Here is a 57671-nt window from a genome sequence, read left to right as displayed (position 1 = left end):
GACAGGAATGGAAATGATGCCGTCAGGGTGGCGCTGAATAGTGTTCTCGATATCCGCAATCTGCTTGTCGACCTGATACTCGGCCGACGCCGTGCCAATGACTTCCACGCCGTATTTCTTCAGCGTGTCGGTAATGCCCTGCACCTGCAGTTGCGACCAGTCGAGATTCATGGTCTGCATCGAAATGCCAACCTTGAACTTGCCGGCCTTGATCTTCGCCACGTCAGCATCGCTCAGCTTCACCGTATCCACCGACGCCGCCTTTTCGCCATTCGGTCCTTGCCCGACAATTGTTGACGGTCCTATCGATGCAACCTGTAATCCGGTCACGCATTGCGCGCTGGCATCGAAAGAGGACAGGGCCGCAACGCCTGCCGCTGCCATCATGCCGGCTAAAACCATTCTTGAGCCACGACGATGTTTCATGATTCTCCTCCGTTGGTTTTGATGTACTGCGTCCCCTGCCCACTGCATCGCGAGTGATCGGCATCCCCCCGTCACTTCTTTGTAAAGGCGACCGCCGCGACAATGATCGCCCCCTTAATGACAAGCTGAAGCGAAGAACTGACGCCCAGCAAAACAAGACCGTTGTTGAGTGTTCCGATAATCAGGCTGCCCAGCAACGTGCCAAGTACAAAGCCCCTGCCGCCGAACAGGCTGCAACCGCCCAGCGTCACGGAGGCGATCACATCGAGTTCGAGTCCTTGCACGACATCGGGCCGGGCCGCATGAGATCGCGCGGAGAGAACGAGGGCCGCGAGCCCGGCAAGCGCACCGGTGAGAATGAACGCAAGCGTGGTCACGCGCCTGATGTTGATCCCCGAATAAAGCGCTGCGGTCGGGTTGCCGCCGGCTGCATAGATCTGCCGGCCGAAGACGCTGTAGTGAAGCAGCAAGATGCCGGCAATCACCGCGAGCAAGGTCCAGATGATCGGCACCGGCACGCCGAAGATATCGCCCTCGCCAAAGATCGAGACAAAGGAGTCGTTGGTGATGATGACCGGCCGCGTGGTGGTGACCAGCAGTGCTAGCCCGCGCGCCGCGCTAAGCGTCCCCAGCGTGACGAGGAACGACGGAATGTTCAGGCGCGTGACGACGATCCCGTTGATCGCGCCCACGATTGCACCGGTCCCAATGCCCGCAATCGCGCCGATGATCCAGTTGTCGCCAATGTGCGACATCGCGAGTGCAGCGGACATGCCGGACAGCGCCAGTGCGGACCCGACGGACAAGTCGATTTGCCGCGCGATGATCACGAACGTCATGCCGATTGCGATGATGGAAACAAGCGCGGTCTGGCGGCCGATGTTCAGGAAGTTATCGATGGAAAGAAACCATGGCGACGCGAAACTGAACACCACCAGCAGGATGGCAAACGCGAAATAGAGCGCATAAGGCCGGTCGCCCTGCAAAAGGAGCTTTAACAATTGCCACTTGCGGCTACGTTGCGGTTGGGCGGCTTGCCCGTCGGTCGCGGGCGTCGAGACAGAGTCGTTCATGTTGCGAGCTCGATGGAAGAACGGGAAAGCTGAATCAAATGATGCAGCGCTTCGGCGTTGCCGAGATGCGCACGATCCAGGGTATTGACGATGCGGCCATCGACGACAATCGAGATCCGGTCGCACAGGCGCAGAAGCTCATCGAGATCCGACGACACGACGAGGACACCCGTGCCGGCACGAGCGGCGTCCTGGATCACGCCGTATATTTCCTCGCGCGCACCGACGTCGACGCCGACCGTGGGTTCATCGAGTAAAAGCAGCTTGGGCCGCGGGTTATCCCACTTCGCAAAGACCACTTTCTGCTGATTGCCGCCAGACAGGAACTTGACGTACGTGGATGCTCCGGGTGCTTTGACGGCGAGCTTTTTCATCGAGCTTTGCGCCTGTTGCACGGCGGCCTGGCTCCGCAGCCAACCCCAACGGGAAAAGCGCGGCAAGCGCGGCAAAGTCAGGTTTCGTTCGATGGAATGATCGAGGACGAGCCCCTGCACATGGCGGTCCTCCGGCACGAGCGCAACGCCGAGTTTGATGGCGAGAGCCGGCGTTATTCGTGACATCGCCTGATCGTCGATCACAATGCTGCCGGTATCGACTGACCTGAGTCCGAAGATGGTTTCAAGGATCTCGGTACGGCCGCTGCCGATCAATCCCGCGAGTCCGTGGACTTCGCCCTTGCCGACGACGAGGTCAACGTCGCGAATCCGGTCGTTGCCTACTTTGGACAACGTAAGAACCGGCTGGACGGCTTCGGCGGCATCCGTCTTCTCTTGGATAGGCAGATCGCTTGCCGAGCCCGCAGCGGTCCTTTCCCGCGCATGCAGGGCCGCGTGGCCGGGCCCGATGATTGCCGCCACCAGTTGTTTCATGTCGGTGTCCGCCGTTGGGAACATCCCGACATTCGACCCGTCACGGAACACCGTGACACGCTGGGAAATACGAAACACCTCGTTCAACCGATGCGTGACATAGATGACACCCACGCCGCGGCTGGTCACCGTGCGAATAGCATCGAAGAGAATTTGTTCCTCGCCGCCGGTCAGCGCCGAAGTGGGTTCGTCAAGGATCAGTACGCGTACGTCGCCCATCAGCGCCTTGCAGATCTCCGTCATCTGGCGATAGGCGAAGGGGAGGGAACCCACCGGTGTTCGTGCGTCGAGCGGGATGCCATGGGCACGCAGAAAGTCGTTGACCATGGTCATGAGCTCGCGTTTTTTCACGAAGCCCAGGCGCGTGCGCGGCTCTCGTCCCAGCATCAGGTTTGCACCGACCGACAAGGACTCGACCAGGCTCAGGTCCTGGTAGACGACGGCCACACCGGCCGCGCGTGATTGCGCCGGGGACTCGAACGCGACTCTCTCGCCAGCGATTTCGATGGACCCTTCATCGTAAGCATGGACACCGCTCAGGATCTTGATCAGCGTTGACTTCCCGGCTCCGTTTTCGCCCAGTAACGCATGGACTTCTCCGGGAAGTACTTCGAGGTTGACCCCGCGAAGCGCTTGCACGCCGCCAAACCGCTTGGTAACACCCGCAACACGGATCAACGGAACCTGAGGCGATGATGCGGCCGCAACCGGCTCACTCATCTCGCTCGTCTCCTTCGTCTGCATGACGAAATTCTTTTATGATTTCTGCGATTTTTTGATGTTTAATCGCAAAACAATGTTGTGATCTTCGCATCACGCAAATGGCGAGTCAATAACATTTATGGGCATTTTGGCCAGTTGAAGGTCGTTTAAATGTGATGATCGTATCTTTCGATGTAACTATTATTTCGTTTCTGGTAAACCCGGCTTGAAATTGATTCCATGTTGTTAGCGGCCAATTATGGTGTTTTGGGGTTAACGCGCTGTTCAGCTTTCCGCTTAACTTGCGATAGTCTTTAGCGCATGAAGATCAATCCAGATCACACCTGCCGGGTTTTCGGTTCGCCTTGGGCGGACGTCTATTGCACAGACATTGATAGCGCTCGCCACTATGGCAAACACTGGCACGCAACATTCGGCCTTGGGCTACTGGAGAGCGGTGCGCAGAGTTCCGCTAGTGGTCGGGGACAGGTCGAGGCGCTGGCGGGAAATCTGATCACGACCAACCCGGGCGAGGTGCATGACGGGCGCCCGGTGGGTGGCGTCTCGCGTCGCTGGCGCATGGTCTATCTGGAGCCGCGCGTGATCGGTTCCATGTTGGGCGATCCTCAATCCTGCGCTGCAACGGATGTCGAACTCGCGCGTCCAGTGATAGCAGATGACCGACTTCGTGCTGCATTGCAGGAATTTTTTCGACGCGTGGAGACCGGCGGCCAGCCGTCGTCCAACACGCACGTCCTTGCGTGCGAGGAATCGTTGGTCGAGACCTGCGGGCTCTTGTTGCACTTTCATTCGACAACGTCGCGTGTTCAGGAAATAGGAGGTGACCTAAGACGGGTTCGCGAGCGGCTAGGCGATGACCTGCTTAATCCGCCAACGCTTACTGAACTAGCCGCCATGTCCGGCCTGAGTAAATACCAGGTGCTGCGCCGCTTCGAAAAGACTTATGGTCTGCCGCCCCATGCGTGGCTGCTGCAACAGCGCACCGAGCGCGCGCGAGGTCTGATTCGAAATGGACTAAGTCTCGCGCATGCCGCCGCGGCTTGTGGCTTCGCGGATCAAAGCCACATGACGCGGCAATTTATCCGTCATTTTGGATTCACCCCCGGTGCGTGGCAGAAGGTTTCTGTGCGCGCGTTGCAATAACGTTCAAGACGAGCGCCGGCGTAAATCGTGACACTGGACCATCTACTTGAAGGAGGTCCGGTTCCATGGATGCGTATGTACACGGCTATCAACAGAATGAGAACGAGCGCCTGCAAAACCAGGCACGAACGCTCACTGACTTGCTGCACTTCGACACCGTTTATCCCGCCGGTCACACCGTGCTGGAAGCCGGATGCGGCGTCGGTGCGCAGACGGTTACGCTGGCCGCGCGTAGTTCGTCCGCACGCTTTACGTCTATCGATATCAATTCTCAGTCGATCGATGCAGCGCAACAAAAGACGCTTGCAGCTGGATTGACGAACGTCACGTTCCAGCAAGCCGATATCTTTTCCCTGCCGTTCGAGCCCGAGTCTTTCGATCACGTTTTTGTCTGTTTCGTGCTGGAGCATCTCGCGCAGCCGATGGAAGCCCTCACGCGGCTCAAGCGTTTGCTCAAGCCGGGCGGTACCGTCACGGTCATTGAAGGGGATCACGGTTCGGCCTATTTTCATCCGGATAGCTTGGCGGCGCGTGCGGCCATCCAGTGTCAGATCACGTTGCAACAGCAAGCGGGTGGGAATGCGCTTATCGGCAGGCAGTTATATCCGCTGATGAGCGCGGCGGGTTTCGATCAGGTTAGCGTATCGCCGCGCATGGTCTACGCGGACGCAAGCCGTCCCGATCTGGTGGACGGATTCACGCGGAAGACCTTCACCGCGATGATCGAGGGCGTGCGTGCGTCGGCTATATTGGAAGGCTTGATCACGGCGGAAGATTTCGATCGCGGTATCAAGGATTTGCATCGGACCACGCAAGACGATGGCGTGTTTTGCTACACGTTTTTTAAGGGAATTGGCGGTCGCGAGTCAAGCGCTTGCGTGACTCGCGACGGCGATCGGTCTTTACCTATTTAACCGTGAAACTGTAGTGCCCCTGGGTCCGATGCCCGTCGTCGGCGACGGCAACCCAGGCGACCGAATAAACCCCTGGCGTTAACGCATTGAGCGCAACAGACATATGTTTCTTGTCCGCCGAATCGACCAGTGACTTTGCGCTGGTGACAGGCTTGCCCTGTGCATCGGTCACGGCGATCGAACTGAATGCAGGTTCAAGTCCATCGTCGAACTCGATCGCCACTTCCTTTTGCGAAGTCGACACGGTGGATCCAGCGCCCGGTTCCTGATGTTGCGGATAAGCATGGGCGTGAGCGAGTTGCGCATTCGCAAGCGTGGCGGCAGCGATTAACGTACGCACAGTGGCAGAGTTTAAAAGAGCTTTTTTCATGATCAGAAGAGCGGCTTGCCGACAGAGTTAGGGAAGATATCGTCGAAATACAGATGCGCCTGAAGCAGGATGCCAACGTGGTTGCCCGTCGCGCGATTGACCGGAATCTGCGCTTCGATACCTAGTTGACCATAACGATTGAGCCAGATGAAACCGGGGTTGATCGTCCCGGTCGTATGGCCGGAACACGGACCCGCGGTGCAGGTGTTCATCGGGAACTCAACCACCGGAATGAGATTGGCGATCGGCTGCGGCAAGCCAAGGTCCTTCACCTGCTGCTGCAAATACGGAATGCTGTACTGGATCGTTGTACCCCAGTCGAGCGAGTTCGGCGATGATCGCGAGGTTGTCAGATTAGGTCCGATTTCGCCCGTGATCGCGAATGGCTTCAGGAAGCCGAGGCTCGATGGAAGGTCGCCGAAGCCCTTGCCGAAATACACCGTCGGCGTGATGGTGGAAGACGAATCGCCAATCGCGCGAGCACCCGTGCCGCCCAGTTCCGCGTTCACGCCGATCGATGCCATGAACTCATGGCGAGGGTTGGAGTAAGCCAGATATTTCAGGCCGAGCGTGACGTTGTCAAAGCCCCTCGCGGAGCCGCCGTTGGGTGCGTTCTGCGTGACATAGGCACTCCCCATGCTGAACGCCAGATTCGACGTAATCAGCTTGTCCCATTCGAACGAGGCCGTGTTGACATTCATGTTGTCACCGTCGTCGGTCGGGCTTTTGATGTGGCCGTACTGGAAGTCGAATTCATCGCCTACACCTGGGTCGTCCACGGCCATCGTCGCCGGGAAGACCCGGTCGCCGACCACCGCGTGTGCCGAGGCAAGCGTGGATCCTGCAAGGCAGGCGGCGCCGGCCGCCCAAATAAGAGCGGCGCGCGCAGGCGCCGCGTGCCGCTTTAAAAGCGTACGCATCTTGAGTCCTTTGTATTAATCCTGGTGAACGGGCTATTGCTCACGCCGATGTTATCGGCGCGAGCAAGCGAGTCGAAAAGATACGGAAGGGTCAGGAAGCGACGGGCGGCGCGCGCGGCTGGGCGGCAATGAAAAGCGGCAACGCGCGAACGGTAGCGCGTACTACAGGAAGCGGAGCAACGGTCGCCGGCACAGCGGCGACGAAGGCCACTGTCGAACCGGTCAGGATGGGGAAGTGAGCGAGCAGGCCGCAATAACCGCAAGCCTGCCAATGCAGTGCACCGGAGTGCGAGGAGGAGTTGGGGGAGTCGTTGGGGGAGTCGTTGGGGGAGTCGTTGTTACCCGCTTCGCTAAAGGCCGGGTCAGCCGAGCAATACGTGCTGAGCGCCTGGCGTAGCCGGTCATGCGAGGCTAGTGCGTGCGAGACCGTCGGCGCGATCGAAGTCATCAGGATTGCAAGCAATCCCAGGATGCTTCCGATCTTCATTAAGCGACGGCGGAACATGCTGTGATCAACACCGGACGGTCGACAATATGGCGCCGATTATGCCACGCGTTAATCCCTTCAAAACGCATTAATCTTCATGCGTCAACAAGCGGCATGAAGCGATCGTTCGTGCGTAATTCACGCAGCGTGCGCTTCATCGAACCTAATGCAAGACGTCAGTCACTCAGACGCCTGGCAAGCCAGGAATCTCGACGCCGAATGCCTGCAACAAGAGGATCACATTGAGCGACAACACCGCGCATGCCGCGACAATCGCTGTGATTTTTATCAGCGTCCGGTTCTTGTATGCACCCATGACATCCTGGCGGCACGTGAACCATACGAGTGCCGCCATGGGGAACGGCAGCGCAAGACTGAGCACGACCTGACTCATGACGAGCGCTTGCGTAGCGTTCACGCCCAGCCAGACCACGACGAAACTCGGCACCATGGTGATCGCGCGGCGCAGCCATAGCGGAATGCGGAAACCGACAAACCCCTGCATGATCATTTGACCGGCCATGGTTCCGACCACCGAACTGGAAATGCCGGACGCGATCAACGAGAGCAGGAAAATGCCCGCAGCCGCAATGCCCAAGAGCGGCGCGAGCGTGTGATAAGCGGTTTCAATTTCGGCCACTTCCGGATGACCGGAGTGAAACGCGCCGGATGCCATGATGACCATTGCCATGTTGATCATGCCGGCAATGGTCAGCGCGATGATCACTTCCAGGTTGGAGAACGTGAGCAACCTTTTGCGTTCGCCCTCGGTCTTGGGGGGATGGCGGCCTTGCGTGAGTCCCGAATGAAGAAAGAGTGCGTGCGGCATGACCGTTGCCCCGACAATGCCCACCGCGATGGTCACGGCTTGCGCATCGGGCAAGTCCGGTTTGAACAGATGCAGCCCGACCTGGCCCCACGCTACCGGCGCAATGAAGAGCTCCGCAAGATAAGACAAGCCGATGATGCCGACCAACGCGCCAATGATCAGTTCCAGGGGCCGGTATCCTGCTTTCTCGAAGAACAGCAAGCCGTACGTCACGATCGCCGTGACGGTCATGCCGATCAACAAAGGCATGTGAAAAAGCAAACTCAGGCCGATCGCACCACCGAGGAATTCGGCAAGGTCGGTGGCCATGGCGGCGACTTCGCTGACTCCCCACATGGCATAAACTAGCGGCTTGGGTAAATGATCCCGGCATAGCTCCGCAAGATTGCGCCCGGTGACAATGCCGAGTTTTGCGGAAAGTGACTGGAATAACATGGCAATGATGTTTGCCAGCAGCACAACCCACAATAATCCGTATCCGTATCGCGCACCGGCTTGAATATTCGTGGCGAAATTACCCGGATCCATATAAGCAACGGAGACCACGATTGCGGGTCCGGCGAATGGCAGAAGCACGGACCAGCCCGTGCGGCGGCCTTCCAGCACATCACGCATGGCGAGAGTTGTACTATCGCTCATCGATCGGCTGGATTCAGGGCGGACGCGGTCATCCATTGCTTGACTCAATACGTTAGAGATAATGGGCCGCTTTATGCGGACCGGATTGCGGTCATCATGGCGGTGTCACGTGCAGTGCATTAATTGCTTTATGCGTTTGTTGCTTGTTTGTCCCCTGGTCCGCGCTTAGTCGGCGGTCAGCGAGCGCGTTAAGCAATCAGAGCACAGTTTTAGCCCTTTTGGGCGTTCTCGTCATCAATTCCTTTCAATATGCTTAGCACTGCAATCAGAAACCTTTCGGTAACGGCAGTCGTTACCTTGCTTTTCCATAACTTCGCGCTAGCGGATACGCCGGCCAGTTCCAAAGTCATCGTGCTTGATTCCGGCGAAGCGCAACTCACGTTAATCGACGAAGCGAACCGCAAGGTGGTGGGAACCGCGCCGACAGGCAAGGAGCCGCATCACCTGATGGTGACGCCAGACGGTAACTCGCTTATCGTGGCCGACTCGGTATCGAATGATCTGATCTTTGTCGATCCGCACAGCGGCAAGGTACAAAAGCGGGTGGAGGGCATAGAAGATCCGTACCAGTTAGGTTTTTCTCCCGATCACAAATGGTTCGTTACTGCTGGCCTGAGACTGGACCGCGTCGATATCTACAAATACGACGGTCACGACCTCACGATCGCCAAGCGTATTCCGCTCGCTAAAACGCCTAGCCACATGACGTTTTCGTCGGATGCGAGCACGGTATTCGTGACGTTACAAGATTCGGGTGAGCTTGCCGCAATCGATCTGGCCACGCAAACGGTCAAGTGGAAAATGCCCGTTGGAAATACGCCGGCAGGTCTATGGATGACGCCGGGTGACCGGGACTTGCTGGTGGGCATGACGGGTGAAGACGATGTCGCCGTTGTCGACTGGCGTAAGCAGCAAGTCGTCAAACGCATTCAGACGGGCAAAGGCGCGCACAACTTCCGTAATCTCGACGACGGCAAACATGTTGCTGTGACGAATCGTGTGGCCAGCACGATCAGCATCCTGGACTACACGACGCTGCAGAAGGTTGGGGATATAAGTGGCTTATTGCCCGGACCCGACGACATGGAATTGTCCGCCGATCGCAAGACGCTTTGGGTGACGTTCCGCTTTGCGCGACACGTTGGTGTGATCGATCTCAACAGCCGCAAGCTGATTGACACCATTGCAGTCGGACGTTCTCCGCATGGACTTTATTTTGCGGACCGGGCGCCTGTGTATGCACCGAATCCGGACTGATCACGCGCAGCGTTTTTATTTGGCCTGATTTATTGGTGGCGCTAAAGGGACCCCATGATTACGGAAATCGTCGCGCAGCTGGACAATGCGGTCTCTACGCTGCAGACGCTCTTATACGTCGACGTGGTCCAGCCGATCTTCTTCAAGGTCGGTTTGATGGGCTACGACGAGGACACCTACGACGCGCTCTATTGGGTGATCGTCGGCGCGCTGGAGATCCTGCTGACATTTGCCATTCTGCGGCCGCTGGAAGCATTGCGGCCGATCGAAACATGGCAGGACAGGAAGGCGGTGCGTGCTGATGTGATCTACACGTGGATCGCCAAGCTGGGCATCATCAATCTCACGTTCTTCTTCCTGTTGCAGCCTTTGTTCAATCATTGGCAAAGCCTGATTGCGATCTACGACATACCGAATGTTGACATCGATAACGTCTGGCCCGGCGTGACCGATCAACCGGTCGTGTCGTTCCTGATCTATCTCGTGATCCTGGATTTTGCCGGCTACTGGTATCACCGTTGGCAACATCGCTTTGGCGTGTGGTGGGAGCTGCACGCGGTTCATCACAGTCAACAGCAGATGTCGCTGTGGGCGGACGACCGCAATCATTTCCTCGATGACATCATCCAGGCAGCATTCTTCGCCGCTATTTCGCTTTTTATCGGCGTGCAGCCATCGCAGTTTGTAGTACTGGTCGCGGTTGGCAATGTGCTGCAAAGTATTCAGCATGTGAATGCGCACCTGCCGGTCGTACCGTACCTTGATCGCTTACTCGTGAGTCCTACGTTTCATCGGCGGCATCACGCGATTGGTTACGGTCATGAAGGCACGCGTTATGGATGCAACTTCGGTGTTTTGTTTCCGTGGTGGGATGTGTTGTTCAAGACAGCGGCGTGGAATCGTTCGACTGAGCCCACTGGGATTCGCGACCAGTTGCCCGCGCCGGAAGGTTTGGGACGCAACTATGGGCATGGCGTGTTGGCGCAGCAGTGGCACGCGTTTGGGCGAATTGCGCGGCGGCTGCGCCCGTAGTACGGGGTCTGGTTGAATGTACGGGTTGGGCGTTGGGTGGGGTCAATGCCGGGTTGCTAGGTTCTGGCGTTAGCGGTCTGAGTCATTGCCGGGTTGCTGCTTTCCAGGCATTCGCGGGTTATACGTTAGCTAATTTCTTTAGTAGAGCGAAAAAGTACAGCCAACATGTAACCCGCGAAGACCTTGAAAGCAGCACCCCGGCATAGACCCCGACCGCTAACACCAGCAGCTACCCCGCCCATCCCATCCCCCGACATCCCCTTCGCGTTTTTACACTTTCTTTATATCCCCGGCGGTTCTCTTTTCCAGTCGTTTACGCCCGATCAACTAACCTTCAGCACGTCCAAATCCGCTACGGGAGATCAAAACAATGGACCTGCTATATATCGCCGGCATCATCGCCTTCTGGGCAGTGTGCGCGGCCCTGATCATCGGTTGCGACAAACTGCGTCGCGCTCCGGGAGGTCGTCCATGACCACCTGGATGCTGTTCCTGGCAGGTGCTTCGACTCTGCTCTTGTTCGTGTACCTCGTGTACGCACTATTGCGTGCGGAGGATCTGGAATGAACGCCAATACCGTATTTCAAACAGGCCTTTTTATCGTCGTGCTGATCGCGCTCGCGATTCCGCTCGGCCGGTATATGGCCTCTGTGCTCGATGGTTCATCTGTCGTTGTTCGACGCGTCGGCCGGCCAATAGAAACACTGCTGTACAAGCTCGCAGGCGTCGACGACAAGTCGGAAATGTCGTGGAAGCACTATGCATTCGCTGTGCTCGCCTTCAACGCACTCGGCGTGCTCGTCGTGTTCGGCTTCATGCGCTTGCAGCAGTGGCTGCCGTCCAATCCGCAAGGCTTTGGTCCGATGACACCGGACGGCGCGTTCAACACCGCGGTCAGCTTCGTGACCAACACGAACTGGCAAGACTACACACCCGAATCGACCGCGAGCTACCTGTCGCAAATGGTCGGCCTGACGGTGCAAAACTTCTTGTCGGCTGCAACCGGCATTGCGGTTGTTGTCGCGCTGATTCGAGGCTTCGCACGTCATACCGCCACGACCATCGGCAACTTCTGGGTCGACCTGACGCGCATCACGCTGTACATCCTTGCGCCGCTGGCAACGGTCATTGCGCTCGTGTTCGTGAGTCAGGGCGTGATCCAGAACTTCGAGTCGTACCAGGATGTCGCCACGCTTCAGACGACGACCTACCAGACGCCGAAGACCGACGCGCAGGGTAATGCCGTCAAGGACGCCAAGGGCAATCCGGTGATGGTGGACAACAAGGTCGAGAAGCAGACGATCGCGATGGGCCCGGTTGCCTCGCAAGAAGCGATCAAGATGCTCGGCACGAATGGCGGCGGCTTCTTTAACGCCAACTCCGCGCATCCGTTCGAAAACCCGACACCGTTCTCCAACTTCGTCCAGATGCTCTCGATGCTGACCATTCCGGCGGCGTTGTGCGTGGTGTTCGGACGCATGGTGGGCGACAAGCGGCAGGGTTACGCAATCCTCGCTGCAATGACGATCGCGTTTGCCATTGCATGCTGGGGTGAAATCTCATTCGAGCAGGCCGGCAATCCGCTGTTCGCGTCGCTTCATGTGGACCAAAGCGCTTCCGCGATGCAGTCAGGCGGGAACACCGAGGGCAAGGAAACACGCTTTGGTATAGCGCAGTCGGGCATCTTCACGGTCGCCACTACGGCTGCGTCGTGCGGTGCTGTGAACAACGCACATGACTCGCTGACACCCATGGGCGGCTTCGTACCACTGTTGCTGATCCAGCTGGGTGAGGTGATCTTCGGCGGTGTGGGTTCGGGCTTATACGGGATGCTGGTCTTCGCCATGCTCGCGGTGTTCGTGGCCGGCCTGATGATCGGTCGCACGCCTGAATATATTGGCAAGAAGATCGAGTCGTACGAGATGAAGATGGTGGCTATTGTCGTGTTGCTGACACCGTTCCTGGTGCTGCTTGGTGCGTCGATCGGCGTGCTGACGGCCGCGGGCACAGCGGGCATATCCAACCCCGGGCCGCACGGTTTCTCCGAGATTCTTTACGCGTATAGCTCGGCGGCCAACAACAACGGCAGTGCCTTTGCGGGTCTCACGGTCAGCACGCCGTTCTACAACATCTCGACCGGCATTGCCATGTGGTTCGGCCGCTTCGGTTCGATCATCCCAGTGCTGGCTATCGCCGGTGCGCTTGCCGCTAAAAAGCGCATTGCGACAACCGCAGGCAGCTTGCCGACACATGGTCCGTTGTTTGTCGTGTTGTTGCTCGGCACAGTCGTGCTAGTCGGTGCACTGACCTACGTTCCCGCGCTTGCGCTGGGTCCCGTGGTCGAGCATCTGATGATGCTCTCGGGCAAATAAGCGGTCACTGATACAGAGGAAAGTATGAACACAATTGTCAAACCGCCAGTGAAGACACCGAACAAGGCGCCGGAGAAAACACCGGAGCCGGGTAGCTCAGGCGGCAACTCTCGCTCGGCAGCACGTTCGATGTTCGACCCCGCCATCGTCATGCCGGCGATCGCGGATTCGTTCAGGAAGCTGGGGCCGCGTACGCAGTTGCGTAACCCGGTGATGTTCTGCGTGTACATCGGCAGTATCCTGACCACGGTGTTGTGGGTCGCGGCTCTCCTGGGCCAGGCTGAAGCACCGGCAGGATTTATCCTCGCGGTCTCGCTGTGGCTGTGGTTCACGGTGCTGTTCGCGAACTTCGCCGAAGCACTGGCCGAGGGCCGTTCGAAAGCACAGGCGGCATCGCTGCGCAGCGCCAAGCGCGACGTGATGGCGAAGAAGCTGGAGTCGGCAAATCCGAAGTCGTCGTTGCGCATTACGACGGCAACGGAATTGCGCAAGGGCGATATCGTGCTGATCGAAACGGGTGATGTCATCCCGGCGGACGGCGAAGTAATCGACGGCGTGGCTTCAGTCGATGAGTCCGCGATCACGGGCGAATCCGCGCCGGTGATCCGCGAATCGGGCGGCGACTTTACGGCGGTGACGGGCGGTACTCGCGTGCTGTCGGACTGGATCGTGGTGCGCGTGACGGTCAATCCGGGCGAGGCATTCCTCGACCGCATGATCGCGATGGTAGAAGGCGCCAAGCGTCAAAAAACGCCTAACGAAATCGCGTTGACCATCTTGCTCGTGGCACTGAGCCTGGTGCTGTTGTTCGCAACCGCCACGCTGCTGCCGTTCTCGATGTTCTCGGTCAGCGCAGTAAAGGCCGGACACGTGGTGACGATTACCGCGCTGGCCGCGTTGCTGGTCTGCCTGATCCCGACGACCATCGGCGGACTGTTGTCTGCCATCGGTGTGGCCGGTATGAGCCGCATGATGCAGGCAAACGTGATCGCGACTTCCGGCCGCGCAGTGGAAGCCGCGGGTGACGTCGACGTGCTGTTGCTCGACAAGACCGGCACGATCACGCTGGGCAACCGTCAGGCATCCAGCTTCGTGCCGGCTCCGGGTCTCTCGGAGCAGGACTTGGCCGACGCCGCGCAACTGTCGTCGCTGGCTGACGAAACGCCTGAAGGACGCAGTATTGTCGTGCTCGCCAAGCAGCGCTTCAACATTCGTCAACGCGAGATGGCAACGCTCCACGCAACGTTCCTGGGCTTCACCGCACAGACGCGCATGAGCGGTGTCGACTTGCCGGATCGCGAGATTCGCAAGGGCGCGGCCGATGCGGTCAAGTCCTACGTTGAACGTCACGGCGGACGTTATCCGCAGGAAGTGTCGAATGCGGTGGATGAAATAGCACGTCGCGGCAGCACGCCGTTGGTCGTCGCTGACCGGCGCGAAGAAGAAGGTGCACGCGTCCTGGGCGTGATCGAACTGAAGGACATCGTCAAGGGCGGCATCAAGGAGCGCTTTGCCGAGCTGCGCAAGATGGGTATCAAGACCGTGATGGTAACGGGCGATAACCGTCTGACGGCTGCAGCGATTGCGGCTGAAGCGGGTGTTGACGACTTCCTCGCGGAAGCCACGCCTGAAGCGAAGCTGGCGACCATTCGTGGATATCAGGCGGAAGGGCGGCTGGTGGCGATGACCGGCGACGGCACCAACGACGCACCGGCGCTCGCGCAGGCCGACGTTGCCGTGGCAATGAACACCGGCACGCAGGCGGCGAAGGAAGCCGGCAACATGGTCGACCTCGATTCGAATCCAACCAAGCTGATCGAGATTGTCGAGATCGGCAAGCAGATGCTGATGACGCGCGGCTCGCTGACGACGTTCTCTATTGCCAACGACGTAGCCAAGTACTTCGCCATCATCCCGGCCGCGTTTGCATCGACGTACCCGCAATTGCGCGTGCTCGACGTCATGCACCTGACGTCACCGTCGTCCGCCATCTTGTCCGCTGTGATCTTTAACGCGCTGATTATCGTGTTCCTGATCCCGCTGGCGTTGAAGGGCGTGAAGTACCGGCCGCTGGGTGCTGCTGCACTGTTGCGCCGCAATCTGCTGGTGTACGGCCTCGGTGGGATCTTGCTGCCGTTCCCGTTCATCAAGATCATTGACATGATTTTGACGGCGTGCGGCTGGGCCTGATCGTGATGCAGGTGTGCGCGAATCTGGCGCACGCCTGCCTTTATCGGTCGCCTAACAATCTAACTGGATTGAATCATCATGAAAAATATCCTTCGACCCGTGCTCGTTTTGTTCGCGGCATTGACCGTCGTGACTGGGCTGGTCTATCCGGTCGTGGTCACCGCGGTCTCCCACGCCGCCTTTGCAAGTCAGGCAAATGGCAGCCTGATCGAGAGGAACGGCAAGCTGGTCGGCTCGGCCCTGCTGGGCCAGCAATTCGATGCACCCAACTATTTCTGGGGCCGTCTGTCTGCCACGTCGCCAAACCCGTATAACCCGCAAGGTTCGAGTGCGTCGAACCTCGGACCAACGAACCCGGCACTGGCCGACGAAGTGAAAGGACGCATCAGCGCGTTGCACGATGCGGACCCGACGAACACGGCGCCTATTCCCGTTGACCTCGTGACATCGTCGGGTAGTGGCCTCGATCCCGAGATCAGCCCGGCAGCCGCCGCGTATCAGATCGATCGTGTTGCCAAGGCACGCAAGCTGTCGCACAACGATGTCGACGCACTGGTTCAGCGTGCGACTAGCGGCCGTCAGTTCGGCATTCTTGGCGAGGCACGCGTGAACGTGCTGAAGCTGAACCTGGCGCTTGACGAAATGAAGCCCGCAAGCTGATATGGACCGGCCCGATCCCGACGAGCTGCTCGACAAGATCCAGCGTGACGAAGAGAAAAAGCAGCGTGGCAGGCTGAAGATTTTCTTCGGTGCATCGGCTGGTGTCGGGAAGACTTATGCCATGTTGCAGGCCGGCCACCGTCGCCGTGAGGAAGGGGTCGACACGGTCGTCGGGATTGTCGAGACCCACGGCCGCAAGGAGACGCTTGCGCTGGTGGAGGGGCTGGATGCCGTACCGCTGACGCTGTACGAATATCGCGGCCGCAAGCTGCCCGAATTCGATCTTGACGCAGCGCTTGCACGCAAGCCGCAACTGATTCTCGTCGATGAACTCGCGCATTCGAACGTGCAGGGCGCGCGACATCTTAAACGGTGGCAGGACGTGTACGAGTTGCTCGACGCCGGTATCGATGTCTACACCACCGTCAACGTCCAGCATCTTGAGAGCCTGAACGATATCGTCGGGCAGATCACGGGCATTCGTGTATGGGAAACCGTGCCGGACCGCGTGTTCGATCTCGCCGATGAAGTCACGCTCGTGGACCTGCCGGCCGAAGAGTTGCTCGACCGGTTGAGGGACGGAAAAGTCTATATGCCGCAGCAAGCGGCAAACGCGGTGAAGAATTTTTTCCGCAAGGGCAACCTGATCGCGTTGCGCGAACTGGCGCTGCGTCGGACCGCTGACCGCGTGGACGCGCAGATGCGCGAGTATCGCGCCGATCAATCCATTAGCCGGATCTGGCAGGCCCGTGAGCGGCTGATTGCTTGCATCGGGCCCGGGCCTGAGAGCGCGACGCTGGTGCGCTCGGCCGCGCGTCTTGCGGCTAGCCTCAAGGCGGACTGGCTCGCGGTTTATGTCGAGACACCGAAGCTGCAGCGGCTGCCTGACGTATGGCGCAAACGCACGCTCGATGCCCTCAAGCTCGCGTCCGAACTAGGCGCGGAGACCGTGACCCTTGACGGCGCCGACGCGGCCGCCACGCTGGTCGCGTACGCGCGCATGCGCAATGTATCCAAGATCGTGGCCGGGGCGTCGGACGCACCGGGCTGGCGGCGTATCTTCGATCGACCCGTTGCCGAAGCGCTGGTGGATCATGCACACGATATTGATGTGACGCTGGTCGGCGTAAAAGCGGCCAAGGAAAGCCGCGAGCGCGATGCAAGTAACCCGGTGTTTGCCGCTGTCCGTAGCGAAGCCCGCTCCTCGCCGAATGCCTATTTTTACGCGGCCGCAATTGGCGTTGCGATTACGGCATTGGCGAGCTTGCTGTCGCGCCATATCGACCTCACGAACCTCGTGATGTTGTATTTGCTCGGCGTCGTGTTTGCCGCGGTCCGGCTCGGACGCGGCCCCGGCGTACTGCTTTCGTTTGTGAGCGTCGCTGCGTTTGATTTTTTCTTTGTACCACCACAGCTTTCCTTCTCCGTTTCAGATACGCAGTACCTGCTTACCTTTTTCGTGATGCTGCTGACCTCACTCACGATCAGTCACCTGACTTCGAATCTTCGACGTCAGGCGCGGGTAGCATCGTTGCGTGAGCGCCGCACGGGCGCCATGTACGCGATGACGCGTGAACTGGGCGGCGCGTTGATGACTGAACAGATCATCGAAATCGGGACCCGCCATGTGGGGGAAATATTTCAGGCGAAGGTCGCTATTTTGCTGCCCGATAGTGCGGAAAAGGTTCGCCAGAAAGTCGATGATCCTAATCCGCAATTCACGCTAGATGCCGTTGATCTCGATCTTGATATCGGCCAGTGGGTTTATGACCAACAAAAACCTGCGGGACGCGGCACGGACACGCTGCCGGCCAGCAATGCGTTGTATCTGCCGCTCAAGGCGCCAATGCGCACACGCGGGGTCTTGGCGCTTATCACCGCCCATGCAGCCGAGCTTGCGGTACCTGAACAACAACGCATGATCGATACGTTCGCTTCTCAGATCGCGCTCGCGTTAGAACGTGTGCACTACGTTGAGATCGCGCAGGATGCGCTGGTCAACATGGAATCGGAGCGCATGCGCAACTCCTTGCTGTCGGCTATTTCGCACGACTTGCGCACGCCGTTGACGTCGATCGTCGGATTCGCTTCTGTGCTTGAGCAGCAGCAGCGCGTTCACAACGGCTCGGCTGACAGCGCCCGTGAACTCGTTCATGCAATTCACGAGGAAGCACTGCGCATGAGCGGGCTCGTGACGAATCTGCTCGACATGGCCCGTCTCCAGGCGGGCAGCATCCGCTTGAACCGGCAGTGGTTGATGCTGGAAGAGGTGGTGGGCGCGGCGCTCGCTGTATGCCGCCGCACGCTCGCCGGACACCCGGTGCAGGTCCGCGTCCCAGCGGACCTGCCGCTGATACAACTGGACGCAGTACTAATGGAACGGCTGCTCGCCAACCTGTTTGAGAACGCAGCGAAATACACGCCGCGCGATTCGTCGCTATCTATTCACGCAGCGGTTGAACAGCAGTCGGGCGAGCGCTACGTGAGAGTCTGCGTCGACGATAACGGCCCAGGTCTTGCGCCGGGCATACAACAAACGCTCTTCGATAAATTCACGCGTGGAGAAAGGGAATCTGCCAAGCCGGGGATCGGTCTGGGCCTCGCAATTTGCCGGGCGATTGTCGAGGCGCATGGCGGAAAGATCGGCGCCGAGAACAGGTTGGATGGTGAAGGGAAAGTGTTGGGCGCGAGGTTCTGGTTCACATTGCCGGCCGATCAAACGCCGTCCTTCGAGGCGCTTCCTGAGGAAGGTGGCGAAGGACCGGACTCCGCCGTGCATCCGGATACTCCATGAGCGAGCCTACGTTGACCATTGTCGTCATAGAAGACGACAAGCAGATTCGCCGTTTCGTAAGAAGTACGCTTGAAGCACAGGGCATGACCGTGTTCGAAGCTGAAACGGGACAGCAGGGTTTGCGTGAAGCGGCGTTTCGGTTGCCGGATCTTATCGTCATTGATCTTGGCTTGCCGGACACGGACGGTATCGATGTGATTCGTGAACTGCGCACCTGGACCGAACAACCATTGATCGTGCTCTCGGCACGCACTCACGAAGACGCGAAGGTGGCTGCACTCGATGCGGGAGCGGACGACTATCTGACCAAGCCCTTTGGTGTGTCGGAGTTGCTCGCGCGAATTCGTGCGCAGCTAAGACGGCGTAACCGAGGCGGTCAGCAGGAGACGCCGCAGGTCAGGTTTGGGTTGGTGTCGGTGGATCTGTCGGAGAGGCGTGTTACGCGTGACGGCGACCTGATCCATCTCACACCGATCGAATACCGGCTGCTGACTACGCTGGTACGTCATGCCGGTCGAGTGATCACGCATCAGCAATTGCTGCGCGAAGTATGGGGCCCCGCTTATGTGGAGAACCAGCATTATCTGCGTGTCTATATGGGACATCTTCGCCACAAGCTGGAGATTGATCCGGCGCAGCCGGTGCATATTGTGACGGAGACCGGCGTGGGTTACAGGCTTGTGGGTGCGCAGTAGGCGTTGAGATCCCGCGTCTTGATGCGTTCTTGACACGGTTCAGTCCTCTTTCGTCCCGGTCGATATGCTGGACCGCGTAGCCTTCTCGAACGCAAACGAGAAGGGGCCGTGATGCATGAGAATCGTTCGAAAGAACCAAGACGATCGCGGGCGAAACTTGCCCTCTGCGCGTTTTTGTTCGTGACCGCAAGCGCGGTATACGCAGCCGATGCAACCGACGCAGCCAATGACCGCTTAGTGCCGGACGGGCAAATATCGGCAGGCGTTGAAGTCTCGCCCAGCGACTCACTGCAGGTTGCAAACGTAGCCGCGATGTTATGGCGGCAGTTCCGGGTAGCCCGGCATGAGGGCACGTTGATTGCACAACGCAGAGATTTTTTTGGTTGGCGGTCGCGGCAACCAGCGCATCACCATGTCGTCGGACCTGATCCGCGACCGGTAATCAAAAAAATGTTTGTGCTAAACCGCTCCAAAGGCGGTGGCCGCTATGGGCATTGAATGACCGCCGCGGTAATTTGTGAAGTCTTGCAGGGGCGATCACACACGGACTTCCGGCGAGAGTGGGAAACATCACGTGTAAAGGAAGCGCGAATGTGCGCGTGAACCGGCAAATCACCCGCCATTTTGGAGTACGCTGGTGCGCCAGCAGATCGAAGGCACGAGTGCAGCCGCGTTGGCCTCGTCAGGAAAGGCGAACGTGTACGGAAACAGGTGCGATGGCAACTAGCGCGCATGGGTGGGACCTGGCGGGGCTCGTGGAAGGCTGCCGGGCATGTCTTCGATGCGGAGCATGTGTCCCTTGCCACATACGGGGCAGTCGCGCAGTGACTTGCCGGTGAGTCGCTGGTAGCGGTCACGGTAGTCTTCCCCGGGCTCGACTGCGGCAACGGCGGGAGCCTCGACACCGAGCAGCCGCCTGCAGGTGGCAAGCTTGTCGGCACGGTGGCAGTTGGCGAGCCACCCGTAGCTGCGAATGCGCTTGAAGCCGTCAGGTAGCACATGCAGCAGGAAGCGACGGATGAACTCGTCGGCGGTGAGCGTCATGGTTCTTTGTCTGGACTCGTGCCGATAGTCCTTCCAGCGGAACTGCACGGTGTGCCCGTCGAAGGCGAGCAGCCGGTTGTTGGAGATGGCGACGCGGTGGGTGTAGCGGCCCAGGTAATCGAGCACGTGTTCGGCACCGCCAAAGGGTGGCTTGGCGTAGACCACCCACTCCGCCCGTGCCGCGGGCGCAAGCCAGGCTGCGAATTCGACGGGATCGCTCAGGGGCTCGAACTGACCGTGCAGGCGCAGCCCGCCGGCGTCGTAAGCGCGGCGCAGCTGTTCGAGAAACAGGCGGCGAAAGAGCCGTGACAGGACCCGCACGGACAGGAAGAAGCCGGGACGACAGGCGATCCAGCGCTTGCCGTCCGGGGAGATGCCGCCGCCCGGCACAACGCAATGCACATGAGGGTGATGCTGCAGATTCTGTCCCCACGTATGCAGGATCGTGAGGAAGCCGATCTCGGCGCCCAGGTGCTTCGGATCGGCGGCGATCGTGCGCAACGTTTCGGCGCTGGCGCGAAACAGCAGATCGTAGAGCGTCCTCTTGTTCTGGAACGCGAGAGCGGCGATGGATTCGGGAAGCGTGAAGACGACATGGAAATACTCGGTCGAGGGGAGGAGCTCCGCATGCCGGCGTTCGAGCCATTGCGCGCGGGCGAGTGACTGGCACTTCGGACAGTGCCGGTTACGACACGAGTCGTAACTGATGCGCTGATAGCCGCATGCATCGCACTGCTCGAGATGGGCACCAAGCGCTGCGGTACGACACAGCTCGATGGCACTCATCACGCGTCGCTGCACACGACTGAGCCCCCCGGCATGGGATAGCCGGAAACTGGGCCCACACTGGCGGAAAATGTCCGCCACTTCGAGCGCCGGTCGCATGACTGCGCTCAGAAGTACTGGGGCGCAGGTGGCGGGGATGGAATGGGTGCAGGGTGCGGCAGCAGGTCGAAGGGACTGGTGGTGGCGCACACGGTGCTGGTGGCGACCTTCAAGTAAAGCAAATGTGCTGCAGCACATTTGCTTTATTACCGACAGAAAGTTGTTATGTGCAGTCTCGAATCCCGCTCGTTGATAGCAAAGGATTCCGGTCGTAGGAGCTCGACATAAATGTTTGGACGGGTGGGGAGGCTCGCAGCTGGTAACCGGCGTGCGTGACCTCCGTGGTCCTACAGCGAATGCAGCCACTCGAGCAAGGATTTGTTCTGCTGCCAAGATGGGATCTTGGGAAGCAGCGCGCCGTCCGCCACTTTCTCGAGTGCCTTGCGCTTCATCTCAAGATTTGCGCGAGCGTAGATCTCCGTTGTCTTCACATCCACGTGACCCAGGAAGTCGCGGATGATCTCGAGCGGGACGCCACTCTGCAGCAGGTGCATTCCCTTTGTGTGCCTCAGGCTGTGTGGACTCACCCGCTGTGTGAAGTCGGGGTGACTTCGCCGCACAAGAATCACATACTTTTGCAGGAGATAACGCACACCCGAGCGCGATAACCGTGTGCCCTGCCGGTTCTGGAAGAGTGGCTTGTCCGCGTGTTCAGGACGATCGAGGTTGTTATCGCGTCGATACTGGCGCAGCAGTTCGACTGTCGAGTCCATCAGGGGCACGGCGCGCATCTTTCGACCCTTTCCCATGAGCCGCACCTGTGATGGCGGATCCAGGCGCACATCGCCGGCGTTCAGGTCGATCAACTCCTGTACCCGGGCGCCGGTGTCATAGAGCACGCTCAACATGACTGCATCCCGGCGGCCGGGACACGTACGCAGATCCGGTTGCGCCAGAACCTGTGCCAGGTATTCCTTGGAGAGGTACCCGACGCTGGGGCGCGCATGTCGCCGCAGCGGAATGGCGAGGATTTGCTGACTCTGCAGCAGGCGCTCGGGCACTTCCGCCTGTAAATAGCGGAAGAATGCGTGCAACGTCGCGAGGCGATGATTCTGCGTGCTGATCGAGACGTGCCGATCGTTGGCCAGATGATCGAGGAACGCCTCCACAAGGGAGGCATCAATCTGAGCAAGAGACAAGCGTTCCAGGGCAATACCACGAACGTCGCGACAGAATCGCAGCAGCAAAGTGAACACGTCGCGATAGGCCTTGATGGTGTTAGGGCTCAGATTGCGCTGTGCGGCCAGATGGTGTGTCAGGAAGCTGGTCGCGTGCACGGAGAAGTCCGTCGGTTTCATGACTCGCTCCTCCGCGGGATGACGTCACCGAAGGCGGCGTTGGTGCGCACTGTGATCTCCGGAAACAGTTCGGAAATCAGATGCAGATAGCGCTGCGTTCCGGCAAGAGACTGATGTCCCATGTAGGTCGCCAGCACCGGGAGCTTCGCATCGAGGTCAGCACCTTCGCGGCACCAGCGCAGCATGGCATGCACGGCATAGGCGTGACGAAGATCATGTACACGCGGCCCCTTACCTCGACCGGCGTGCGCGATCCCACAGCGGAGCAGTAGTTTCCGGTATAGCCAATAGACGGCTGAGAGACTGTAAGGGCCGTCAGACGGCGACGGGAAGAAGTAGGCATCGGGCGAACGATCGCCCATGACTGCCGCATAGGTTCGAAGGCGCTGCACCAACGGCAAGGCTGGAGGCACGAGGCGGTCCTTCCCGAATTTGGCCTCACGCACCATCAGGATCCCCCGGCCGAGGTCGACATCGGCCACGCGCAGGTGCAGCACTTCGCCAAGCCGCAGGCCGCAGCCATACAGCAGCCGGAATACTTCCGGCATGATGAGATGCCGCATTGGGGATCGCGCGGTCGGTGTGAGCTGGTCGACCGCGTGGAACAGCCGGTTAATCTCTGCATGTGTCAGGATGCGTGGCGAGAAACTGTCCGCGCGCTTTGCCGTGAGCGATCGATCCGGCACATCCGCGGGATATCCCAGCCGGCACAGGTACATGGCGAATTGGCGAACCGCGCAAATACGATGACAGTGGGTGCCCCGACTCTCGTGCGGTTGTTTGGCGAGCCACTTGCGGCTGATTGAGCGCGGTAGCTCGCATTGCGATAGCGCTTCGGCGCATAAGAAGCGATCAAAGCGCGCCAGCAAGCGCGCCGGCTCATCATACCGATAACCACATGCCCGCTTCTCCTGGACGAACTGTTCCATGAGTGAGCCGACAGCACTTCGGAAATGGCCCTTGAATTCTCTACTCGACATGGCGCACCTCCTCGGTGTTCAACGAGGCAGTGCGAAGGGTTTCCACGTCGGCCTTGGCGTAGATCAATGTCGAGGTCGTCGTCGCATGTCCCAAGATCTCGCTGATGACATGAAATGGCGTTTGCTCATGCAGCAGTTGTGTTGCGAGCGTATGACGAAGCGAGTGCAAACCGCGGCGTTGTGGAGTCCGGAAGCGAATACCGGCGAGGGCCTTCCAATGCTCGACGATGCGATGCAGGTTGTCGGTTTCGCAGAAGGGTGAGAAAGGTGGCGTCAACGTGAGAAACACTTCACGGCATTCTGATTCAGGACGGCCCGACCTCAGATAGTCAATCAGGGCTTCGCCAACCTCTTCCGTTAATGGTAAACAAAGGGGTGCAAGGGTCTTCGACTGCATAACCTCTATCGTGGCCGTTTCCCACTTGAGGTCCTCGAGAGACAGTGTCCGAATATCGCTCACTCGCAATCCGAGGCGGCAGGCAAGCAGAAGAATCGCATAGTCGCGCTTGCCTTTGGGCGAGGTGCGATCAACGATTTCGAGCAACCTGACCACGAGTTCCCGGTCCCAGACTGATGGAACAGTCGCATCACGGGGAACGTGAACTACCGGCAATACTTGACTTAAATCCTGCTGCAGAATTCCTCGCAGCAGAAGAAACCGCAGAAAACCACGGACACCGGAAACAATTCGCGAGACGGTCTTGGCTGCCAGACGATGTCGTGATATCACGAATGCGGAGACATCGGCCGGCTGCATCTGGTCGAAAAACGTGATGTTCCTTGATCCCAGGAAATCCGCGAATATGGCGATCTCTCGCATCCGCTCCCGAATGCTCGTCGGACGAAGATGAAGGCGATCCCGGCAGTACTGCTCGTAGTCGCGCACTGGCGTGACCATGGATTCAGGTGTCCGTATCTTTTGCATGTCAGTGACGGTGCGCTCAATGTGCCCGTCACGCTCCAAGTCCACCAGTACCTTAAGGGCGAACACGATATGCCGTCGCCACGCCTGGCGCCAGCTAAGGCATTCTCCCGCACGCATCTGATATGCGTTGAAAAACTGCGCTGCCAGATCCTGCGAGAACTCATCTTCCAGGCTCATCTCGTGACAGAACTCCATGAGATGTCTCCAGACGGTCCGATAGCGCCGCAGCGATCTTCTGCTATAGCGCAGTCTCTCCAGTTCGGCTTCGGCACCGGCAATGAACCGTTCCAAAGGCGGGTGGCTTGAAACTTGATGGGTGGACTGCTTCATGATCGAACTCCTCACAAAGGCGATCCCGATGGTCGCCAGGACCCCCATCATGAAACTTTTATGTGCAGCAATCCAAAGCAGACGCCTTGTCCACGTAGCGTTTGCCCTCTCAACTCTACATAACGTTCTTCTACGCGTAATACCGGGACGTTGTCGAGAGGGACCTGTGGCCCATCAGCAGCTGGATCCGGCGCACGTCAGTACCGGCTTCCAGCAGATGCGTGGCGAACGCGTGTCGCAAAGAATGGGGTGTCACGGGTTTGGTGATGCCGCTGCGCTTGCGTGCAAGCTCGCATGCGTCGCCCACGGCATGGCGGGTGATGGGCCGCCCCGGAATGCTGCCTGGAAAGAGCCATTCCTTCGGATGGGCGTCCTGCCAGTACAGTCTCAGGATCTCGAGCAGCCTGGGCGAGAGCATTACATAGCGATCCTTACGGTTCTTCCCCTGGTTCACACGGATCACCATGCGCTTGCTGTCGATATCAGTGACCTTCAGATGCACGACTTCGGAGACACGCAGTCCGGCGGCGTACGCGGTCATCAGGATGGTGCGGTGCTTGAGACTGGCGACCGACTCGAAGAAGGTGGTGATCTCCTCCAGGCTGAGGACGACTGGCAGTCGGAACGGCTTCTTCGGTAACGGAAAGTCCTCGTCGCTCCAGGGTCGCTTGAGCGTCACACGGTAGAGAAACCGGAGTGCGCCGATCGTTGCGCCGAGACTGGCGGGTGCCAGCTTGCGTTCTTCGCTGAGGTAGATGAGCCAGGCCCGAATCTCCTCGGGACCCAGCAGTTCGGGCGAACGGCGAAAGTGGCGGGCGAAACTGGCTACCTGAATCAGATAGGACTTCTGGGTATTCTCTGCAAGGTTGCGGATTAATCGTCAGCTGACGATTAATCCGCTAATACGGAGGATTTTGTAATGTGAAGAAGAAGCAATAGCTCGTCTTTGGACGGACCTCTGCGGCGATCTCCTCCGCATAAGAATCATAAGAATGGGAAGTGCGCGATCCTTGGTAGCGTCATTCAAGGAGGTGCCCATGTCACACAGGAAATCATTGCCGGAGCCTATCGCCCGGCTCGAAGCCCATCTGCGCGAGCAAAAGTACTCCGCTGAGGCGTGTAAACGCAGCCTGTGCGTTGCCCAGCGGTTCTTCACCTATATGCAACAGCACCAGGTCGACATCGAACAGACTCGACCCGTCCACGTGACGGCGTATCTAGACTACCAGCTGCGCCGGTTCCGGCGCTATAACGGAAGGTATCCGAAGAATCTTGCCGCGTGGCGCAACTGGCATCGCAGCGGTGTTCAGAAGCTACTGCGCGTGGTGCAAGGCAGCTGGCCTCCAGTTGCAAAGCCGGCAAGCCCACGAGAGGCTTTCCATCAGCAACTTTGCGAATCATTTCTCAGCTCGCTGGTAATGATGCGTGATCTTGCGAGAGGAACGCTGTCCGTGCGTCAACGCGTTGCCCAACATTTTCTCGAATCACTGGGTGAAGGAGGTACGGAGGCACTGCTTGCGAAGCTCACGCTGACCGACGTCGATCGCTATGTGCAGTCAAGGGCATCTCAACTGGGGCGCGGCGCCCTTAAGAATCTGGTGAACGCTCTGCGAAGCTTCCTGCGTTACCTGCACCAGCACGGCTGGATCGCCCTTGATCTCGCCCCGAGTTTGATCAGTCCTCGGCTCTATACCGATGAGAGTATTCCATCGGCGATACGTATCAGAGAAGTCGAGGTGCTCCTCAAAGCCGCGCGCGAGGACCGCAGCCCGAAGGGGTTGCGCGACTATGCGATCGTGCTGATGCTTTGTACCTATGGTCTGCGCGCAAACGAAGTTGCGAGACTTCGCCTGGAAGAGCTGGATTGGAGGAGGGAATGCGTGCGCATCCGCCATACTAAGACCAGATCGGAATCCATGCTGCCATTGCTGCAACCTGTTGGCGAAGCTATTCTCGAGTATCTGCGCAACGGTCGTCCCCAGACCGCTGCTCGCGAGATCTTTGTTCGGGCTGTGGCTCCCTACCGGGCTATACAAGGTTACGCGGTGTATCACATTGTTGTAGATCGCCTCCATGAGGCGGGCGTCTCCGTCTCCGGTAAACAGGGACCTCATGCATTACGTCACGCGTGTGCGGTCAGCCTGCTGGGTGCGGAGTCTTCGCTCAAGACGATCGCAGATGTTCTGGGCCATCGCTCATTGAGCTCCTCGAAGCAGTATTTAAAACTGTCCATGGACGAATTGCGCGAAGTGGCGTTGGAAGTTCCGACGGGGAGCAAATCATGAACAGTTGGCCCGACGCCGAACGCAACCTGTACAGAGTGTTTGTCAAACAACTATGCTTGCGAAGCTCCTCTGCGCGCAACAGTTACCACTATGTTCTTGATGGGTTCCAGCGGTGCGCTCTGGCGTGTGCTGGTACTCAGCCTCCTTCGCGTTCAACTATCGAGTATTGGCTTAAAGAGAGAGCCAGGTCGTTGCCAGAATATGTGCTCCTCGGCCATGCGAGGCTCGTGGATCGCTTTCTCGACTGGTTGGTTGCGAATGGGCATCTTGAATGCAATCCGCTGGCGAATCTGCGAGCCTCGTACAGCCCACGCGGAACTACACCAGTGGTTCGTGCCTTGCTCAGACCGGATCCCGATGTCGCCCTGGAGGCAATTCGGCCGCTGCCACGCTTCGCAAGTCATCTCGGTCCGTTAATGCGAAAGCACGTGACGCTGATGCAGTCGCTGGGGTATCGCTACCAAACCATACAAAGCAGGCTGGCTCGGTTCGATCGTTTTCTTCAAACCCGGCCTGATCTCGAGGCAGAACCCCTCAAAGTGCTCGTTCGAGAGTGGGCCAACGCCACATCGACGCCGCAGCACGCAATGGATTGCATCGACACCGGCCGTGTTATCGCTAAAGCCCTTCAACGCAACGGCGTACCTGTCGAGCCGCCTGAATCGCCTCGGGGTCTGCGTGGTGCGGTCAAGCGAAGCCAGCGGCGGCCTTACATCTATACGCCAGACGAGGTCGCGCAGCTGCTCAAGACTGCGAGTGCCTTCCCATCTCCGCGAGCGCCCCTGCGGCCGATTGCGTTGTACACAATGATCGTGCTCGCCTATTGTGCCGGGCTTCGGCTTGGGGAAATCGTCCGTCTGAAGGTGCAAGACATTGATTTGGAAACCGCCTCCATCTCAGTGCGCGACACGAAATTCTTCAAGTCGCGCCGGTTGCCGGTTACCACAACGGTCATGACTGCGCTGAGCGGCTATCTCCATGCCCGCCAGCTAGCCGGCGCCCCCGCCGATGGCGGCTCGGCCCTGTTCTGGAACATACAGACATCCCGAGGCTACTCCCAGATCAGAGTCAGCAAGCTGCTCGTCCAGGTAATCCGGGATTCCGGCCTGAAGCCCTTGCCAGGTCGTGCAGGTCCTCGCGTCCATGATCTTCGTCATGCCATGGCGGTGAATCGGATGACCGCCTGGTATCGCGACGGGATTAATCCCCAGGTGCATCTGCCTTACCTGGCGACATATCTTGGGCACGCCAGTATCAAGTCGACCCTCGTCTATCTCACCACGACGCCAGAGTTGCTGCAGCAAGCGTCCGAACGTTTCGAGGTCTTCGGCGCGCACAACCTCGGTGAATCGGTTGGAGGTGAATCATGCGAATGACCGCATCGTTTGTTCAACTGTTACACGCCTTCTTCGAGAACTGGCTCGTGCAGCAGCGCAACGTCTCTGCTCACACCGTCTGGTCTTATCGAGATACATGGCGCTTATTTCTTCGTTTCACCTCTGAACGCCAAAAGCGGCCGATCGCACGCCTGACCCTGGCGCAAATCACCGCTACTGAGATCTGTGCCTTCCTCCAGCATACTGAAGTTGAGCGGCACGTTTCCATCGGCACACGCAACTGCCGTCTCGCAGCGATAAAAAGTTTTTTCCGTTTTGTGCAAGCGCAAGAGCCTTCGGCGCTGGCCCAGTGCGCGGAAGTACTCGCCATTCCGAGCAAGCGCATGCAACGACGTCTGATCTGCTATCTGGAATCAGACGAAGTAGCGGGTATTCTTGCCCAGCCAGACCGCAGTACCGTGGAGGGGCAGCGTGATCACGCTCTGCTGTCCTTTCTTTACAATACAGGCGCGCGCATCCAGGAAGCTCTGGATATTTGCCCGCAGGACATACGGTTCGATGCACCTTGCCAGGCGAGACTCGTGGGGAAAGGCAAAAAGGAACGGATCTGCCCGTTGTGGCCCGAAACAGCGGCGCTACTCCTGGCTCTGTTGAAACGCCAACCGCGTGCTCCAGATCAGCGTCTCTTTGTCAATCGCTACGGCACCCCACTGAGCGCTTCCGGCGTAAGGTTCAAAATGCGCCAATATGTCCAGGATGCGTCTCAACAGCTTCCTTCCTTATCGTCGAAACGCATCACGCCACATGTATGGAGACACACAACGGCCGTCCATCTGGTGGCTTCAAAGGTTGATGTTACGGTCATCAGAAGTTGGCTTGGACATTCGAGCCTCGATACAACCAATCTGTATGCCCGCGCTAACATGCAAACGATGCGCGACGCACTTCAACGGTTCGATGCGCCTTCCGGGATCAGGCCACCCCCTCGCTGGAAGCGGTCCGCTTCGTTATTGGATTGGCTCGATTCGCTTTGAGACGTCATATCGTAATGTGAAGGAGAGAAGCATTCTGCCTAGCGTCGACAACGCGTAGCGGGGGTTCCTTCACATTACAAAATCCTCCGTATTAGCGGATCTGCATGTCATGCAGCATGCGTTGGCGCAGTGGCGTCATGGCGAGCCTCCTGGAAGCAGTGGATGGAATGCCCAACCGGGCGTTCACATACTGCTCCCGGCGATACCACTCACCACCTCGCCGGGGTTCAGCGCCAGACAACCCTCTTCATGAAACGTCAGCCACGGACCTGTGCCTACCTCCCACTACCGCGTCAGCGGTTTAGTACTAGCGGTGATCAGCGCGGCGAACGAATATGCAGTGTCTCCCGTGCTCTTGCTCGCGATCATTGCAACCGAGTCAGGATTCGACCGGCAAGCCGTTAGCGTCGCCGGCGCGCAGGGGCTGATGCAGATCCTTCCGACCGCTCATCCGCAGGTATTTGCATCGGGTAACGACCTGACCGAGCCCGCTGAAAATGTGCGGATAGGTTCATCGATCCTGCGTGAGTATCTCGACGCGTCGAACGGCGACCTGGACGTCGCCCTCAAGCGATACAGCGGCGGTGGCAAGGGATATGCCCAACGCGTGGCGTTTCGCATGAGGCAATTCTCGGCCAGCTTGCAGACACCGCCGGACAATACAGCCAAGCTCGCGCTTGCAAGATCGCCTTGACACAATTTTTACACGGCATGCCCGAAACTCTGCTTAGGTTTAACACTGGACCTGCTGTAATCAAGCGACGAACTAACAATTTTCAGCGCCCAATAAAGAGTACCCAATCGTGTTAAAGCTTCATACAGCCATGCGGATCCGGGGCATAGCGAAGGTGGTGTGCGTCGCTATCGTGGCGAACCAGGTGCTGACTCTGGCATTCGCGTACGCGGTGCAGCAACTGGACCCGACTGCGCCAACTATCATCACGACCATTTTTAGTTTCCTGACGTGTGGTCTCGTCAGCGTATGGTTGCAGTCAGACGCAAGACGCGCGTATTTGCTGGCGCGCGAGAAGGGCTGTATCACACCCGTGGACAAGACCAACCCGGCACTCAAGATCGCGCCCGATTGCCCGAAGTTGTGGCTGGTTGTTCTGCACATCGAAATGAATCCGGCTGCGGTGGGGCTTTAAGCAGCCGGACTGATTGAACTTGCACTGAGCGCATGCAAATCATTCGCGTGACGACCTCGATCGAACGCGGACCGTCGCGTGCGAGTTGTCGCGACGCATCATAGGCGGTCGTCGACTCCCAACATCCTTGGCTAACCAGCTTGGCCCAAGCGCCCACCAAAGTCGCGTTTTCCCCTACGTCTTGAAGGTTGACTAAGAAGCCCAACAGCACCAAACTTCTTCTCAAGGTGTGATCACAGGTCACATATCTCGTAAGGAGATGCTTAATTGACAACACGTGAAACGAGCGCGGACGCGCTGCCGCTCGAGCTGGTGGCGCGCGAGACCATGGCGGGCCGCGTCTACGCCCAGTTGCGCGAGGCGATCATGACAGGGCGGTTTGCTCCCGGTCAGGCGTTGAGCTTGCGCGGGGTGGCCGAGGCAGTCGGGTCATCGACCATGCCGGTGCGCGCGGCGCTCACACGCCTACAAGCCGAAGGCGCGTTGATCGACGGTCCAGGCCGCGCGCTGATGGTGCCGCCCATGACGCTCGACCTGCTCGAAGAACTGCGCGACGTACGGATTGCGCTGGAAGGCTGCGTCGCGAAGCGGGCGGCATCGCGCATGACCAAGGACCATTTGAACGCGCTGCAAGCCGTGTTCGACACCATGGATGCGCACGTCGAAGCCGGCGATGTACCTGCCTACTTGCGCAGCAATTTCGAATTCCACATAGCAATCTATACGCATGGCGCAAGCGACCTGACGCTCGCGACGATCCAGAATCTCTGGATGCGTATTGGCCCGTTCCTGAACCTCGTGGCGCCCGATATCCCGCACATGAGGTTGTCCATGGCGGCGCACCGCAAGATTGTCGATGCCCTCTGGAAGGGCGACGGAGAAGGCGCGCGGGCGGGCATCGAGGAAGATATCGGCGGCGCGGCCGCAGATTTGCGGGAACGCTTGCAGAGCAGGGAAGCAGCGCGGGCCGCCGGTTGAATGGGCCTGTGACCTCGGCCAAAAAGCCGGGCCAAAAATAACGAGGGAGACAAAGCATGTCGGTTCTACAAATGTTGAAACCGCACGCGGGATTGCGCGTGCTGGTCACGGGCGGCGCGTCGGGGATCGGTCTGGTAATCGCGCGTGCTTTTGTCGACGCCGGGTCGCGCGTGCATGTCTGCGACTCGAGCCAGCAAGCTATCGACTCGCTCAACGAAGCCGAACGGACCACCGAGATGAACGCGATTACCACGACGCTCGCGGACGTGTCGGATCGCGCGGCGGTCGACCGCGTATTCGACGACGTGAACACGCAGCTCGGCGGCCTCGATGTGCTGATCAATAACGCGGGAATTGCGGGTCCCACGGGTGGTATCGGCGAGATGGACACGGGTGAGTGGGAACAGACCATCGACGTGAATCTGAATGCTCAGTTCTACTTTGCACGTCGCGCGGTGCCGCTGCTGCGCCAGGCGCGCGATGGCGGGGCGATCATCGCGTTGTCATCGGTGGCGGGGCGCCTCGGATACGCGTACCGCACGCCTTATTCTGCGACCAAGTGGGCGGTTGTCGGTCTCACCAAAAGCCTCGCCATTGAATTGGGACCGGACAACATCCGCGTCAATGCCATCCAGCCGGGCATTGTGAAGGGGCCGCGAATTGAAAAGGTGATCGGCGCGCGCGCGCAACAGTTGGGGCTTTCCTACGAGCAGATGGAAAAAGAGTATCTCGCGAAAATTTCCCTGCGCCGCATGACTACGCCGGAAGAAGTGGCGGCGACCGCGCTGTTCCTGTGCTCGCCGGGAGGCAGCGGTATCTCGGGTCAGGCGATCTCGGTGTGCGGCAACGTAGAAGTGCTCTGAACGCTATTCTCATCCGACGAGGGCTTACAGCATGGCAACCAAGCGTAAAGTCATTATTACTTGTGCTCCCACGGGCGCGATTCACACTCCGTCCATGTCACCGTATTTGCCGGTTACACCGCAAGAGATCGGCGACGCAGCGCTCGCTGCTGCCCGAGAAGGCGCGGCGATCCTGCACCTGCATGCACGCGATCCCAACGACGGCAAGCCCACGCAAGACCCCGCCGTGTTCAAGCAGTTCCTGCCGCGTATCAAGGCGGAGACCGACGCCGTGATCAACATCACGAGCGGGGGCAGTCCGCACATGACGGTGGAAGAGCGGTTAAAACCGGCTCACCACTTCAAGCCGGAAGTGGCATCGCTGAACATGGGGTCGATGAATTTTGGGCTCTATCCCATGCTCGACCGCTTCAAGGAGTTCAAGCACGACTGGGAGCGCCAGCATCTGGCGAATAGCCGCGACCTGATCTTCAAGAACACGTTCAAGGACATCGAATACATCCTCACTTCGTGCGGCGCAAACGGTACGCGTTTTGAATACGAATGCTACGACATCTCGCACCTGTACAACCTGGCGCATTTCGTTGACCGCGGTCTCGCGAAGCCGCCGTTCTTCGTGCAGAGCGTGTTCGGTCTGCTAGGCGGTATCGGGCCGCATCCGGAAGACCTCATGCACATGCGCCGCACGGCCGACCGCTTGTTCGGAAGCGACTATGTATGGTCGATCCTCGGTGCCGGACGTCATCAGATTCCGCTTGCTACGCTGGGCGTGGCGCAGGGCTCGAACGTGCGGGTGGGACTCGAGGATTCGCTTTGGATCGAAGCGGGCAAGCTGGCTGAATCGAGCGCAGCGCAGGTCGTGAAAATTCGCCAGGTCATAGAAGGCCTCTCGCTGGATATCGCAACCCCGGACGAGGCGCGCGCGATGCTCGGGCTCAAGGGCGCGGCCAACACGAATTTCTAAGGCTGCTTGAGCGGCTGCCAGAGCAGGTGCATGAGCGGGCGCAACTCCTTCCACCCTGGACGATGGAGACTATCGTGGCTGTGTCGAAACTCAAGGTCGTGGCAATGCCAACGGGATGGCTGACTGTCGACCGTTCATCGCAGATCTATGGCCGCTACTATGGCCAGCAGATCAAGGTCCCGGTGTGGTCCACGGCAATCGTGGGCGGCGACAAGAAGATTGTGGTGGATACCGGGATTCACGATCCGGGCTGGGTGTCGAGCTTCGTTTGTCCTTGCGAGCAGGCGCCCGAAGAGCGGCTTGAACGCGCGCTAAAGGAGTACGTGGGCTGGAATGCGGACGACGTGGATATTGTCATCAACACCCATCTGCATTACGACCATTCCGGTGGGAATACCCTTTTCAAGAACGCGCGTTTCGTGATCCAGGCAAGCGAGTGGGAGTACGCCGGCCGTCCCTTGCCGACGCAGTCGACGTTCTATCAGGAGTTCCTGATCGGCCGCGAACCGCTCGCGTATTTTCGCTGGCAATTCGTGCACGGTGTAGCCGATATCGCACCCGGTGTACGCGTTGTGCCCACTCCGGGACATACGCCGGGGCACCAGTCGGTGGCGGTGGATACTGCCGATGGCGTGGTCCTGATTGCCGGCGATTGCGCAAGCTGCATGGAAAACATCGTGGATCTGGTGCCGGTGGGCATTGTTCATGAGACCGCGGCCGAACTGGCATCGCTTAAGCGTATTCGCCAGCTCGCTGACTTCGTTATTCCTGGTCACGACCCGAATGTGGTGGCCGGATCGGCGGGCATTCAGCTGCCTGCCAGCGCGCGTCTGAAGCACGTTGAAGATTAGTAGTGCTGGTTTTTAAAGAGGCGTTGAAAAGTACCAAAACATAACCATACGAAGGATCGGAGGAAGACATGAACGCATTGACGAACATCATCCGTCAAGGGACGCGCTTCGCGCTGAGCGCCGCGCTTCTCGCGACGCTGGCCGTCTCGGGGCAAGCCTCGGCAGCGGGTAAATACAAGATTTTCCTGTCGATGAGTTATGTCGGCAATGACTGGCAAACGGAAGCCGCGAACATGGTCAAGGCCATGGCCGTCACGCCGGGACTCAAGGACAAGGTCGACCTGGAAGTGCAGGTCGCCGGCACCGACGCACAGAAGCAGATCCAGCAAATCAACTCGATGGTCCAGGCCGGCGCAAAGGCCATCGTGATCTATCCAATTTCTCCGACCGCGTTGAATCGTGCCATCAAGAACGCCTGTTCGAAGGGCGTCGTAGTGGCAGCGTATGACGGCGAAGTGACCGAGCCGTGCGCCCATAACGTGACGATCGACCAGAAGCAGGCGGGTACCGTCACCGCTGAATGGCTCGCGAAGACCATCAATGGCAAGGGCAATATCGTGCTGATCAACGGCGTGCCGGGTACCTCCGTGGATCGTGCGCGTACTGAGGCGGCGAAGGCCGTGTTCGCGAAGTATCCGGGGATCAAGATCGTCGCGGAAGGCACGGGTATGTGGAGCCAGGCAACCGCCAAGACGGAGTTGTCGAAGATCCTCGCCACTAATAGCTGGGACAAGATCGACGGCCTGTGGATGCAGGTGGGCTGCTTCACGGCGGCATCGATGCAGCTCGAAGCCGGCATAGCGGACGACAAGGTCAAGCCGTGCGCGGGTGAATCGTCCAACGGTCATCGCGTGCAGATGTTGCCGCCCGGCACGGTGAAGGGCGACGGCAGTTATCGTTCGATTGGCTACCGGTCCATCTCGTATGGCTCGCCGCCTTACTCTGGCGCGCTGGCGTTGAAGATGGCCGTGGACAAGCTTGACGGTAAGGACTTTCCGGCGCACGTGACGCTCAAATTGCCGCTGGTGGAGACGTCGCAATCGAGACTGTGCACGACCGGTTCTATCGATGAACTGAAGGCTGGCTGCACCGCGTTCATGCCGGACAAAGTTCCGCCGGGCTGGTTTGCGGACATCTATTCGCCGGAGACCACTGAAGTTGGTTTCAACGCGGCGCTGACCGGCAAGCCGGACTAAAGACTAGAGGAGTACGCCATGTCGAGTGCAGGGGCAGAGTCCATGACTATGGAGACAAGCAGCAACGAGTGGGCGCTCGATCTCTCGAAGGTCACCAAGCGGTTCGGCGCCACTGTCGCGCTCGACAACGCGTCGTTCCGCGTTCGGCGCGGCGCCGTTCATGCGCTGCTCGGCGAGAACGGCGCCGGCAAGTCGACGACCGTCAAGCTGTTGTCCGGTCTCATGCAACCGGATGCGGGCAGCATCTCGATCATGGGTCGCGACGTCAACATGCGAAGTCCGAGGGACGCGCATCGTGCCGGTGTGCAGACGGCATTCCAGGAGATGACGCTGGTAGGAGACCTGACGGTCGCGCAGAACCTGCTGATGTCGTACGAACCGACTGGCTGGTTCGGCCGTATCCGGCAACGCGAATCACAGAAGCAAGCGGCGCAATGGCTCGAACGGCTCGAACTGGGCGATATCCGCCCGGGTGCTTATATTCGCGATCTCGCGCTGCCGGTGCGCCAGAAGATCGAGATTGCGAAGGCGCTGGTCCGCCAGCCCGAAGTGCTGCTGCTCGATGAACCTACGTCCGCGCTATCAGGACGTGACGTTGCGTGGTTGTCGCGACGAATTGATGAATTGAAGGCGCGTGGCGTGACCTTTGTGTTCATCACGCACCGGATGCAGGAAGTGCGTGAGTTCTGCGACAGCCTCACGGTGTATAGAAACGGCCGTGATGTAGGCGCCTTCGATACCGATTCGATCTCGGACGACGAAGTCATTCGCCTCGTGATCGGCCGTTCGATGGACGCCAAATATCCGCCGAAGATTGCTACGCCGTCAACGCTTCAAACACCCGCGATGGAGGGGCGCGGCATCAAGGTGGATGCTGTGGTCAACGACTTCGACCTCACGCTCAAGGCAGGCGAAGTGCACGGCATTGCCGCGCTGCAAGGCATGGGGCAACGCGAAATTTTCGAGGCACTGTTCGGCGCTGAGTTTATTGATGCGGGCGAGATCCTGATCGATGGCAAGCAGGTCACGCTGACCTCGACCGCCGATTCGCTGAAGGCGGGGGTATCGACGAGTTTCCTGCCGGAGGATCGCAAGACCGAGGGTTTGTTCGTGCGTTTGCCCGGCGGCGAGAACGTCTCGTTGCCGGTCATCAAGCGCTTCTCGCGCTTTGGCCTGATCGACAGGAAACGCGAGCAGGCCGCGATCAAGCGTGCGCTCGCGCAAATGGAAGTCAATCCGCGTGCGCTGTACAAGCCGTGCCTGTCTTTCTCGGGCGGCAATCAGCAGAAGATCGCCATGGCGAAATGGCTGCTGACGCAAAGCCGCGTGTGGCTGATGTTCGACCCTACGCGGGGTATCGACGTGGGAACCAAGCACCAGATCTTCGTGCTGATGCGCGCGTTCGCGGCGGCCGGCGGTGCCGTGCTGTTCTATTCCACCGACGTGCCGGAACTGGTCAACGTGTGCGATCGCGTGTCGGTGGTCTATCGCGGGCGCAATGTTGCGGAACTGGCCGGCGACGCGCTCACCGAAGAGAACGTGATGCGCAAGATGCTTTCAAGTTGATGGGCGTATGAAGCTCGGTATGAAGCTAGTTCAGGCAATCAGAGGTCGACTATGAAAATTGCAATAGCGTCGCCGGAAAGCGAGGTCGTGCGACCCGGCGCGCACGTCGGATTACGGGCGCGAGTGGATCACTATCGTGGCTTGATCATTGCGATCGGCGCGCTGCTCGCGATGATGATCGCGTGGGTATCGTTGTCCGCCACGCCGGTCGGGCTGTACGACGTCGGCTCGGTGATCTCCAGCAGCGCGACGCTCGCGCTGGCGGCGATCGGGCAGACCATCGTCGTGCTGAGCGGCGGTTTCGATCTGTCGGCCTCCGCGGTGGTGTCGCTGTCCAACGTACTTGCCGTGCGCTTCGTCCAGGGCACGCCGATCGAACAATGGGGTGGCGTTGCATTGATTCTGGCAATAGGCGGAGGCATTGGACTGATCAACGGTGCGTTGATCGCATGGTTCCGGTTGCAGTCGATCGTGGTCACGCTTGCCACCATGTTCATGGTGCAGGGCTTGACGCTGTTGATCCAGAACAAGCCGGGTGGAAGCATTGGTGATCAGTTTGGCGCTTTCATCACCTCTGATCTCGTGCCCGATAAAGTCCCCATGTCTGCGGCCGTGCTGGTCGTTGCGCTGCTGGTGTGGACCTTTGTTAAACGCACGCGCTTCGGCGTAGGCCTGTATGCGCTTGGCAGCGATCCCGACGGCGCTTACGCGAACGGCATGCCGGTCAGGGGTTATCGGATAGCGACCTATGCACTCGCCGGCATGTTCTACGCGGCGGCGGGATTGTATGTGTCGGCTCAAACCGGCTCCGCCGACCCGCTGGTGGGCCGGCCGTTGCTGCTCTCCATGTTCACGGCTGTCGTGCTGGGCGGCACGTGGCTAGGTGGTGGACGAGGCGGTTGCGTGGGCACGGTCTTCGCTGCAATGACCCTGATGATCACGGTCAATATCCTGCTGGTGCTCAACGTATCCGCGTTCTTTACGACCATCGCGGAGGCCTTGATCCTGATCCTGGCCGTGCTCGGATCGTCGGTCGGCAAGCAGTCGGCGGCGCATCATTGCGCGCGCTACGCCGGACGATGGTTCACGGCGTGGCGTACCGGAACACGCGCGCGCAATGACCCGGGCGCGCGGCGCGTGAAGTTCGAAGTGGAAAACTTCCGTCCGATAGAAAACACGGAGCTCAAGGGGCGTGTTCTGGGCGACTGGATCGAACGCAATCGTGAGTGGGTCAAGTACATCGTGCCGGCGTATCTGCTGTTCTTCGCGGTGATCGCGATCACCGGCGTGGTCTATGGCCCGGGTGTTCTTGCAAGCGCCAACTTCTATACGAGCTTGCTGACGCTGACCTTGTTCCTGGCCGTGTTGGGCCTCGGGCAAGGCGCCGTGATCCTGACCGGCGGACTTGATCTTTCCGTGCCCTGGCTTATCACGCTGTCGGGCGTGTTGCTCACCGGACTCACGCATGGCGTCAACGAAGCGGCGGCGTGGGCCGTGCCGCTGGTGTTATGCGCCGGCTTGCTGGTAGGCGTGTTCAACGGTGTCGGGGTCGTCGTGCTGGGCTTGCCGCCGATCGTGGTCACGCTGGCCGCTAACGGCTTGCTGCAGGGCATCACGCTGATCTATTGCAACGGCTCGCCGCAGGGGTGGGCGCCTTCCGCGATCAGCAATTTCACAAACGGGCGCGTGGGTCCCTTGTCGCTTGCTGCGTGGTGCGTACCGGTGTTCCTTGTCTTGGCATTGCTGTTGCTGCATCGCACGGCCTTTGGGCGACGCGTTTATGCGGTCGGCAATTCGCCGGTGGCGGCGAAGTTGTCGGGCGTGCGTGTGGGCGCAACCTTGATCGCGGTGTATTGTCTTTCAGGTTTGTGTTCGGCCGTGGTGGGCCTGTTGCTTGCCGGCTTCAGCAGCCAGGCTTTCCTCGGCATGGGCGACCCCTACCTGCTGCCTTCCATTGCCGTGGTGGTCGTGGGCGGTGCGTTGATCACCGGCGGCCGTGGTCATTATCTTGGTGTATTCGGCGGCGCGTTGCTATTGACCGCGCTGGGCACGCTACTCGCCGGCACAACCGTGCCGCCTGCCGTGCGCGACATCATCAACGGCCTCGTTGTACTGGCTGCCGTGATCACGTTGCGCGATAAAAAAGCATGATTGCCCATGGAGCCGCACGATGAGCAAACTGAGCAAACGTATTGCAGTGATTGGATCGGGACGCATAGGCCGCGCGTGGGCGATCGTATTTGCGCGCGCGGGTTTCGAGGTCAGGATTCATGACGCGGATCGCACGATGCTCGACGGCGCGATTCCGTCCATTAGCGGCAGTGTGTCGGATCTGGCGGGATACGGGCTGACCGACGAGCCGGAGGAGCGGATCGTGTCGCGTGTCACGGCATGTGAAACACTCGCGGACGCGGTGAGCGATGTCGACTTGGTGCAGGAGAATATTGCGGAAATCGTGGAGGTCAAGCGTACCTTGTTTGCCGAACTGGACAAGCTGACGCGCCCCGACACGCTGCTGGCCAGTTCAACGTCAGGCCTGCCCGCGTCCACGTTCACCGAGGCGCTGGAGGGCCGCGCCCGGTGCTTGGTCGCGCATCCGGTGAATCCGCCTTCACTGGTGCCGCTGGTCGAGCTATGCGGCGCGCCGTGGACCTCGCCGGACACGCTGACCCGTGCGCGTGCGTTGTACGAAGAGGCGGGCCAGCAGCCTGTCACCGTTGCACGCGAGATCCCGGGCTTTCTACTGAACCGCCTGCAAGGCGTCCTGCTTGACGAAGCATTGAGCCTATACGCACGCGGCTACGCAAGCGCCGCCGATCTCGACACCGTGATGCGCGACGGCCTCGGATTGCGCTGGTCGTTCATGGGGCCGTTTGAAACTATCGACCTGAATGCGCCCGGCGGTGTGACCGATTACGCCGCGCGTTATGGCGCAATGTACCGCTCGTTTGCTAAGGACAGCGTGCCATTCGACTGGTCGCCCGACAGCATTGCAAGACTCGATGCCGAGCGCCGCGATGTCTTGCCGCTCGATGAAATAGAAAGCCGCAGCAGCTGGCGCGACCGGCGCCTGATGGCGTTGCTTGCACATCGCCGCGCCACATCGAAGTCCGATGATGACAACAGTTGATAACCGGAGACAGTAATGATCGAAACCCGTCTGATCGTCGATGCCAACAATCATCTTGGTGAAGGACCGTTGTGGGACGTGAAGGAACAGCGTCTTTACTGGATTGACAGCACCGCTGCGGAGATCAGCAGTTGCCGCGCCGACGGCAGCGACATCCGGCGTTATTTCGTTCCGCGCCACATTGGTTCGATGGCGTTGCGCGAGCGTGGCGGTGCGGTGGTTGCGCTTGCGAACGGCCTGCATTTCTATGACTTCGACGCGCAGACGGTCAAGCTCATTGCCGACCCGGAAAGCGATGATCCCGAGACGCGTTTCAACGACGGCAAGGTGGATCGGCGAGGGCGGTTTATCGCGGGCACGATGGCCTATGACTTCGACCGTTATGACGCAGATCGCGGCCGGCCCTCGAGCCGAAGCGGCGCGCTGTACAGGCTTGACACGGATGGCTCCGTGACGCGGCTGGACGGTGGCATCAGTTGTTCGAATGGGCCGTGCTGGAGCCCGGACAACCGCACGCTCTATTTCGCCGATAGCTACGGCAAAAAGATGTTCGCATACGACTACGACATCGAGACCGGAGCGGTCGCGAACCGGCGGGTGTTTGCATCGGCGCAAGACATGGCCGGTACGTTCGACGGCGCAACAGTCGATGCCGAGGGTTACATCTGGTCGGCGCTCGTTTTTGGTGGACGGATCTTGCGATTTGCGCCGGATGGCAAGCTTGATCGCGTGGTGGAGTTCCCCGTGCGTAACCTGACGAGCGTGATGTTCGGCGGTCCGAATCTGGACATCCTGTTCGTCACCACGATGGGGCGGCCCATGTGGGGCATTCCGCAGAAGGAGCGCGACAAGGGCGGGTTGTTTGCAATCACCGGGCTCGGCGTAAAAGGCTTGCCCGAGCCGCGATTCGCCGGTTAATTCGCCGGCTAAGTCGCCGATCAGGGACGGCGGTGTGCATTACGCGAGCACACCGGGGCGTCCCCAGCTAAATCAGTACGCCGCCCAATGTCCGCGGACCCACACCCACTGATTGGCTTCCCATTTATAGTGTCCCTTCACCCATCGATAACCCGGCGCAGGTTGCGCCGGGACAACTTCGACAACCGGCTCAGGACGCGGCGGCCGGACGGGTTCCACTACGCAAGCTGTCAGAAAAATGCTAAGGAGTACAACGCTTAAACCCTGTTTCATTATTATTCCTTCCTCGATGAAGTTAAAAACGTGATTGCTCGCCCGCGTGTTGCACCGTTAAGTCCGCAGCAACCTGCCGGACATCGGGCTGGCGGTCTTCTGCGCGAACAGAGTCGCCCTGACGTGAGCCGGATCGAGACCGAAGGTTTCTCCTGCCGCCGCTGCAATCAGGCTGTCGAGCCCGAGAGTGGGGCGCAGATCCCGCCCCTGATACAGCGCCGACGGTGCGAGCCCCGGCCAGTCCGCCAGAATGCGGCCGCCTTGCACGGCGCCGCCCAGCAACATCGCGGCTGATGCCGTGCCGTGATCCGTACCGCCCGTGCCATTCGCCGTTGCCATGCGTCCGAACTCGGTCGCAACCAGGACGGTCGTGTTCGACCAGTGCTCGCCGAGGCCGTCGCGCATGGACGCCATCATGGTGTCGAGCGCCTTCAGTTGCGCGCCCAGCCGCGGGTTCTGCGCGCTGTGCGTATCCCATCCGCCGGTTTCGATCATCGCAATGCGCGGGCCGTCGCTACGGCCGAGGAAACTCGCGGCAAGCTTGCCAAGGCTCGCCGGGTCCTGACGCGCGCCGGCATCGGCGGCGAGCCCGCGAGCGTCCATCGCCGAGCTCCAGAGCGCGTGAAGCTGCGGGTCGCCCGAATAGAGTTGCGAGACGCGCACGAGCAGGTCGTCGGGCGCCTGCGGCAGCGCGGACGGCGCGTACGACGTCACCTCGGCACGCCCGCGCAACGCCAGCGGCACGGTAGGCGCGAGCGCGATTGCATTGGCTCTGGAAGCGGGCAGCATGGATACCAGCCGGTTCAGCCAGCCGTCCTTTATCTGGTAGGGCGACGTGCCACCGGTTTCGAGTACGTTCTGACCATCGAAGTGCGAACGGTCGCGATACGGCGATGCAATCGCATGCACGAACAGCGCTTGCTGCGCGGCGTACATCTTCGCCGTCTCGACAAGCGAGGGGTGCAGCGCGAACGTGCCATCGAGCTTCGTTGCGGTCGACGGATCAATCGCAAGCGCTCCGCGCAAACGTGCATATGCGGGATCGGCATAAGGCACGACGATGTTGAGACCATCGGCGGCGCCGCGCTGGATCACGAACACAAAGCGCCGGTCCGACTCCACCGAAGCGAATGCCATGCGCGACCCAATCAGCATGGCGCCGGCGCCAGCACCCGCGCACCACAAGAAATTCCGACGCGTGGTCATCGTGTTATCTCCGTTGGAAATCAGGCGAAACAAGCAGCAGCGCAAGTGCGGTCGGTGCACTCTCCGCACGAGATAGTTCGGATGCCGTAGCATCGCTTAATGAACCCGCAAGCAACTGGTTGCCGAGTGTGCGTGCATCGAGGGTATCGCCAACGCGTGATGCAAAACGCTGCGCCAGTTCCACCCGGCGCACGAGCGCGTCGGGGGCGGCCCAGCTTGCGGCTATGTCGTCGTAGCCTGCGGGCGACCCCGGCCGCCACACTGGCTGGCCGAGCTGGGTCAGCAAAGGCGCAATCTGCAGGTTGCCTAGATCGTTGAGCCCCAGCCCTCGTAGCGACGACACCGTCCAGTCCCAAGGCGTCTTGAACTTGGCATCGACCGGCGACCACGCTTCAGGCGAATCGATCAACACCTGGTACACGCTGGACAGGTCGCCATTCGTCGCGCTGAACACGCCGGCCAGGCGATCGACTAGCGCGGGCGGCGGGGTATCGGCGACAAAATGCCGGGCGAGCTTGACCGCAATGTGCTGCGCGGTCGCGGGTGAGGCAGCCAGATCGTGCAGTACCGCAAGCGCTTGCTGCTCGCCAGGCTGATCGTATTGCCGGTTCATGATGGTCCGTGTTCCCGGTTCATGCAGCGGCTCACGAAACACGAATTGCCCGGGCGAGGCGGCGTCCTTACGCTGGGTCCCCACGCTCATTGCGCCGATGCTCCAGCCCGTCAGCGCACGGGCGAATTCGGTCACGTCGTTCTGGTCGTAGCCGCTGCGCACGCCAAGCGTATGCAACTCCATGATCTCGCGGGCCAGGTTCTCGTTCAGTCCGGGCTTGCGGTCAGGATGCTTCATGGCGGCACGCTCGGCCGCGGGGCTATCGGGGCCGACTGAGCGCGCCTGATCGAGGAAGATCTGCATCGCCGGATGACGTTCGGCCGCGACCAGCATGTCTTCGAATCGGCCCAGTACATGCGGACGGATAGCTTCAGTTTCGAACGAGCCGGCAAGCATGGCCACGGGTGGCTTTTCCACCGATACCGCAAAATGGTTCGACCAGAAAACCACCAGCCGCTCGACAAACGGCGTGGACGTTTGCAGCGCGCTTAGGAATCGCGCGTTGACCGCTGAACGGTAGATATCGCGGAGTTTTTCGTTATAGGCCTTGCGCACGGCCTGGTTGTTGTCGGCGCCGGCGTTGCGGATGGCGCTCTGGCGCTCGGCAAATTCGGCTGCGAGCGCGCTGCTTGATGGTTGGTCTCCTAACGCTGGCGGCGTTACTTGATAGCTTGCGCCGGAGAGCTGGCTCTTGAGCCAGCCCTTTGGATCGGACGGAGCGATGGCGCCCGCGCGGGCACCGAGTCCGAAGCGATTCAGCGCGATCGCAGCAGGGGTTACAGCAGGGGTTACATCAGCCATGGCTGTTCCCACGAATCAAGTTGGTATGGTGCTTGAACGGTGGGGCTGCGTGAATCCGTCGCTGCGCCCCAAGTTTATTTTTTAGGCGGCGGTCCGACATGCAGCGGGCCGTGGCGCTCCAGCGCATCGACGAGTTTGAGCCGTTCATCGGGCGTCAGTGTGCTGGCGAATTCAGCCACCGTCGCCTCGACCCGCGCACGCACCGCAACGTCCGCTTCACGCGTGCGGGCGAGCGCTGCGTCAAGCGCGGCGCGATCGAATTGCGGCGCAGCAAGCGCTTGCACGACATCGAGCCTGCCCGAGCGCGCGCTAATGATCAGGGGCACGCTCTCACGGCGCGTCTGCCGCAGCGCTTCACGCAACTGGTCCTGACGTTCCGGGGGGAGCTCAGCCGCGGCGAAACGCAAGCCGCGTTGCTGCGCCAGCACCTCGGCCTTTTGCTTCGCCACCCATCGATACGTCCCGCCCGCGATTGCGCCGAGCAGGAAAATGTTGAGCACCAGTGAAACGATCAGCAGTGTCTTGAGCCGGGTTGTCGCCATGGTCATTGGTCGCTCCAGTCGGCCGTTGCGCTGCTAAATACGGTGCTTTCACCGGTTTGATCGAAGAGGCTCGGCGGGTTCGCCGGCGTGTTGTAGATAGACCCGGTCAACGAAATGGCCAGCACGCCCGCAGCGATTCCGGCCACCCCCGCGCCCACGAGACCCGCGCCCGAGATCCACCAGTGCGGCCGTTTCCACGCGGCTTGCTGACGGGGCGGCTTGATCTGTACAGCCGGTGCGGACGCCAGGATGCGCCGGACCAGTTCGGATTCGGGCGCGGCAACGCTGTGCCTCGAGAGCACATGGTCGAGCGCCTGGGCGTCGGCCAGAGCGGCCAGAGCGGCAGGGTCACGTTGAGCGAGCAGCGCTTCGGCTTCTGCGCGTTCGGCGGCCGGCCAATGTTCCGGCGTGGCGCCATAAGCCTGGGTGAGGCGGCGAAAACGTTCGGGGGTCATCGGCGTTCCTTTCCAAAGACATGCTCGCCGCGTTCGCCGGCAAGACGGCTGCGCAACGTGCGGCGTGCGCGCGAGAGCAGGCTTTCCAGCGCTTCCACGCTGATGCCCATCAAAGCCGCAGCCTCGACGTTCGATAGTTCCTGGTAATACTGCAATACCAGTGCCTCGCGCTGGCGTGCCGGCAGCGCGGCGAGCGCGGCGGCAATGCGCTCGCTGCGCGCGGTCTCGTCGAGTTGATCTTCCGGCAGCGGCGCCTGGTCGACGGGTTCGGGCGCGTCGTCTTCCGCGACGACATCCTGACGGCGACGCAAGCGGTCATAACACAGGTTGAGCGCCACGCGGTGCAGCCAGGTGTCGAAGCGAGCCTGGCCGCGCTGCCAGCGCGACGCCTGCCTCCAGATCCGTACGAACGCTTCCTGTGCCACGTCGCTTGCCTCGTCACGGTCTCCCAGCATCCGGGTCGCGAGCGCGAGCAGCCGCGGCAGTTTGCGCGCGACCATCTCGCGAACCGCTCCGGGTTCCCTGCCATCGACACGCGCTAACAACTCCGCGTCCGGATCTTCTTCTTTCAATGTTTTTTGTCTCGCAGCACATGTTCAACAGCCTGCGCCGGGAAGGATTGCGACCCGGTGCGCCGGCGCGGGGACTGCTCAGTACACGACGACCGCCGGCCGATAATAAGCCGGCCGCGCGGGATAAACGACACACGCAGAAAGTGCCGCGGCGGCAAACACAATAACGACCAGCGTTTTAAACATGATGTCTGTCCCGGCTCGGAAGGTGATGGAGCTACGGTGAACGTAGGTGACCGTAGCTGAGCGCTGATTAGCGGGCCCAGTGACCTTCGATCCATCGCCAGTTAGGTCCGCGCTGCACCCAGTGACCCGGCACCCAGCGTGCGCCGATCCGCACCGGCCGCCAGTGGCCCGGCACCCATTCGTAGCCGCGGCCGGCCCACCGCCAGTGGCCGCCGTCCCACACATATCCGGGACGCGCGACGGGCACGACTTCCGTGCGCATTGGCGGCGGCGCCGACGGGGCAACGATGACCGCTTGCGCGAATGCCGGCACGCTGGTCAGCGCGGCCACGGCAGTGAGGAGAGCCAAGGCGGCCTTGACTGCAAACGTGGATGAAGCCCGATCTTTTAGTGCTTTCATAACGGTTCCCTGAGATTGAAAAGACGCTCGATGCAGATGTCTGTCGAGTGCTTAAACGCGCGCTTCGGAAAAATCCGTCGCCTAATTTTTGTTTTCTACTCGGGTTGAGTAAACGGGCTTGGCACTGCTCCGGGTGCCCCAGTTTGTAATCTCTTAGCAAATAAAATGAAAACTTAACTAAAGTATTGTGTTGGCTTACCGTAATATTAAGGTGATTGATCGCAACATTGGCGCAGGTACTTAACTGAGTGAAGCCTGCGTGTCGATCACCCCAACGAGCTAACCAAGGGAGTTCCAGTTTCTATGTCTGACGCAATCAAGTCTGCGGGACAATCTCTGATCAACGGCTCGACCGGCAAAAACACTGACGTCCCCGCGCTTGTCGCGGCTATCGTCAATGCGCGGGTCGCCGGATTGAACGCGGCTAACGTGGCAAAACAGAAGACCAGTACTTCGCAACTGACCGCCGTGGGTTCGTTGAAATCGGTCATGTCGCTGTTGCAAAGCTCGCTGGCGTCCCTGTCCGATGGCAGCGCGTTGTCCGCTGTCATCGCCAAGGCCGACGGCAAGGGTCTGACGGCCACTGCAGGCAAGGGCGCGACCACGGGCAGCTACGCGATCCAGGTCACTAACATAGCGACATCGCAAAGTATTACCTCGGGTGCGTTCGGCGCGAAGGAAACGCTCGGAACCGGCACGCTGAAACTCTCGGTGGGCGGCTCGGACGTTTCGATCAACATCGATTCGTCGAACAACACGCTCAGCGGCATTGCAGCCGCGATCAATTCGGCTTCCGGCAATCCGGGCGTAAGCGCAACGGTGATCACCGGTACGGACGGCGCCCATCTCGTGCTGCACTCATCGACGACGGGCAAGGCAAGCGGTATTTCGGTGGAGGTCACGCCAACCGGCTCGGGCGACAACACGGGGTTATCGAAGCTCAACGTCAGCTCGTCCATATCGACCGTCGACCCAACGGACCCGGCCAAGACCGTGGCGCCGTACACGACCATTGAGACATCGGCGAACTGGAAGCAAACCGCGGCCGGCAGGGACGCGTTGCTGACGGTGGCCGGCACCGAGGTCAGCAGCCCGACCAACAGCGTGACATCGGCTATTGCGGGCTTGTCGATCAACCTGACTTCCGAGTCCGTCGGCACGACCCAGACGCTGAGCATCAGCGCCGACACAACCGCCCAGCAGACCTCGCTCAAGGCTTTCGTCACGGCGTATAACAATTTCATCAACATGGCTGCGTCGCTGACTTCCTTCGATGCGTCGCAACCCAAGGGTTCGCAAGGTGGCCCGTTGCTCGGCGACTCGATGATGAACACGGTCAGGAACGCGCTTGCCACCGTGATCAGCAAGGGCGTCCCGACTTCTGCGGGCGGCGTCAAGGGAATGGCGAACCTGGGGTCAATCGGCATCACGCTGCAAAAGGACAGCACGTTGAAGATTGACGAAACCGTGTTGAACGCAGCGTTGACCACCAAGCCCGGCACGATCAACGCATTGTTCAGCGCGGGCTCCGGCATCGGCGCGGAGATGAACAAGACCCTCACGACTTTTCTGAAGAAAGATGGCCTGATCGATAACAGGACAAACGCGCTCAACAAGGACCTCGACAACATCAAGGTCCAGGGCACGAAGCTGGATGCATTCGCCACGCAACTGACGAATAGCTACAACGCGCAGTTCACCGCGCTCAATACGCTGATGGCGCATATGGCTAGCAATGCGAGCTATCTGACTGCGTTGTTCGGCGGGGCTAACAGCGCGGGCGCACTGGCCGGCGGCAGGGGTTGACCGGCAACGCACCGCGCGCCGAGTAACGTCATGCGACGGAGGACACGTCAGGCGGTGCGCGCGTTCCTGATGTGCAGATCGTTAAATGTTGTTAGATCGGCCCCTGAAATATTCCATTTCGGCGCGAATGCGGAGACACTGGGATCACCCTTCTGAGGGTGTGTCCCGCGACGAAGTTCCTCCTCGTCGTGCTTGAGTCCCATCCCGCCTGGGTGGGACTTTTTTTAACGTGCTGGTCCTTCCTCGCCACCACGGAACAGGTCGCGCGATGGAACAGAAAAGAGCCGTGGTCTGCCCTTCATCCTGAAGGCGTCGGCTCATGATGATGGGCGACGTGGGACCAGGTTCTGGAAGGTGCCGATAGACCACCCCATGTACCCTTAAACCATCGACACTCTCAGGGACAAGCGACACACCCACTCGCGCCGCAACGAGTCCAAGCGCTGTCTGCAACTCTCGCACTTCGTGTACGGAGGCCGGTTCAAGCGCATGGTCGCGCAGTGCCGATAACTGCTGGTCCGCATAACTCGGGCGCGGTGAACTCGGATAAACAATCAGCGTCTCGCGTGCCAACGCCTCCAGCGTCAACTCGACCGAAGCATCGGCTAACGGATGATCTTCCGGCAGCGCGGCAATCATCCGTTCCTCGACGAGTACTTCGCGCGTCAGTTGCACGTCGTCAAAGCGCAGTCGTCCAAAGCCGACATCGATTCGTCCGCCCTTTAATGCACCGAGTTGTTCAAGCGTGAACATCTCGATCAGCGACAATTCGATCTGCGAAGCGGCCTCGCGAAATGCGCGGATGACCTGTGGCAGCGCGCCATAAAGAGTGACGGCACGAAGCCGATCACAATGCGTTCCGCCAGTTGTGCGAGCCTGCGGGTGAGCGGCACGAGTTCGTCGCTTTCATCGACAAGGCGCCTTGCCTGTGTATAGAAAACTCGGCCCGCTTCGGTCAAACGCAAAGGCCGCGAACCATGTTCGAACAGCGCCAATCCGACAATTTCTTCTATCTGCTGTATCTGCCTGCTAAGCGGCGGCTGCGTCATGTGGAGACGACTGGCCGCGCGCGTGATGTTCATTTCTTCGGCTTCATTTCTTCGGCTACCGCGATGAAATAGCGGGATGTCGCAGCTCCATGCAGACCTCAGACGGTTAATGACCCAACGGTATTATCGACACGTTCGAGGCGCAGGGCGCGCTTTGAGCGAGTAGCCTGATCAACGATGCAATCAGCGATCCTTGGCGGCTTGTTCAACCGCACCGCCGGGCGATGGGGCCGGCGCTCTATCGACCATGTTGGTCCTGAGAATCCAGTTGTAAATTGCGCCCCCGATCATCAGTGCCGAGGTGCCAAAAAACACTTCGCGCATGCCGAAATGTCCTCCGACGAAACCGCCGGCAAGCGGTCCGACAACCTGCCCGGTATATTGCGCGGACGTCGAATAACCGAGCATATTGCCCGCAACGGACGCCGGCACGTTATGCCGGATCACGCTGGCAACGCAAGGCAACAGTCCGCCGAGTGCCAGACCCATCAGGAATCGCAGCCCCACTAATTGCCAGCCTTGCGTGACAAACGCTTGCGGGATCAGCAGAATGCCTGATACCGCCAGGCAACCGATAATGACGTTCCAATGCCCCAGGCGATCGGCGAGCTTACCCAGGTACGAGGCCGAGAGAATGCTGCCCAATGCTGCCGCCGACATCACCAGTCCCGCGACAAACGTGACCTGGCGGACATCGACTACTTGCGCCACGTAGACCGTGATGATCGGCTCGATCGACATGTTTGCCAGCATCAGGAGCATGCCGGTCACCAGCATGGCAACGGTCGGCCGCTTGTCTGCGATCTGGGCCCAACTGCCGCGCTGTTTCCCCTTCTTGTTCAAGCCCGGATGACGCTCGTTCTTGACGAAGAATACGGTCGCGAGGAACGTAATAAAAATAAGTGCACCGGACGCGAGAAAGGTCGACCGTATGCCGATCAGCGGCGGCAACGATCCACCAATAAGGGGGCCGACCAGATTGCCGGCCATGATGCCGGAAGACAGGACCCCGAGCGCCCAGCCGCATCGCTCTTTCGGTGTCTGCGTGGCGACCAGCACGGTAGAGCCCGACGCAAAACCGCCAAGCAAACCCGCGAGCAGCCTGAGACCGACGAGTTGCCAGACGTTATGCGCCATCCCCATCAGGGACATGATGATGGCCATGCCGAGGCTGGCGCGGATCAGCATCGGCTTGCGGCCGTAGAGATCGGCAAGCTTTCCCCAAAGCGGCGCGGTCAATGCCGCGGTAAAAAATGTCGCCCCATAAGCGACGCCCGACCACTGGACGATCGCGGCGTGGTCCTTGACGCCTAACTGCTCCACGTAAAGCGGCAAGAACGGCAGCATGAGCGTCATGGCCACGATGGTCGTGAACGATCCAAATACGCAGACGATGAGATTGCGCCGCCAGTGGGTGAACTCTTCCGTCTCCGGAGGCGTGTCATGACTGCCCTGAGGTGCGCTTGCCGTTTGTTTGTCCATCGTTCTGTCCAGGTCGGCGTGGAGTTGCATTTGCCCTGCGACCTCTTGAGGGCCGGAGCAACCGCTTCGCGCAAAGCAAGCAAGCGAGCGGCTTCAACCCGGATCCTACGGCGTGAGTCGCGGTGCAGCCAGTCCGCTACCTATACCGGTATGGCGACTACCCGGCAGGTCTTTTTGAGTATTCCGGTCGCGGTCTTGATTGCGTCCTTGCGCAAGTGAGAGGCGGTGATTCGCGAGAACCGCTAAAGATTGCCCGCCAACCGCCGATAAATTGGTGACGTTTGCTTTTTTCCGCCAACCGTCAAGGACAGCCCGGCTGCCCATCCCCAATCCGCACTGCAATCCACAATCCGCACACGAACGCATTTCCACTGCAACGCAAGACTTCTAAAGATCGACGATATGACGCCAGAGGCAAGGCCACGCATGTCTGCCCGGCACCGGCTTAAGGAATTTGAAAGACAGTAAGTTGAAAGAAAGTCATATCGCCGAATGGCTCGCTAAAGCAGAAATACGTGTGTTTTAAATTCCAATCTACAAGGTCATTTTGATGAGCCAGTTCAAAGTTGTGACCCGCCTCTCGGCTGCTTTTGGTGCCTTACTTGTTCTTCTCGGCGTGGTGTCTGTCGTCGGTTTGATCGGCATGTCAAAGATTAACGCGGCGCTGACGAGTATTGTCGACCGCAGCACGGAAGAGATGACGCTTGCCCAGACAATGCGCTCGTCTCTCGATCAACGTTCTATCGCGATCCGCGACATGATGCTGGTCGATAACGAGGCCGACACGAAGGCCATCGTGGAAAAAATAAAGCACGAAGAGGGGATCTATGCGGACGCGTCGCGAGCCTTGAATGACATCTTCGTGTCGAGCGGATTAATAACCGACACAGAGCAAACACTGCTCGCCAGGCTGGTAACGGATGAAGCCTCCACGCGGCCGCTCATGGTCAACGTCGCCCAGCTCATCGTTTCCAACGACAAAGCGTCGGCGGGAAAGGCCTTATTGCAAGACGTCGTTCCAAAACAAACTCAATGGCGAACCACGCTTCGATCGTTGATCGAGCTTGAGAAAACGACGATGCACGACAAGGCAAACCGCGCCGAAAGCAGCTACGCGCAGCTTAGAATCGTCACCATCAGCGCAGCGCTTGCCGCGTTGATCGTCGGCGTGATAGCCGCGTTGCTGATCACGCGCAGCATCCTGAATCAACTCGGCGCGGAGCCTGGCGAAGCGCAACGCGTTGCTAGCGAAATTGCGGACGGAAACCTTGCGGTACGCGTAGTAGTTGCGCCGGGTGCAAGTGGGAGTTTGATGGCATCGCTTGAGGCAATGCGCGCGCAATTGAGCAGCATAGTCTCGGGGATCAAGACATCGGCCGATTCGATCGCGGTCGCGGCGAATGAAATGGCGCAGGGTAATGTCGACTTATCGCAACGCACCGAGGAACAAGCGGCTTCGCTTGAACAGACGGCGGCGAGCATGGAAGAGCTGACGTCTACGGTAAAGCAGAATACCGACAATGCAAAACAGGCGAACATGCTTGCCCAAACTGCGTCCGACGCAGCCACCGCAGGTGGGCAGGTGGTTGAACGCGTGGTGACGAAGATGCGGGATATATCCGCTAGCTCGTCGAAGGTGGGAGAGATCATCAACCTGATCGAGAGCATTGCATTTCAAACCAATATCCTTGCGCTGAACGCGGCTGTTGAGGCGGCACGCGCCGGTGAGCAGGGGCGCGGTTTCGCTGTCGTGGCAGGCGAAGTGCGGACGCTGGCCCAACGCTGTGCCAGCGCGGCCAAGCAAGTGAAGGATCAGATTGGTGAGTCGCTCGACCACGTCGATACGGGTTCGGGCCTGGTAGCCGAGGCAGGCAAAAGCATGAGCGAATTGTTGAGCTCGGTTAAACAGGTGACCGACATCATGGGCGAAATCTCAGCGGCGTCGTCAGAGCAAAGCACGGGCATTGAACAGGTCAGCGTTGCTGTCGGGCAGATGGACGAGGTGACGCAACAAAACGCTGCGTTGGTCGAACAAGCAACGGCGGCAGCGCAGGCAATGGCCGATCAAGCCAGGAGCTTGCGCGAAGCGGTGGGCGTTTTCAGGGTGGGAGTGGGAAGCCACTGAAGCCGACCGGTCGCGGACGAATTTGCCCGCTTGGAATCGCCGGCGGAAGGGCTGCCCAACCGCAGCGCTTAAGCTTTCGCCGGTGTGCCTTGTAGTACTTATTCGGAAATTATTGTGCGTAGGGCTTGGTCTTTTTACGATCAGTGTTTGCGACAGGCTTGATCACGGACGCGCTTGAACTGGGCGTTGAAGCTGCTCGTTGCACGTCTTTGGAATCTTGCGATGCGTCGGCAGCGGGCATCGGCAGCGGTTTGTTGGGGTTCGCCAGGTTATACAACGCCGTGCCCAGCTGTCCTGCCGCGACCCCCTCTTCGTAGTCGTCAGGGCTCTGAGCATGCGCGAAAGCAATTAAAGAAAATGCGGCGAGGGTCACAGTCTTTAGATGTTTCATTTCCCTCTCCCTTGTAGCTGGACCCTCAAGACGGTCACGAAGTGACCGATAAATCACCGGCATTTTTGTTAGAGAGTCGATACCGCGAACGTCGCTGCATCGACCGTTAGCCGTGCTCAGCGGGCTCGTTTTGCAAGACTTGAGAATGGCTATTCGATTTATAGCCCCTCCTCTTTACAAATAGCTCGCACCCCTCTAAGTCCCGTGCTGATTCACATTTGCCGTTTATTGGAGCGGCTTGTGGGAAAACGAAGTAGGTATTTCATCCTACGAATACCGGTTTTTCCTGGCTATCGAAACACGAGGCGCAGGCTAGGCGCCGCGGATAGTACGGAGCGCTAAAAAATGCGATCGAATGGCGGAGATTCGGCATTTTTTTACCGCGAATTCCATACTTAGCTTTGCAGAGGGTTTACCGCAGGCCAAATGAGACCTTTTGCGTCGTTTGTTTCTACTACGAACTTTCCTGCCACGACCGGATTTTTTCACTGTTATTAAACTTTTCCCCGCAAAGGCCGTTATTAGAGTGGGGATCACTATCGGGTCTAGTGCGACTGGCACTTTACACAACGCGTTTGCCCTCAGGGCGGCGATCACCGAGTACGTCATCGTAGCCTCGGCAATCCGCTTTCAATGCTGAAAGAAACCCGTTCGCGAACGTCATCTTGGTCGACAGGTAACTAGCGGACACGGTCGCGGTAGCGCGTGAGTGCTCGCCCTTCAAGACGATGCAGCGGGTCGCACTTATTTTCAAAACACAGACGCGGATAAGCGTCGCCGGTTGAATGAGTTCAAGTCGGGACCGGTTTTTCACGAGATGCGGCACCGCGCCGCGCGACGTGCTGAACTCGTCGCAGTGAAGAGCGCGCCCGACTCAATGCTCGATTCAACCGGCTATATCAACGAAGTTTGGGGCGGCTGAAAGCGTCGAAGTCATGCTGAGTTCACTAGTGGGGCGCGTGCGTTGAAAGATTCCGACGACCCGCGCGCTAGCGACTTGAACAGTAAAGAACGACAGCCAAGCAGAACCGGAGCAGGCATCATGCGTCTCAATTCACGAAATCTGGATAGCGCGGACAGTGGCATCGCATTGATGGCTTCGGGTGTAGTGACTGCTCAGATTATTCGGCTGCGCCGGCTGGGTGCGAACGTACCCCCTGCGCTTCGGCGTCTGCTCGAAGCCTACGTACTGTTCCCGCTATTTGCAGCAATGCTGCTCGTGCTCGCGTGGACGGCCGTCATTCATCTGGTGAAGGTTGAACACGCGGTTGCACGGGACGCAGCTGTAGAGTTGAGCCACGAACTCGCCGATACCTATGAAGCGCAGTTGGTGCGTGATCTCGTTGCCATAGACCAGGTGCTCAAGACGGTCAAGTACGTGTACGAAACGAGAGGCGGCGTGCGCTTGTCGGAGCTGCAGGACCAGGGGCTGCTGCCATTCGTGATCGGGTTCAAGGTAGCGATCGCCGGTAGTGACGGCCATCTGCGCGACGCAACCCGCGTGCAAGCGCCTGCTACCGTCATGGACGAGCCGTATTTCACCGTGCAGCGCGATCGCAAGAATGACAGTCCGGCGCCGTTTGTCAGCCAGGTGACTCGCAACGCGATCACGGGTACCCCGGAAATTATCTTCAGCCGGCGGCTGAAGAATGCAGCCGGAGAATTTGGTGGCATCGTCATGCTTTCTGTTAACCCCAGCTATTTCACGAGCAGTTACGACCGCTCGCGCATGGGCAACGACGGTGTCATGGCGCTGCTCGGCACCGATGGCGTGATGCGTGCCGAGCAGGTAGGGAAGCAGTCGTTGTGGGGTGCGGTTCTCCCGAAGATGGCTATGGACGCCGCCGAAATGCCTTCCGATTTACCTGCCGTGCAACCGTGGGATCACGGTGTGCGCCGCTATACAAACTTGCGTCAGTTACAGGGTTTCCCGCTGATCGCCATAGTCGGTCTCGGTCAGGAAGAACAACTCGCGCAGTTCCGGAATCATCGGCGCGCTTACCTGCTGTGGGCGAGCTTCGGCAGTGTGGCGCTGATCCTGCTGGCAGGTGCACTTAGCCGCTCGAGCTGGCTGCTCGCGGCAAGCCGGCGGCGAGCACGGCGGGCACAACAGACTTACTACGCTGCCTCGGAAGCGAGTCTCGACGCATTTTTTGTCCTTCGCAGCGAACTCGACACGAACGGCAAGATTGTTGGCTTCAGGGTGCAAGATACCAACCGGCGCGGCGCTGACGTATCTGGATTACCGCGCGACCGCTTGATCGGCCGGGCACTCGACGTCGCATTTCCTCGATCTCGCCACGACGGCATGCTTGACGAATTTGCGAGCGTCGCGAGGACGGGCGTGGTCGAGGAGCGGGAGTGGCTGCACGAGCGGCCCGACGCATCGTCGACGTGGTTGCATCGGCAAGTCGTACGCGTGGAAGACGGCGTAGTCGTAATGATGCGCGACATCAGTTCCCGGAAACACGCTGAGGTCCGGCGCGCGGAGCAGAATCGCGTGCTGGAAATGATCGCCACCAGCACACCGCTCGCAGACGTTCTGTCCTCCATGATCAAGCTGCTTGAGTCACAAATTGCAGGGTCGGTATGTGCCGCCTTGCTGTGTGACGACGATGGCCGGCACTTGAAATTAGGCGCTGCGCCCAGCTTGCCCGAGCGTTATGGCAAGCAGGTACGCGGCTCGCTGATTGGCCAGGATGCGGGACCAAGCGGTCGAGCGGTGCACTATCGCCATGCGGTGTACGTCCCGGACGTCAGGCAGGATCCGCATCTGGTTGACCAGATGGAAAGCTGCGGCGTGCTTGGCTACGGCGCATGCTGGGCGCAGCCCATTCTGTCCCACGACGGCAGCGCCCTTGGCGTCCTTACGCTATTCGTTCGGTTTCCACATGAACCGAAAGAGAGCGAGGGACAGGCTATTGCCATGGCGACGCGCATTGCCGGCATTGCGATCGAACGCAGTCAGGCAGAGCAACGCATCCGTCACATGGCGAATCACGATGCTCTAACGGGTCTTCCCAACCGTACCTTGCTGTCTGACCGGCTTAATCAGGTCTTGCTTCATGCACAACGTTATCAGCGTGGCGTGACCGTGGTGTTCATCGACCTCGATAATTTCAAGTTGATCAACGACAGCCTCGGGCATCGCGCCGGCGACGGCCTGTTGAAAATCGTGGCTGACCGCATGGTGCGGTGCGTGCGGCGCACGGACACGGTAGTGCGGCTCGGCGGTGACGAGTTTGTGGTTGTTCTTTTTGACCAGGCACCGCAGGGAGCGGATATTACGGTGACCATCGAAAAGATTCGCGATGCGATCCGTGAGCCGGTCAAGCTGAACGATCAGAATTTCCAGGTGACGTGCAGCATGGGACTCGCTAGCTATCCTAACGATGGCCTTGATGCTGATACGCTGCTGATGAACGCCGACGCTGCGATGTATCGCGCGAAAGAGATGGGCCGCAACAACTACCAGTTGTACACGTCCGAGATAAACATCAAGGTGCACGAGAAACTGCGGCTTCAGGAGCAGTTGCGGCACGCGCTTGCGAACGAGGAATTTCGTTTGGTGTATCAGCCCCAGGTCGATTTGCGAACCGAGAAGATCTTTGGTGTGGAAGCGCTGTTACGTTGGGATCACCCGACAGAAGGCTTGGTCTCTCCAACCACGTTCATTCCGCTTGCAGAGGAAACGGGGCTGATTGTGCCTATAGGTGACTGGGTGCTGCATACGGCTTGTCACCAGAATAAGGCTTGGCAGGATGCGGGCATGGCGCCCATGACCATTTCGGTCAACGTCTCGGCGCGGCAATTTTTGCAGAAGGATTGGGTGGCGCGAGTGGCGCATGCGCTGGCGGTGAGCGGGCTCGATGCGCAGTATCTCGAGCTTGAGCTCACCGAAAGTCTCATCATGCAGGATCTCGATGGCGCCATTGTGATCATGACCCAATTGCAGGGCATGGGCGTGCGGCTGTCTATCGATGACTTTGGGACTGGCTATTCCAGCTTGAGTGCGTTGAAACATTTCCCGATCGTGCGACTGAAAATAGATCAGTCGTTTGTGCGCGAGTTACCTGACGGCGAGGATAACCGCGCGATTGCGCGGGCCGTTATTTCGCTTGGGCGCCAATTGAATCTCAAGGTCATTGCCGAAGGCGTCGAGACTGAGAAGCAACTCAATTTCCTGCGCGACAACGATTGTCATGAAATTCAGGGTTATCACTACAGCAAGCCGGTGACGCCACTCGAGTTGGAGCAATTGCTGAAGCAGCCTTTCGCGTGGCCTACGGACGGGTCAGACGACTATGTACTTCGCCAGTCGTCGGTGTGGCCTGTGTCGGCGACAAGCCGTGAAGGTTAGCCGTTTTGATATGGCTGAGCGCCGTGCACACTGCCACGGCCAACGCCGTTAATCGTTGCGTGCGGGGAGCCGCTGATCTCATGGGTCAGGAGTTGATCGTTCGTGCTCGGGGGGATGTTAGTGGTCAGGGTTAGTGCCGGGTTGGTGCTTTCCAGGGGTTCGCGCGTTTAGTGTTGGCTGTTTTCTTTATCACTATTAGCCACTGCGCGTGGCGGCGCGTTATTTCTTGGTCCTTAGCGACAAAGAAACGAAGCAAAGAAAGCGCTTTAACCGCTCTAAAAATTA

At 59.5% G+C, this 57671-nt stretch carries 48 protein-coding genes and 1 pseudogene (1 of these 49 running past the window's edge); 27 read left to right on the top strand and 22 right to left on the bottom strand.

All coding sequences use genetic code 11. The features are described from left to right. The 3 genes from ACSQ83_RS32120 to ACSQ83_RS32110 form a co-directional block, all read right to left on the bottom strand. A protein-coding gene (locus ACSQ83_RS32120; protein ID WP_414950349.1) for a substrate-binding domain-containing protein crosses the window boundary here: on the bottom strand, positions 1-426 show its start. Its footprint begins 720 nt before the window's first position; 426 of the gene's 1146 nt are visible here — the first part of the coding sequence; the start codon lies at positions 424-426; its stop codon lies off the left edge, out of view. Positions 427-497: 71 nt separating this feature from the next. Next, entirely contained in the window at positions 498-1499 is a 1002-nt protein-coding gene (locus ACSQ83_RS32115) for an ABC transporter permease (RefSeq protein ID WP_414950348.1), read from the bottom strand. After that, positions 1496-3088 (bottom strand): sugar ABC transporter ATP-binding protein, encoded by a 1593-nt coding sequence (locus ACSQ83_RS32110; RefSeq protein WP_436230888.1) that lies wholly within the window; start codon positions 3086-3088, stop codon positions 1496-1498. The genes ACSQ83_RS32115 and ACSQ83_RS32110 overlap by 4 nt, the downstream gene beginning before the upstream one ends. Before the next feature lie 303 nt (positions 3089-3391). On the opposite strand from ACSQ83_RS32110, the gene ACSQ83_RS32105 reads away from it, so the two are divergent. Further along, a complete protein-coding gene (locus tag ACSQ83_RS32105) occupies positions 3392-4234 on the top strand; it encodes a helix-turn-helix domain-containing protein (protein ID WP_436230885.1) in 843 nt (280 codons plus the stop codon). Between the two features lie 65 nt (positions 4235-4299). After that, positions 4300-5148 (top strand): methyltransferase domain-containing protein, encoded by an 849-nt coding sequence (locus ACSQ83_RS32100; protein ID WP_436230884.1) that lies wholly within the window; start codon positions 4300-4302, stop codon positions 5146-5148. Here the strand turns inward: ACSQ83_RS32100 and ACSQ83_RS32095 are convergent. From ACSQ83_RS32095 to ACSQ83_RS32080, 4 genes are all read right to left on the bottom strand, one after another. Next, positions 5141-5518, bottom strand: coding sequence for a copper resistance CopC family protein (locus ACSQ83_RS32095; protein WP_436230883.1), 378 nt, complete (start codon positions 5516-5518; stop codon positions 5141-5143). The genes ACSQ83_RS32100 and ACSQ83_RS32095 overlap by 8 nt on opposite strands. A gap of 2 nt (positions 5519-5520) precedes the next feature. Further along, complete coding sequence (locus tag ACSQ83_RS32090) at positions 5521-6438, bottom strand: hypothetical protein (RefSeq protein WP_436230882.1); 918 nt, start codon at positions 6436-6438, stop codon at positions 5521-5523. A 91-nt stretch (positions 6439-6529) separates the two neighbouring features. After that, positions 6530-6925 carry a DUF2946 domain-containing protein gene (locus tag ACSQ83_RS32085; RefSeq protein WP_436230881.1) on the bottom strand — a complete coding sequence of 132 codons (396 nt, stop codon included), beginning with the start codon at positions 6923-6925 and terminating at the stop codon, positions 6530-6532. Positions 6926-7109: 184 nt separating this feature from the next. Next, complete coding sequence (locus ACSQ83_RS32080; RefSeq protein ID WP_414950341.1) at positions 7110-8429, bottom strand: Nramp family divalent metal transporter; 1320 nt, start codon at positions 8427-8429, stop codon at positions 7110-7112. A gap of 213 nt (positions 8430-8642) precedes the next feature. On the opposite strand from ACSQ83_RS32080, the gene ACSQ83_RS32075 reads away from it, so the two are divergent. The 8 genes from ACSQ83_RS32075 to kdpE all read left to right on the top strand — a co-directional run bounded on the left by ACSQ83_RS32075 (position 8643) and on the right by kdpE (position 19393). Next, entirely contained in the window at positions 8643-9650 is a 1008-nt protein-coding gene (locus tag ACSQ83_RS32075) for a beta-propeller fold lactonase family protein (protein ID WP_414950340.1), read from the top strand. Positions 9651-9704: 54 nt separating this feature from the next. Beyond that, positions 9705-10682, top strand: coding sequence for a sterol desaturase family protein (locus ACSQ83_RS32070; RefSeq protein WP_414950339.1), 978 nt, complete (start codon positions 9705-9707; stop codon positions 10680-10682). A 471-nt stretch (positions 10683-11153) separates the two neighbouring features. Then, on the top strand, positions 11154-11249 hold the full coding sequence (locus ACSQ83_RS32065) for a potassium-transporting ATPase subunit F (protein ID WP_299717650.1): 96 nt from the start codon (positions 11154-11156) through the stop codon (positions 11247-11249). Then, positions 11246-13054 (top strand): potassium-transporting ATPase subunit KdpA, encoded by a 1809-nt coding sequence (kdpA, locus tag ACSQ83_RS32060; RefSeq protein ID WP_436230880.1) that lies wholly within the window; start codon positions 11246-11248, stop codon positions 13052-13054. Before ACSQ83_RS32065 ends, kdpA begins: the two co-directional genes overlap by 4 nt. 129 nt (positions 13055-13183) lie before the next feature. Further along, positions 13184-15244: a potassium-transporting ATPase subunit KdpB gene (kdpB, locus tag ACSQ83_RS32055; protein ID WP_414950479.1), complete on the top strand. Its 2061-nt coding sequence runs from the start codon at positions 13184-13186 to the stop codon at positions 15242-15244. A gap of 78 nt (positions 15245-15322) precedes the next feature. After that, positions 15323-15904, top strand: coding sequence for a potassium-transporting ATPase subunit KdpC (gene kdpC, locus ACSQ83_RS32050; RefSeq protein WP_414950337.1), 582 nt, complete (start codon positions 15323-15325; stop codon positions 15902-15904). A gap of 1 nt (position 15905) precedes the next feature. Continuing rightward, complete coding sequence (locus ACSQ83_RS32045) at positions 15906-18698, top strand: DUF4118 domain-containing protein (RefSeq protein ID WP_436230879.1); 2793 nt, start codon at positions 15906-15908, stop codon at positions 18696-18698. After that, on the top strand, positions 18695-19393 hold the full coding sequence (gene kdpE / locus ACSQ83_RS32040; protein WP_414950335.1) for a two-component system response regulator KdpE: 699 nt from the start codon (positions 18695-18697) through the stop codon (positions 19391-19393). The genes ACSQ83_RS32045 and kdpE overlap by 4 nt, the downstream gene beginning before the upstream one ends. A gap of 723 nt (positions 19394-20116) precedes the next feature. Here kdpE and ACSQ83_RS32035 read toward each other — a convergent pair. The 5 genes from ACSQ83_RS32035 to ACSQ83_RS32015 all read right to left on the bottom strand — a co-directional run bounded on the left by ACSQ83_RS32035 (position 20117) and on the right by ACSQ83_RS32015 (position 25729). Further along, a complete protein-coding gene (locus ACSQ83_RS32035; protein ID WP_436230878.1) occupies positions 20117-21322 on the bottom strand; it encodes an IS91 family transposase in 1206 nt (401 codons plus the stop codon). Positions 21323-21609: 287 nt separating this feature from the next. Continuing rightward, complete coding sequence (locus tag ACSQ83_RS32030; RefSeq protein ID WP_436230877.1) at positions 21610-22620, bottom strand: site-specific integrase; 1011 nt, start codon at positions 22618-22620, stop codon at positions 21610-21612. Beyond that, positions 22617-23600, bottom strand: a complete 984-nt coding sequence (locus ACSQ83_RS32025; protein ID WP_436230876.1) for a tyrosine-type recombinase/integrase — start codon at positions 23598-23600, stop codon at positions 22617-22619. Before ACSQ83_RS32025 ends, ACSQ83_RS32030 begins: the two co-directional genes overlap by 4 nt. Further along, entirely contained in the window at positions 23590-24855 is a 1266-nt protein-coding gene (locus tag ACSQ83_RS32020) for a site-specific integrase (RefSeq protein ID WP_436230875.1), read from the bottom strand. The genes ACSQ83_RS32025 and ACSQ83_RS32020 overlap by 11 nt, the downstream gene beginning before the upstream one ends. 130 nt (positions 24856-24985) lie before the next feature. Continuing rightward, positions 24986-25729, bottom strand: a complete 744-nt coding sequence (locus ACSQ83_RS32015) for a tyrosine-type recombinase/integrase (protein ID WP_436230887.1) — start codon at positions 25727-25729, stop codon at positions 24986-24988. A gap of 163 nt (positions 25730-25892) precedes the next feature. Between ACSQ83_RS32015 and ACSQ83_RS32010 the strand changes: the two genes are divergently transcribed. From ACSQ83_RS32010 to ACSQ83_RS31945, 14 genes are all read left to right on the top strand, one after another. After that, entirely contained in the window at positions 25893-27140 is a 1248-nt protein-coding gene (locus ACSQ83_RS32010) for a site-specific integrase (protein WP_436230874.1), read from the top strand. 437 nt (positions 27141-27577) lie between these two features. After that, positions 27578-28516, top strand: a complete 939-nt coding sequence (locus ACSQ83_RS32005; RefSeq protein ID WP_436230886.1) for a tyrosine-type recombinase/integrase — start codon at positions 27578-27580, stop codon at positions 28514-28516. Beyond that, on the top strand, positions 28507-29511 hold the full coding sequence (locus ACSQ83_RS32000) for a tyrosine-type recombinase/integrase (RefSeq protein ID WP_436230873.1): 1005 nt from the start codon (positions 28507-28509) through the stop codon (positions 29509-29511). The genes ACSQ83_RS32005 and ACSQ83_RS32000 overlap by 10 nt, the downstream gene beginning before the upstream one ends. Positions 29512-29782: 271 nt before the next feature. Then, complete coding sequence (locus tag ACSQ83_RS31995; protein WP_436230872.1) at positions 29783-30205, top strand: transglycosylase SLT domain-containing protein; 423 nt, start codon at positions 29783-29785, stop codon at positions 30203-30205. A gap of 109 nt (positions 30206-30314) precedes the next feature. Further along, the gene (locus tag ACSQ83_RS31990) at positions 30315-30659 is read left to right on the top strand and encodes a hypothetical protein (RefSeq protein WP_414967318.1); all 345 of its coding nucleotides are present in this window, start codon (positions 30315-30317) and stop codon (positions 30657-30659) included. A gap of 327 nt (positions 30660-30986) precedes the next feature. Beyond that, positions 30987-31637 carry a GntR family transcriptional regulator gene (locus tag ACSQ83_RS31985; RefSeq protein ID WP_414950478.1) on the top strand — a complete coding sequence of 217 codons (651 nt, stop codon included), beginning with the start codon at positions 30987-30989 and terminating at the stop codon, positions 31635-31637. Positions 31638-31693: 56 nt separating this feature from the next. Next, positions 31694-32500 (top strand): SDR family oxidoreductase, encoded by an 807-nt coding sequence (locus ACSQ83_RS31980; protein WP_436230871.1) that lies wholly within the window; start codon positions 31694-31696, stop codon positions 32498-32500. 31 nt (positions 32501-32531) lie between these two features. Then, a complete protein-coding gene (locus tag ACSQ83_RS31975) occupies positions 32532-33464 on the top strand; it encodes a 3-keto-5-aminohexanoate cleavage protein (RefSeq protein WP_414950331.1) in 933 nt (310 codons plus the stop codon). Between the two features lie 104 nt (positions 33465-33568). Further along, positions 33569-34315 (top strand): N-acyl homoserine lactonase family protein, encoded by a 747-nt coding sequence (locus ACSQ83_RS31970; protein ID WP_414950477.1) that lies wholly within the window; start codon positions 33569-33571, stop codon positions 34313-34315. Between the two features lie 68 nt (positions 34316-34383). Further along, a complete protein-coding gene (locus tag ACSQ83_RS31965; RefSeq protein WP_436230870.1) occupies positions 34384-35511 on the top strand; it encodes a sugar ABC transporter substrate-binding protein in 1128 nt (375 codons plus the stop codon). A gap of 18 nt (positions 35512-35529) precedes the next feature. Next, positions 35530-37077, top strand: a complete 1548-nt coding sequence (locus tag ACSQ83_RS31960) for a sugar ABC transporter ATP-binding protein (RefSeq protein WP_414950329.1) — start codon at positions 35530-35532, stop codon at positions 37075-37077. Between the two features lie 51 nt (positions 37078-37128). Next, the gene (locus tag ACSQ83_RS31955; RefSeq protein ID WP_436230869.1) at positions 37129-39228 is read left to right on the top strand and encodes an ABC transporter permease subunit; all 2100 of its coding nucleotides are present in this window, start codon (positions 37129-37131) and stop codon (positions 39226-39228) included. A gap of 19 nt (positions 39229-39247) precedes the next feature. Continuing rightward, positions 39248-40207 carry a 3-hydroxyacyl-CoA dehydrogenase gene (locus ACSQ83_RS31950; RefSeq protein ID WP_436230868.1) on the top strand — a complete coding sequence of 320 codons (960 nt, stop codon included), beginning with the start codon at positions 39248-39250 and terminating at the stop codon, positions 40205-40207. Positions 40208-40222: 15 nt separating this feature from the next. After that, entirely contained in the window at positions 40223-41125 is a 903-nt protein-coding gene (locus ACSQ83_RS31945) for an SMP-30/gluconolactonase/LRE family protein (RefSeq protein ID WP_414967314.1), read from the top strand. Positions 41126-41197: 72 nt separating this feature from the next. Here the strand turns inward: ACSQ83_RS31945 and ACSQ83_RS31940 are convergent, their stop codons facing one another. The 7 genes from ACSQ83_RS31940 to ACSQ83_RS31910 form a co-directional block, all read right to left on the bottom strand. Continuing rightward, a complete protein-coding gene (locus ACSQ83_RS31940; protein ID WP_436230867.1) occupies positions 41198-41398 on the bottom strand; it encodes a YXWGXW repeat-containing protein in 201 nt (66 codons plus the stop codon). A 57-nt stretch (positions 41399-41455) separates the two neighbouring features. Continuing rightward, complete coding sequence (locus ACSQ83_RS31935; protein ID WP_414967312.1) at positions 41456-42604, bottom strand: DUF1501 domain-containing protein; 1149 nt, start codon at positions 42602-42604, stop codon at positions 41456-41458. A gap of 4 nt (positions 42605-42608) precedes the next feature. After that, a complete protein-coding gene (locus ACSQ83_RS31930; RefSeq protein ID WP_436230866.1) occupies positions 42609-44018 on the bottom strand; it encodes a DUF1800 domain-containing protein in 1410 nt (469 codons plus the stop codon). 74 nt (positions 44019-44092) lie between these two features. Then, a complete protein-coding gene (locus tag ACSQ83_RS31925) occupies positions 44093-44566 on the bottom strand; it encodes a periplasmic heavy metal sensor (protein ID WP_436230865.1) in 474 nt (157 codons plus the stop codon). Then, entirely contained in the window at positions 44563-45015 is a 453-nt protein-coding gene (locus ACSQ83_RS31920; protein WP_436230864.1) for a hypothetical protein, read from the bottom strand. The genes ACSQ83_RS31925 and ACSQ83_RS31920 overlap by 4 nt, the downstream gene beginning before the upstream one ends. Further along, positions 45012-45587 (bottom strand): RNA polymerase sigma factor, encoded by a 576-nt coding sequence (locus ACSQ83_RS31915; protein ID WP_436230863.1) that lies wholly within the window; start codon positions 45585-45587, stop codon positions 45012-45014. The genes ACSQ83_RS31920 and ACSQ83_RS31915 overlap by 4 nt, the downstream gene beginning before the upstream one ends. Positions 45588-45840: 253 nt before the next feature. Beyond that, positions 45841-46173: a YXWGXW repeat-containing protein gene (locus ACSQ83_RS31910; RefSeq protein ID WP_436230862.1), complete on the bottom strand. Its 333-nt coding sequence runs from the start codon at positions 46171-46173 to the stop codon at positions 45841-45843. 303 nt (positions 46174-46476) lie between these two features. Between ACSQ83_RS31910 and fliD the strand changes: the two genes are divergently transcribed. Then, positions 46477-47979 carry a flagellar filament capping protein FliD gene (fliD, locus tag ACSQ83_RS31905; protein ID WP_436230861.1) on the top strand — a complete coding sequence of 501 codons (1503 nt, stop codon included), beginning with the start codon at positions 46477-46479 and terminating at the stop codon, positions 47977-47979. Between the two features lie 261 nt (positions 47980-48240). On the opposite strand, the pseudogene ACSQ83_RS31900 reads toward fliD, so the two are convergent. Both ACSQ83_RS31900 and ACSQ83_RS31895 read right to left on the bottom strand, forming a co-directional pair. Beyond that, positions 48241-49123: pseudogene (locus ACSQ83_RS31900) on the bottom strand (LysR family transcriptional regulator); the annotation flags it as partial. Positions 49124-49211: 88 nt separating this feature from the next. After that, positions 49212-50510: an MFS transporter gene (locus ACSQ83_RS31895; RefSeq protein WP_436230860.1), complete on the bottom strand. Its 1299-nt coding sequence runs from the start codon at positions 50508-50510 to the stop codon at positions 49212-49214. A gap of 550 nt (positions 50511-51060) precedes the next feature. Here ACSQ83_RS31895 and ACSQ83_RS31890 point away from each other — a divergent pair. After that, positions 51061-52635: a methyl-accepting chemotaxis protein gene (locus ACSQ83_RS31890; RefSeq protein ID WP_436230859.1), complete on the top strand. Its 1575-nt coding sequence runs from the start codon at positions 51061-51063 to the stop codon at positions 52633-52635. Between the two features lie 109 nt (positions 52636-52744). Here the strand turns inward: ACSQ83_RS31890 and ACSQ83_RS31885 are convergent, their stop codons facing one another. Then, complete coding sequence (locus tag ACSQ83_RS31885) at positions 52745-53026, bottom strand: hypothetical protein (protein ID WP_414950315.1); 282 nt, start codon at positions 53024-53026, stop codon at positions 52745-52747. Positions 53027-54068: 1042 nt separating this feature from the next. On the opposite strand from ACSQ83_RS31885, the gene ACSQ83_RS31880 reads away from it, so the two are divergent. After that, positions 54069-57386: a bifunctional diguanylate cyclase/phosphodiesterase gene (locus ACSQ83_RS31880; protein ID WP_436230858.1), complete on the top strand. Its 3318-nt coding sequence runs from the start codon at positions 54069-54071 to the stop codon at positions 57384-57386. The last annotated feature ends 285 nt before the right edge of the window (positions 57387-57671 follow it).

The organism is Caballeronia sp. LjRoot29 (assembly GCF_964252755.1).
In the GTDB taxonomy this organism is placed as follows: Bacteria; Pseudomonadota; Gammaproteobacteria; order Burkholderiales; family Burkholderiaceae; genus Caballeronia.
Note: the sequence above shows the minus strand (reverse complement) of the source record. Positions and strands in the feature narration are given on the sequence as shown.

Coding starts and splice junctions, on each gene's coding strand:
- ACSQ83_RS32115 (WP_414950348.1), bottom strand. CDS start 1,499: ATGAACGACTCTGTCTCGACGCCCGCGACCGACGGGCAAGCCGCCCAA.
- ACSQ83_RS32110 (WP_436230888.1), bottom strand. CDS start 3,088: ATGAGTGAGCCGGTTGCGGCCGCATCATCGCCTCAGGTTCCGTTGATC.
- ACSQ83_RS32105 (WP_436230885.1), top strand. CDS start 3,392: ATGAAGATCAATCCAGATCACACCTGCCGGGTTTTCGGTTCGCCTTGG.
- ACSQ83_RS32100 (WP_436230884.1), top strand. CDS start 4,300: ATGGATGCGTATGTACACGGCTATCAACAGAATGAGAACGAGCGCCTG.
- ACSQ83_RS32095 (WP_436230883.1), bottom strand. CDS start 5,518: ATGAAAAAAGCTCTTTTAAACTCTGCCACTGTGCGTACGTTAATCGCT.
- ACSQ83_RS32090 (WP_436230882.1), bottom strand. CDS start 6,438: ATGCGTACGCTTTTAAAGCGGCACGCGGCGCCTGCGCGCGCCGCTCTT.
- ACSQ83_RS32085 (WP_436230881.1), bottom strand. CDS start 6,925: ATGAAGATCGGAAGCATCCTGGGATTGCTTGCAATCCTGATGACTTCG.
- ACSQ83_RS32080 (WP_414950341.1), bottom strand. CDS start 8,429: ATGGATGACCGCGTCCGCCCTGAATCCAGCCGATCGATGAGCGATAGT.
- ACSQ83_RS32075 (WP_414950340.1), top strand. CDS start 8,643: ATGCTTAGCACTGCAATCAGAAACCTTTCGGTAACGGCAGTCGTTACC.
- ACSQ83_RS32070 (WP_414950339.1), top strand. CDS start 9,705: ATGATTACGGAAATCGTCGCGCAGCTGGACAATGCGGTCTCTACGCTG.
- ACSQ83_RS32065 (WP_299717650.1), top strand. CDS start 11,154: ATGACCACCTGGATGCTGTTCCTGGCAGGTGCTTCGACTCTGCTCTTG.
- kdpA (WP_436230880.1), top strand. CDS start 11,246: ATGAACGCCAATACCGTATTTCAAACAGGCCTTTTTATCGTCGTGCTG.
- kdpB (WP_414950479.1), top strand. CDS start 13,184: ATGTTCGACCCCGCCATCGTCATGCCGGCGATCGCGGATTCGTTCAGG.
- kdpC (WP_414950337.1), top strand. CDS start 15,323: ATGAAAAATATCCTTCGACCCGTGCTCGTTTTGTTCGCGGCATTGACC.
- ACSQ83_RS32045 (WP_436230879.1), top strand. CDS start 15,906: ATGGACCGGCCCGATCCCGACGAGCTGCTCGACAAGATCCAGCGTGAC.
- kdpE (WP_414950335.1), top strand. CDS start 18,695: ATGAGCGAGCCTACGTTGACCATTGTCGTCATAGAAGACGACAAGCAG.
- ACSQ83_RS32035 (WP_436230878.1), bottom strand. CDS start 21,322: ATGCGACCGGCGCTCGAAGTGGCGGACATTTTCCGCCAGTGTGGGCCC.
- ACSQ83_RS32030 (WP_436230877.1), bottom strand. CDS start 22,620: ATGAAACCGACGGACTTCTCCGTGCACGCGACCAGCTTCCTGACACAC.
- ACSQ83_RS32025 (WP_436230876.1), bottom strand. CDS start 23,600: ATGTCGAGTAGAGAATTCAAGGGCCATTTCCGAAGTGCTGTCGGCTCA.
- ACSQ83_RS32020 (WP_436230875.1), bottom strand. CDS start 24,855: ATGAAGCAGTCCACCCATCAAGTTTCAAGCCACCCGCCTTTGGAACGG.
- ACSQ83_RS32010 (WP_436230874.1), top strand. CDS start 25,893: ATGTCACACAGGAAATCATTGCCGGAGCCTATCGCCCGGCTCGAAGCC.
- ACSQ83_RS32005 (WP_436230886.1), top strand. CDS start 27,578: ATGCAGTCGCTGGGGTATCGCTACCAAACCATACAAAGCAGGCTGGCT.
- ACSQ83_RS32000 (WP_436230873.1), top strand. CDS start 28,507: ATGCGAATGACCGCATCGTTTGTTCAACTGTTACACGCCTTCTTCGAG.
- ACSQ83_RS31985 (WP_414950478.1), top strand. CDS start 30,987: ATGGCGGGCCGCGTCTACGCCCAGTTGCGCGAGGCGATCATGACAGGG.
- ACSQ83_RS31980 (WP_436230871.1), top strand. CDS start 31,694: ATGTCGGTTCTACAAATGTTGAAACCGCACGCGGGATTGCGCGTGCTG.
- ACSQ83_RS31975 (WP_414950331.1), top strand. CDS start 32,532: ATGGCAACCAAGCGTAAAGTCATTATTACTTGTGCTCCCACGGGCGCG.
- ACSQ83_RS31970 (WP_414950477.1), top strand. CDS start 33,569: ATGCCAACGGGATGGCTGACTGTCGACCGTTCATCGCAGATCTATGGC.
- ACSQ83_RS31965 (WP_436230870.1), top strand. CDS start 34,384: ATGAACGCATTGACGAACATCATCCGTCAAGGGACGCGCTTCGCGCTG.
- ACSQ83_RS31960 (WP_414950329.1), top strand. CDS start 35,530: ATGTCGAGTGCAGGGGCAGAGTCCATGACTATGGAGACAAGCAGCAAC.
- ACSQ83_RS31955 (WP_436230869.1), top strand. CDS start 37,129: ATGAAAATTGCAATAGCGTCGCCGGAAAGCGAGGTCGTGCGACCCGGC.
- ACSQ83_RS31950 (WP_436230868.1), top strand. CDS start 39,248: ATGAGCAAACTGAGCAAACGTATTGCAGTGATTGGATCGGGACGCATA.
- ACSQ83_RS31945 (WP_414967314.1), top strand. CDS start 40,223: ATGATCGAAACCCGTCTGATCGTCGATGCCAACAATCATCTTGGTGAA.
- ACSQ83_RS31940 (WP_436230867.1), bottom strand. CDS start 41,398: ATGAAACAGGGTTTAAGCGTTGTACTCCTTAGCATTTTTCTGACAGCT.
- ACSQ83_RS31935 (WP_414967312.1), bottom strand. CDS start 42,604: ATGACCACGCGTCGGAATTTCTTGTGGTGCGCGGGTGCTGGCGCCGGC.
- ACSQ83_RS31930 (WP_436230866.1), bottom strand. CDS start 44,018: ATGGCTGATGTAACCCCTGCTGTAACCCCTGCTGCGATCGCGCTGAAT.
- ACSQ83_RS31925 (WP_436230865.1), bottom strand. CDS start 44,566: ATGACCATGGCGACAACCCGGCTCAAGACACTGCTGATCGTTTCACTG.
- ACSQ83_RS31920 (WP_436230864.1), bottom strand. CDS start 45,015: ATGACCCCCGAACGTTTTCGCCGCCTCACCCAGGCTTATGGCGCCACG.
- ACSQ83_RS31910 (WP_436230862.1), bottom strand. CDS start 46,173: ATGAAAGCACTAAAAGATCGGGCTTCATCCACGTTTGCAGTCAAGGCC.
- fliD (WP_436230861.1), top strand. CDS start 46,477: ATGTCTGACGCAATCAAGTCTGCGGGACAATCTCTGATCAACGGCTCG.
- ACSQ83_RS31895 (WP_436230860.1), bottom strand. CDS start 50,510: ATGGACAAACAAACGGCAAGCGCACCTCAGGGCAGTCATGACACGCCT.
- ACSQ83_RS31890 (WP_436230859.1), top strand. CDS start 51,061: ATGAGCCAGTTCAAAGTTGTGACCCGCCTCTCGGCTGCTTTTGGTGCC.
- ACSQ83_RS31885 (WP_414950315.1), bottom strand. CDS start 53,026: ATGAAACATCTAAAGACTGTGACCCTCGCCGCATTTTCTTTAATTGCT.
- ACSQ83_RS31880 (WP_436230858.1), top strand. CDS start 54,069: ATGCGTCTCAATTCACGAAATCTGGATAGCGCGGACAGTGGCATCGCA.